This is a genomic window from Rhizobium sophoriradicis, assembly GCF_025200795.1.
Classification (GTDB): domain Bacteria; phylum Pseudomonadota; class Alphaproteobacteria; order Rhizobiales; family Rhizobiaceae; genus Rhizobium; species Rhizobium sophoriradicis.
Genome location: NZ_CP104152.1, coordinates 396,067 through 453,737 on the forward strand (window position 1 = coordinate 396,067; position 57,671 = coordinate 453,737).

Annotated in this window: 54 protein-coding genes and 1 tRNA gene (2 of these 55 only partly in view); 37 read left to right on the forward strand and 18 right to left on the reverse strand. The window is 59.2% G+C overall.

Translation table 11 applies throughout. The annotated features are described in order from the left end of the window. From N2597_RS01895 to N2597_RS01905, 3 genes are all read right to left on the reverse strand, one after another. Positions 1-739 carry the 5' portion of an NAD(P)/FAD-dependent oxidoreductase gene (locus tag N2597_RS01895; protein ID WP_183597439.1) on the reverse strand. 509 nt of this gene lie to the left of the window's left edge, so only the first 739 of its 1,248 coding nucleotides appear in the window; the start codon lies at positions 737-739; its stop codon lies beyond the left edge, outside the window. A 73-nt stretch (positions 740-812) separates the two neighbouring features. Continuing rightward, positions 813-1,316: an isoprenylcysteine carboxyl methyltransferase family protein gene (locus tag N2597_RS01900; protein WP_077991432.1), complete on the reverse strand. Its 504-nt coding sequence runs from the start codon at positions 1,314-1,316 to the stop codon at positions 813-815. Continuing rightward, positions 1,313-2,365: a type III polyketide synthase gene (locus N2597_RS01905; protein WP_183597437.1), complete on the reverse strand. Its 1,053-nt coding sequence runs from the start codon at positions 2,363-2,365 to the stop codon at positions 1,313-1,315. The genes N2597_RS01900 and N2597_RS01905 overlap by 4 nt, the downstream gene beginning before the upstream one ends. Positions 2,366-2,532: 167 nt before the next feature. Between N2597_RS01905 and N2597_RS01910 the strand changes: the two genes are divergently transcribed. The 19 genes from N2597_RS01910 (at position 2,533) to N2597_RS02000 (ending at position 22,131) form a co-directional block, all read left to right on the forward strand. Beyond that, positions 2,533-3,069: a tetratricopeptide repeat protein gene (locus tag N2597_RS01910; protein ID WP_183597435.1), complete on the forward strand. Its 537-nt coding sequence runs from the start codon at positions 2,533-2,535 to the stop codon at positions 3,067-3,069. A gap of 44 nt (positions 3,070-3,113) precedes the next feature. Next, on the forward strand, positions 3,114-3,719 hold the full coding sequence (locus N2597_RS01915) for an RNA polymerase sigma factor (RefSeq protein ID WP_183597433.1): 606 nt from the start codon (positions 3,114-3,116) through the stop codon (positions 3,717-3,719). Further along, on the forward strand, positions 3,716-4,516 hold the full coding sequence (locus N2597_RS01920) for an anti-sigma factor family protein (protein WP_183597431.1): 801 nt from the start codon (positions 3,716-3,718) through the stop codon (positions 4,514-4,516). Before N2597_RS01915 ends, N2597_RS01920 begins: the two co-directional genes overlap by 4 nt. A gap of 261 nt (positions 4,517-4,777) precedes the next feature. Continuing rightward, complete coding sequence (locus N2597_RS01925; RefSeq protein ID WP_183597430.1) at positions 4,778-5,860, forward strand: Kelch repeat-containing protein; 1,083 nt, start codon at positions 4,778-4,780, stop codon at positions 5,858-5,860. 1,164 nt (positions 5,861-7,024) lie between these two features. Then, complete coding sequence (locus N2597_RS01930; protein WP_183597428.1) at positions 7,025-7,735, forward strand: hypothetical protein; 711 nt, start codon at positions 7,025-7,027, stop codon at positions 7,733-7,735. Positions 7,736-8,306: 571 nt separating this feature from the next. After that, a complete protein-coding gene (locus N2597_RS01935) occupies positions 8,307-9,371 on the forward strand; it encodes a Gfo/Idh/MocA family protein (RefSeq protein ID WP_039618018.1) in 1,065 nt (354 codons plus the stop codon). Continuing rightward, positions 9,368-9,853, forward strand: a complete 486-nt coding sequence (locus N2597_RS01940) for an acyltransferase (protein WP_039618020.1) — start codon at positions 9,368-9,370, stop codon at positions 9,851-9,853. The genes N2597_RS01935 and N2597_RS01940 overlap by 4 nt, the downstream gene beginning before the upstream one ends. A gap of 218 nt (positions 9,854-10,071) precedes the next feature. Further along, positions 10,072-11,175 carry a DegT/DnrJ/EryC1/StrS family aminotransferase gene (locus N2597_RS01945; protein WP_183597425.1) on the forward strand — a complete coding sequence of 368 codons (1,104 nt, stop codon included), beginning with the start codon at positions 10,072-10,074 and terminating at the stop codon, positions 11,173-11,175. Beyond that, positions 11,172-12,767 carry an oligosaccharide flippase family protein gene (locus N2597_RS01950; RefSeq protein WP_039618025.1) on the forward strand — a complete coding sequence of 532 codons (1,596 nt, stop codon included), beginning with the start codon at positions 11,172-11,174 and terminating at the stop codon, positions 12,765-12,767. The genes N2597_RS01945 and N2597_RS01950 overlap by 4 nt, the downstream gene beginning before the upstream one ends. Further along, on the forward strand, positions 12,768-13,379 hold the full coding sequence (hisH, locus tag N2597_RS01955; protein WP_039618027.1) for an imidazole glycerol phosphate synthase subunit HisH: 612 nt from the start codon (positions 12,768-12,770) through the stop codon (positions 13,377-13,379). Continuing rightward, positions 13,379-14,134: a HisA/HisF-related TIM barrel protein gene (locus N2597_RS01960; protein ID WP_225881394.1), complete on the forward strand. Its 756-nt coding sequence runs from the start codon at positions 13,379-13,381 to the stop codon at positions 14,132-14,134. Before hisH ends, N2597_RS01960 begins: the two co-directional genes overlap by 1 nt. Then, positions 14,127-15,287, forward strand: coding sequence for an N-acetyl sugar amidotransferase (locus N2597_RS01965; protein ID WP_088676928.1), 1,161 nt, complete (start codon positions 14,127-14,129; stop codon positions 15,285-15,287). Before N2597_RS01960 ends, N2597_RS01965 begins: the two co-directional genes overlap by 8 nt. After that, a complete protein-coding gene (locus N2597_RS01970; RefSeq protein ID WP_183597423.1) occupies positions 15,277-16,635 on the forward strand; it encodes an oligosaccharide repeat unit polymerase in 1,359 nt (452 codons plus the stop codon). Before N2597_RS01965 ends, N2597_RS01970 begins: the two co-directional genes overlap by 11 nt. A gap of 8 nt (positions 16,636-16,643) precedes the next feature. After that, positions 16,644-17,735 carry a glycosyltransferase family protein gene (locus tag N2597_RS01975; RefSeq protein ID WP_183597421.1) on the forward strand — a complete coding sequence of 364 codons (1,092 nt, stop codon included), beginning with the start codon at positions 16,644-16,646 and terminating at the stop codon, positions 17,733-17,735. Continuing rightward, entirely contained in the window at positions 17,732-18,325 is a 594-nt protein-coding gene (locus N2597_RS01980) for an acyltransferase (RefSeq protein WP_039618036.1), read from the forward strand. Before N2597_RS01975 ends, N2597_RS01980 begins: the two co-directional genes overlap by 4 nt. Further along, positions 18,322-19,164, forward strand: coding sequence for a class I SAM-dependent methyltransferase (locus N2597_RS01985; protein ID WP_039618038.1), 843 nt, complete (start codon positions 18,322-18,324; stop codon positions 19,162-19,164). Before N2597_RS01980 ends, N2597_RS01985 begins: the two co-directional genes overlap by 4 nt. Positions 19,165-19,173: 9 nt before the next feature. After that, positions 19,174-20,124, forward strand: a complete 951-nt coding sequence (locus N2597_RS01990; RefSeq protein WP_039618040.1) for an NAD-dependent epimerase/dehydratase family protein — start codon at positions 19,174-19,176, stop codon at positions 20,122-20,124. Then, positions 20,121-21,293, forward strand: coding sequence for a glycosyltransferase (locus tag N2597_RS01995; protein WP_183597419.1), 1,173 nt, complete (start codon positions 20,121-20,123; stop codon positions 21,291-21,293). Before N2597_RS01990 ends, N2597_RS01995 begins: the two co-directional genes overlap by 4 nt. A 61-nt stretch (positions 21,294-21,354) precedes the next feature. Then, positions 21,355-22,131, forward strand: coding sequence for a glycosyltransferase family 2 protein (locus tag N2597_RS02000; protein ID WP_039618044.1), 777 nt, complete (start codon positions 21,355-21,357; stop codon positions 22,129-22,131). A 4-nt stretch (positions 22,132-22,135) separates the two neighbouring features. Here N2597_RS02000 and N2597_RS02005 read toward each other — a convergent pair whose 3' ends face one another. Both N2597_RS02005 and N2597_RS02010 read right to left on the reverse strand, forming a co-directional pair. Further along, complete coding sequence (locus N2597_RS02005; RefSeq protein WP_183597417.1) at positions 22,136-22,960, reverse strand: Wzz/FepE/Etk N-terminal domain-containing protein; 825 nt, start codon at positions 22,958-22,960, stop codon at positions 22,136-22,138. A gap of 212 nt (positions 22,961-23,172) precedes the next feature. After that, positions 23,173-25,167 (reverse strand): polysaccharide biosynthesis protein, encoded by a 1,995-nt coding sequence (locus N2597_RS02010; RefSeq protein WP_183597415.1) that lies wholly within the window; start codon positions 25,165-25,167, stop codon positions 23,173-23,175. 335 nt (positions 25,168-25,502) lie between these two features. On the opposite strand from N2597_RS02010, the gene gmd reads away from it, so the two are divergent. Together gmd and fcl are read left to right on the forward strand one after the other, a co-directional pair. Continuing rightward, on the forward strand, positions 25,503-26,564 hold the full coding sequence (gene gmd / locus N2597_RS02015) for a GDP-mannose 4,6-dehydratase (protein ID WP_183597413.1): 1,062 nt from the start codon (positions 25,503-25,505) through the stop codon (positions 26,562-26,564). After that, positions 26,565-27,518, forward strand: a complete 954-nt coding sequence (fcl, locus tag N2597_RS02020; RefSeq protein WP_341356219.1) for a GDP-L-fucose synthase — start codon at positions 26,565-26,567, stop codon at positions 27,516-27,518. 235 nt (positions 27,519-27,753) lie between these two features. Here fcl and N2597_RS02025 read toward each other — a convergent pair. Beyond that, a tRNA-Gln gene (locus tag N2597_RS02025) sits at positions 27,754-27,827 on the reverse strand. Between the two features lie 246 nt (positions 27,828-28,073). Between N2597_RS02025 and N2597_RS02030 the strand changes: the two genes are divergently transcribed. From N2597_RS02030 to N2597_RS02040, 3 genes are read left to right on the forward strand one after another with little or no spacing between them, the layout of a single operon-like run. Then, complete coding sequence (locus tag N2597_RS02030; protein WP_183597411.1) at positions 28,074-29,630, forward strand: Ppx/GppA phosphatase family protein; 1,557 nt, start codon at positions 28,074-28,076, stop codon at positions 29,628-29,630. A gap of 10 nt (positions 29,631-29,640) precedes the next feature. Continuing rightward, positions 29,641-30,360 carry an RlmE family RNA methyltransferase gene (locus tag N2597_RS02035; protein ID WP_039618056.1) on the forward strand — a complete coding sequence of 240 codons (720 nt, stop codon included), beginning with the start codon at positions 29,641-29,643 and terminating at the stop codon, positions 30,358-30,360. Between the two features lie 34 nt (positions 30,361-30,394). Next, the gene (locus N2597_RS02040; protein WP_183597409.1) at positions 30,395-30,778 is read left to right on the forward strand and encodes a VOC family protein; all 384 of its coding nucleotides are present in this window, start codon (positions 30,395-30,397) and stop codon (positions 30,776-30,778) included. 5 nt (positions 30,779-30,783) lie between these two features. Here the strand turns inward: N2597_RS02040 and N2597_RS02045 are convergent, their stop codons facing one another. Then, complete coding sequence (locus N2597_RS02045; RefSeq protein WP_183597407.1) at positions 30,784-32,208, reverse strand: DHA2 family efflux MFS transporter permease subunit; 1,425 nt, start codon at positions 32,206-32,208, stop codon at positions 30,784-30,786. A gap of 242 nt (positions 32,209-32,450) precedes the next feature. On the opposite strand from N2597_RS02045, the gene N2597_RS02050 reads away from it, so the two are divergent. From N2597_RS02050 to N2597_RS02075, 6 genes are all read left to right on the forward strand, one after another. Beyond that, a complete protein-coding gene (locus N2597_RS02050) occupies positions 32,451-33,443 on the forward strand; it encodes an MBL fold metallo-hydrolase (RefSeq protein WP_183597405.1) in 993 nt (330 codons plus the stop codon). 208 nt (positions 33,444-33,651) lie between these two features. Then, entirely contained in the window at positions 33,652-35,136 is a 1,485-nt protein-coding gene (gene guaB / locus N2597_RS02055; protein WP_038687056.1) for an IMP dehydrogenase, read from the forward strand. 2 nt (positions 35,137-35,138) lie between these two features. Beyond that, positions 35,139-35,693 carry a hypothetical protein gene (locus tag N2597_RS02060; RefSeq protein ID WP_183597403.1) on the forward strand — a complete coding sequence of 185 codons (555 nt, stop codon included), beginning with the start codon at positions 35,139-35,141 and terminating at the stop codon, positions 35,691-35,693. An 86-nt stretch (positions 35,694-35,779) separates the two neighbouring features. Next, a complete protein-coding gene (locus N2597_RS02065; RefSeq protein WP_010060991.1) occupies positions 35,780-36,196 on the forward strand; it encodes an MAPEG family protein in 417 nt (138 codons plus the stop codon). A gap of 209 nt (positions 36,197-36,405) precedes the next feature. Next, positions 36,406-39,504 (forward strand): autotransporter outer membrane beta-barrel domain-containing protein, encoded by a 3,099-nt coding sequence (locus N2597_RS02070; RefSeq protein WP_183597401.1) that lies wholly within the window; start codon positions 36,406-36,408, stop codon positions 39,502-39,504. Positions 39,505-39,765: 261 nt separating this feature from the next. After that, complete coding sequence (locus N2597_RS02075) at positions 39,766-40,407, forward strand: TetR family transcriptional regulator (protein WP_183597545.1); 642 nt, start codon at positions 39,766-39,768, stop codon at positions 40,405-40,407. A gap of 6 nt (positions 40,408-40,413) precedes the next feature. Here N2597_RS02075 and N2597_RS02080 read toward each other — a convergent pair whose 3' ends face one another. Then, positions 40,414-41,370 (reverse strand): LysR substrate-binding domain-containing protein, encoded by a 957-nt coding sequence (locus N2597_RS02080; RefSeq protein WP_038692260.1) that lies wholly within the window; start codon positions 41,368-41,370, stop codon positions 40,414-40,416. 202 nt (positions 41,371-41,572) lie between these two features. Here N2597_RS02080 and N2597_RS02085 point away from each other — a divergent pair, with 202 nt between their 5' ends. Beyond that, on the forward strand, positions 41,573-41,872 hold the full coding sequence (locus N2597_RS02085; protein WP_009991201.1) for a YjiS-like domain-containing protein: 300 nt from the start codon (positions 41,573-41,575) through the stop codon (positions 41,870-41,872). Between the two features lie 88 nt (positions 41,873-41,960). Here the strand turns inward: N2597_RS02085 and N2597_RS02090 are convergent, their stop codons facing one another. The 7 genes from N2597_RS02090 to N2597_RS02120 form a co-directional block, all read right to left on the reverse strand. Then, entirely contained in the window at positions 41,961-42,839 is an 879-nt protein-coding gene (locus tag N2597_RS02090; RefSeq protein WP_096762673.1) for a DUF937 domain-containing protein, read from the reverse strand. Between the two features lie 176 nt (positions 42,840-43,015). Beyond that, a complete protein-coding gene (locus N2597_RS02095) occupies positions 43,016-43,504 on the reverse strand; it encodes a GNAT family N-acetyltransferase (RefSeq protein WP_143539931.1) in 489 nt (162 codons plus the stop codon). A 171-nt stretch (positions 43,505-43,675) separates the two neighbouring features. Then, complete coding sequence (locus tag N2597_RS02100; RefSeq protein WP_096762672.1) at positions 43,676-45,049, reverse strand: glutamate--cysteine ligase; 1,374 nt, start codon at positions 45,047-45,049, stop codon at positions 43,676-43,678. Between the two features lie 147 nt (positions 45,050-45,196). Further along, on the reverse strand, positions 45,197-45,934 hold the full coding sequence (locus tag N2597_RS02105; protein ID WP_096762671.1) for a 16S rRNA (uracil(1498)-N(3))-methyltransferase: 738 nt from the start codon (positions 45,932-45,934) through the stop codon (positions 45,197-45,199). Between the two features lie 113 nt (positions 45,935-46,047). Then, positions 46,048-47,547, reverse strand: a complete 1,500-nt coding sequence (locus N2597_RS02110) for an inorganic phosphate transporter (RefSeq protein WP_096762670.1) — start codon at positions 47,545-47,547, stop codon at positions 46,048-46,050. Between the two features lie 63 nt (positions 47,548-47,610). Next, positions 47,611-48,120, reverse strand: coding sequence for an NUDIX hydrolase (locus N2597_RS02115; RefSeq protein WP_096762669.1), 510 nt, complete (start codon positions 48,118-48,120; stop codon positions 47,611-47,613). A gap of 354 nt (positions 48,121-48,474) precedes the next feature. Beyond that, the gene (locus N2597_RS02120; RefSeq protein WP_096762668.1) at positions 48,475-49,371 is read right to left on the reverse strand and encodes a LysR family transcriptional regulator; all 897 of its coding nucleotides are present in this window, start codon (positions 49,369-49,371) and stop codon (positions 48,475-48,477) included. A gap of 157 nt (positions 49,372-49,528) precedes the next feature. Between N2597_RS02120 and N2597_RS02125 the strand changes: the two genes are divergently transcribed. From N2597_RS02125 to N2597_RS02140, 4 genes are all read left to right on the forward strand, one after another. Further along, entirely contained in the window at positions 49,529-50,968 is a 1,440-nt protein-coding gene (locus tag N2597_RS02125; RefSeq protein ID WP_096762667.1) for an FAD-linked oxidase C-terminal domain-containing protein, read from the forward strand. Continuing rightward, on the forward strand, positions 50,965-52,164 hold the full coding sequence (glcE, locus tag N2597_RS02130; protein ID WP_183597399.1) for a glycolate oxidase subunit GlcE: 1,200 nt from the start codon (positions 50,965-50,967) through the stop codon (positions 52,162-52,164). Before N2597_RS02125 ends, glcE begins: the two co-directional genes overlap by 4 nt. A gap of 223 nt (positions 52,165-52,387) precedes the next feature. After that, on the forward strand, positions 52,388-53,698 hold the full coding sequence (glcF, locus tag N2597_RS02135) for a glycolate oxidase subunit GlcF (protein WP_096762665.1): 1,311 nt from the start codon (positions 52,388-52,390) through the stop codon (positions 53,696-53,698). A gap of 46 nt (positions 53,699-53,744) precedes the next feature. Next, positions 53,745-54,185: a hypothetical protein gene (locus N2597_RS02140; RefSeq protein WP_183597397.1), complete on the forward strand. Its 441-nt coding sequence runs from the start codon at positions 53,745-53,747 to the stop codon at positions 54,183-54,185. 122 nt (positions 54,186-54,307) lie between these two features. Here the strand turns inward: N2597_RS02140 and N2597_RS02145 are convergent, their stop codons facing one another. The 3 genes from N2597_RS02145 to N2597_RS02155 all read right to left on the reverse strand — a co-directional run bounded on the left by N2597_RS02145 (position 54,308) and on the right by N2597_RS02155 (position 56,673). Next, entirely contained in the window at positions 54,308-54,982 is a 675-nt protein-coding gene (locus N2597_RS02145) for an outer membrane protein (protein WP_039623027.1), read from the reverse strand. 122 nt (positions 54,983-55,104) lie between these two features. Then, positions 55,105-55,791 carry a L,D-transpeptidase gene (locus tag N2597_RS02150; protein WP_039618071.1) on the reverse strand — a complete coding sequence of 229 codons (687 nt, stop codon included), beginning with the start codon at positions 55,789-55,791 and terminating at the stop codon, positions 55,105-55,107. A 135-nt stretch (positions 55,792-55,926) separates the two neighbouring features. Further along, the gene (locus N2597_RS02155) at positions 55,927-56,673 is read right to left on the reverse strand and encodes a L,D-transpeptidase (RefSeq protein WP_039618072.1); all 747 of its coding nucleotides are present in this window, start codon (positions 56,671-56,673) and stop codon (positions 55,927-55,929) included. A gap of 228 nt (positions 56,674-56,901) precedes the next feature. Here N2597_RS02155 and N2597_RS02160 point away from each other — a divergent pair, with 228 nt between their 5' ends. Continuing rightward, a complete protein-coding gene (locus N2597_RS02160; protein ID WP_096762663.1) occupies positions 56,902-57,531 on the forward strand; it encodes a DNA-3-methyladenine glycosylase I in 630 nt (209 codons plus the stop codon). Beyond that, a protein-coding gene (locus N2597_RS02165; RefSeq protein ID WP_096762662.1) for a hypothetical protein crosses the window boundary here: on the forward strand, positions 57,528-57,671 show its 5' portion. Its footprint extends 363 nt past the window's final position; the window shows 144 of its 507 coding nt (coding positions 1-144); its start codon is at positions 57,528-57,530; its stop codon lies beyond the right edge, outside the window. The genes N2597_RS02160 and N2597_RS02165 overlap by 4 nt, the downstream gene beginning before the upstream one ends.

Here is a 57,671-nt window from a genome sequence, read left to right on the forward strand (position 1 = left end):
CATCCTCGGCTTCGAGCGCGCCCTCTGCCGTCATCATCTTCCAGCCGGAGCCGAATTGGCCGAATGAGGCGGCGTCACCGGTGACGAAGCGGCCGCCGAGGCTTTCGAAATAGCGGCGATAGGCTGAGGTCAGCGCATGTGGGTCGAGCACCGACCAGGGATCGCGCCAGCGAATGCCGCCGGCAAAATCGCCTGTCATGTCGGGCTCCACGCGGGCGATATCGGCCGGGGTCAAGCTATCATAGTCCACCCCGAATTCATTCTGCCAGAGTGCTGCCTCCGCCAGGGCCTGGTCGCGCTTGGCCTCAGTCCGGAAAAGCTTTATCCAGCCATCCCTGCGGATCAGCGCTTCGGCGTTTGACGCCTCGATCAGATCCTTGTGTTCGGCAATCGAATGTTCGATCAGCGGCGCATAGGCCCGGGTGATGATCGCATGGCGCCGGGCATTCGAATTCCACCAGTAACGGGCGAGAAAGGCAAGCTGGCTCGGCAGCGTGCTGAGGTGATAATGCGCATCGATGCGGTTATTCAGCGCATAGCGCATGAGAAGACCGAGCTGCTGGGGAAAGCCGTAGGGCGCGACACCTTCGCGCTGGATCAGGCCGGCATTGCCGAAGGAGGTTTCGCTGCCCGGATCTTTGCGATCGATCAGCGTCACCTGCCGGCCGCGCCGCTGAAGGTGGATGGCCGTGGACACCCCCACGATGCCGGCGCCGAGCACGATTGCGGTTTTGATCATTCCCCTGCATTCCGCTTTGTTATCAGCGTGAAAATGCCCCCGCTGATATTGCTGCGCAAACGAAAAATCGCATTCATTTCACAATCATTACGCTTTTCAGTGCGGCATTTTCGGCCTTCATGCGGACAAGGAGGGCGCAAGCGTTGAGAAGTGAAAAGCCGATCGCGTAAAGCGGCAGCCCGAAGACGAGAGGAAGGGCGACGATCTCGCCGACGACGATTGCGTAGTTCGGATGCCGCAGGAAGCGATAGGGACCTGACGTCACGAGCGGCGCGCCGGGCAGGATAATGATCCGCGTCGTCCAGCGGTCCTTCAGTGTCGCCAGCACCCAGAGCCGCAGTGCCTGCAGCACCATGAACACCGCAAGCCAGAAGAGATCGACCGGCCTGCCCGGCGCCAGCAGCCAGAGGCCGATGATCCACCCGGCATGCAGCGCCACCATGGCGGGGTAGTGCTCCGGCGCCACTTCCCTGCCGCCTCTGGCGAGAAGGGCGGCAGTGTTGCGCCGGGCAAGCACGAGCTCGCCAAGCCGCTGCAGCGTCACGAAGGTAAGCAGCGCGATTGACGGCCACATCATGCCGGCCTCCGGAGCGTCACGCAGCTCGCCGAAAAGCCCGGTCCCATGGCGATCATCGCCGAGCGGTCCGGCAATCCGGCGCGGATCGCCCGCTCCAGCACGAAGAGAATGGTCGGCGACGACATATTGCCGTAGTCGGCAAGCACGCCGCGCTCGTGATCGAGAGCGCCCGGCGTCAGCGACAGCGCGCTCTCCATCGCGGCCAGCACTTTCGTGCCACCGGGATGGCAGATGAAGCGGTCGATATCGCATGGTGCCAGCCCGTTCCGTGCCAGAATGGCCTTCACCGCCGGGCCGAGCTCCTGCTCGGCAAAGGGCGGCAGGGCTTGCGCCAGCACGATGCCGAAGCCGCCGTCGTCGATCTTCCAGCCCATGATATCGAGCGTGTCGGGAAAGAGATGCTCGCCGGTCGATTCCACTTCCGCCAGCCCGCCGTCGCCCAATCGCAACACGCAGGCGGCGGCGCCGTCGCCGAAAAGCGCCGTCGCGATGATGTTCGGCCGCGTCAGCTCGTCGAGGCGGAAGGCGAGCGTACAGAGCTCGATCGAGACGAAGAGCACGACGGCGCCCGGCCGGCTTCGCGCCAGCCGGGCGGCGATGGCAAAGCCCGACACGCCGGCCGCACAGCCGAGCCCGAACACCGGCACTCGCTCGATATCGGCCCTGAAACCCATCCGGCGGGCCATCTGCGCATCAAGGCTCGGTGTGGTAAAACCGGTGGAGGAGACCGTCACCACACAGTCGACATCGCCGGCCTCAAGCCCGGCCTGCTGAAGTGCTGAGCTCGCGGTCTCGACGAAGAGCCCGCCTGCCACCTCCGCATAGGCCTGCATCCGGTCCTGCCAGCCATGCGCTTCGTCGAACCAGGCAAGCGGGCGCGCGGCATGGCGCTTTTGGATACCGGCGCTGTCGAAGACGCGGGCAAGATGGCGAAAGTCATCAAAACGGTCGGCAAACAGCCGGGCGGAGGCTTCGAGCGCTTGCTTCTGGAAAATGACATGTTCGGGTGCGGCGACGGCGAGGCTGACGAGTTTTACAGTATCGGTCACGGACTTCTCCTTGTCGTTCCCGGCGCAACGCTGAGAACACCCGGTCCCGATGATTTATTCGGCTTCGGTGGCTTCACGAAGCCGTTATGGAGAAAATAGGAGGCCGGCGAATAAAGTCCGGGGCAGCGGTGTTTTCTCCTCGCAACGTCACTTTCGAGGAGTTTCCCATGACGATCATGACAGCCCGTTTTGCTTCCATCCTTCTCAGCGGCTGCCTTGCCGCTTCCCTCTTCTCCGGCCCTGTCTTTGCGGTCGGCGATGACAACAGCACGATGCCGACCTGCAGGAAGGGCGAGATCTACGACCAGAAGACCAAGAAATGCGTCAAGCAGCAGAGCGCCAACGTCTCGGACGAGAACCGCACCGACTATGCCTATTCGCTGGCCAAAGCCGGCCGTTATGAGGAGGCGCTTGCCATGCTCGACACGGTCAAGGACCAGAACAGCGCCGAAGTGCTGAATTATCGCGGTTATGCCACCCGTAAGCTCGGCCGCACCGACGACGGCATCTCCTATTACCTCCAATCGGTGAAGCTGGACCCGCAATATGCCAAGGTGCGCGAATATCTCGGCGAAGCCTATGTCATCAAGGGCCGGCTCGATCTCGCCAAGGAGCAGTTGAGGACCATCAAGGCGATCTGCGGCACGACCTGCGAGGAATATCAGGACCTGAATGCAGCCATCCTCGATCCGTCGAAGATCTGATTGCCGGTATGGGCGGGAAGACGGAACCAGAAAGGCATGTGAGAATGTCGGTCGCGCGCGCCTCATTTCCTGCCTATAGTCGCGCAAGAACGGAATCGCCGGTTCATCCGGCGGTCCCGAAAAACGCAGGATCGTCGGAGGCGGCCATCGCCAGCGCAGCGGATATCAGGAGCGGCCTGACGGAAAATCTGGCAAGGCTCTGGCGTTATGGTCTTGTTCTCTCGCATCAGCGCGATGTCGCCGACGACCTGGTGCAGGCGACCTGCCTTCGCGCGCTGGAGCGCGCCGATCAATTCGTCCCCGGTACCCGGCTGGACCGCTGGCTGTTTTCGATCCTGCATTCGATCTGGCTGAACGAGATCCGCTCGCGCCGGGTGCGCCAGGGCCAGGGCTTCGTCGACGCCGGGGACGCGCTGATCTTCGACGGCGCCCACGACACCGAAACCCATGTGATGGCGGGCCAGGTGCTGAAACGGGTGAGTGCGCTGCCCGAGGCGCAGCGAACGGTGGTTTTCCTCGCCTATGTCGAAGGACTTTCCTATCGCGAGGTTGCAGGCATACTGGATATCCCGATCGGCACCGTGATGAGCCGGCTGGCGGCAGCCCGCGCCAAGCTCGCCAGTGACGAGCGGGAAGGGGGACGGCAATGAACACGAAACACACCACTCCCTCCGATGAGGACCTGACCGCCTTCATCGATGGCGAACTGACGGCCGAACAGGCGGCCCGCATTGAGGCCATTGTGAAGGAAGACGAGCGCGTTGCCGAACGGCTGGAGTTCCTGGCGCGCGCCAGCCTCCCGTTCGAGCAGGCTTTCGCGCCGCTGCTCCAGGAAGCGCCGCGCGAAAAGCTGGAGGGAATGCTCGACGCCATCCCTGCGCGGGAGGATGCAAAAGCTGTCTCGGCGCCTGCTGCCAGCCGCCGCCGCTTCCTCGCCGCGCTCGCCGCTGCGCTCGTCGCCGGCATCGCCATCGATCGCGCCGTCCTTGGCCTCGGCAGAGGCTTTTCGGCAAAGGACGAAAGCAGCGAATGGCGCGCCGTGGTCGCCGAGTATATTTCGCTCTATACCGCGGAAACGCTTGCCGGCCCGTCGCCCGCCTGGGAGTCTCAGGCCGCCCAGCTCGCCCCCCTCGACGAAAAACTCGGCCTGTCGCTCTCTCCGGAAGCCGTCTCGCTTCCGGGCATCGATTTCAAACGCGCCCTGCTGCTGCAATATGACGGCAAGCCGCTCGCCCAGATCGCTTATCTCGATCCTGATACCGGGCCGATGGCGCTTTGCATCGTCCGTTCCGATGCCGGCCCCACAGCGCCGGACCTCGAAAGCCGCAAAGGCATGCACGTCGTTTACTGGTCGACCGGGAGGCACGCCTTCATGCTGATCGGCCATGCGGCGGCCGACAGGATGGCGGCGATTGCGGACGGGGTGCGCGGGAGGGTGCAGTTTTGAGGACGAAGCAAGGGATTGAACTGCACCATTTTTTCCGGCAATTGAGGTGATCAAAATTTCGCTCTGCCCCTCGTCGCTGGTGGGATCGAGCCCTGTGATGAAACTTAATTTGGCTGGTCGGCAGAAAAAATCACCAACACAAGCACCTCGCACCGGCCCGTGCCATTGCTTGCGGCTTTGAGCAATTTTTGACAATCGGCGATTGTGCGCATGGGGGTGCTTGTACAGGCGCCTCTCCACTCGGCAATACGGGATGAAATCATGAATTTAAACGTCAAACGGCTTTTGTTTTTCTGCGTATTACCATTGGCCGCTTTTTGTCTTGTTGTCGGATGGATTTACAGTGGAGCACCGGGGTTTCCCGCACCCAGTTTGAAGCGGATAGCTGTCGCTCGTTGGCAACCGCGCGACTCCGCTGGAGAATTCGTGTATCAAGATAAGCTTTGGCTGTTAGGTGGCTGGAAAACAACGCCGACAGAGCTGCTTAGGGATGTCTGGAACTCGACGGATGGCGTCAAGTGGGATCTAGTCCAGCCGGAGCTACCTTTCCATTATACCGACTTGCCAATGACGATCGTGTTCAAGGATCGAATGTGGGTAATGGGTGGGACCACACTCTCGGATCCAGATCATCCTGCCACCAATTCCGTGTGGAACTCCGATGACGGGATTCACTGGAACAACGTGCAAGCAGCGGCTTCATGGAGCCCAAGAACAGCTACGCCAATTGTGATGCTAAATGGCAAGTTGTGGATTCTCGGGGGGCTTGAGTGGGTTGATGGCAAGCAGACCCTTAAGAACGACGTGTGGAACTCCAGCGATGGTATCAATTGGACTAAAGTGACAGAACACGCAGCATGGCAGCCACGCGCGTATCACGCAGCCGTCGCTTATCACGGAAAACTATGGGTTCTTGGCGGCGGATCATATCATCCAGACTACATCGCCTTCAACGACGTTTGGAACTCTGAAGATGGTATCAATTGGAAAAAAGTATCCAATGCACCGTGGAGCGGACGGATCTGGTTCTCGGCATCAGAGTACCAAGACCGCATTTGGGTCATTGGTGGCTGGAGCAAAGACACGCTTAACGTCGGCGGAATTTGGTTCACGGACAACGGCATTGATTGGACGCGATTGCCTTTATCTGACAGCTGGCGACCAAGGCATGAACAATCGACTTATGTTGTGGGCGATAAGATAATCATCGCTGCTGGGCATGCCGACCCAATCACAAATGAGGTGTGGGAGCTGAAAGTTCCTCCGTTATGGTTGAAATTCGATCGCCTCGTCCGTCAGGTGCTGCCTTTTGTGAACGGGCGGACGGATGGCAGCGCAGACTAGCCCCGACAGTGGTGGTTAAAGACCAACCTGATGCATCAAACCCTCGCAGATCCGCGGTCGACGTCGTATCTACCGTGGGTAGTCGATGGGAATCAACTGGAGCTGCTTCTCGGCGCGATGAATATGATCTCAACAACTCCGAAAATCATTGCTTGAGTTGGCTCGCTACGTGTATTCGGAAAACCAGAGAAATTCGATCGAATTTTGAGCCGCCCAGTTCGATCGATCGAGTTCAAGAAGTTGCTGCCGCAGAGCCTGGAATTGGTCTGTAAGGCAATTCCAGAAGGTAGAGGCATGAATGTTCTCGCAGAACCGAATGATAAGCGGCTAACAATTAAGATGGATCGACTGTCGCGGGTTGAGTTGTTCACTTACCCTCTCATTATTTGTATCCATGCCTATGCCTTAGTGGTCTTCGGGGCGACGTATTGGATCGATTCACGCGACTATATATCATTGGCCACTGCCATGTCTTCGCCTAGCGGGTTGCAGCTGTTTTACCAAGCAACAGGTCAATGGATATTTAGCCATCTCGGGCCCGGCGTGCCGGGAGCCTGGCTGTTGCTCAGCGAGTTGCCGGTCTCCTGGCAATGGCCGGCGCTCGCGATATTCCAGCACATGGTGGCGGCAGGGGCGCTAATTTTCGCATTTCGGACGGTTTATCGCCTTTGGCCATCGCCCGTGCACATGATTTTCGTCCTATTACTCCTGCTACTGCCAGCGTATCAGGCATTTCATAATTCACTTCTGACCGAATCGTGCACTTCATCTTTCGTTCTGATTGGTTTTTCGTGTTGTTTAAGGATAGCGCGGAGGAATCGGTCTGTCAGTAGTTGTGTTGTTGGGGCGCTTATAGTGATCGCGTGCGTGACCCAGTTTAGAAGTTACTGGGGAGCTATAGTCGCGTTAATGTTATTCTACGCACTTATTTCCCGGGCATTTCTTATTTCTAGATGGATGGTTGTCCTTTTCGCTGTGTCGGCTAGCTCGGTCCTAGCGTTTCCGGCATACAGATATCTGCAGGACGGGCAATTTTTTCTTCCAGCTGGCGGTATCAACCTTCTAATATCGGCGTCGCAGGCTAATCCACACCCCTCGTCGACAGTGAATACGCTCCTTAACGCGGCAGGGTTTCCGGATACTTTGACGCATAGCGGTATCACAATGTCCGACGCGCTATTAATCGCTGAAAAGTGGAGAGCTGAAGGACACTCCAACAGCGAGATCAACGAAAAGGCAGAGGAACTCGCCAGTGCGCTACGCTCGGACGGGGCGAGGGTTCAATTGAACCGGCTTCTGTATGCGATGGCGTCAATCGGAGCGATCCTGCCGTCTGCGATAGTTCCGCAAACACATGAAGTCTTTCCGGGATACTCTCCCAGGAATTTTCTCGATCATCTTTACGGCTATTATCGTTGGCAAAGCTGGGCATCATCGCAGGACTATCGGTCTACATTCGACCGTTTTTTTGGGCCGCAAGCAGCCTCAGATGCGGCGGTTTTTCCGTTTGCGGTTTTATCAAACGCTAAGATCTATGCAGCGTTCAATCCGTATATTTCGATCTTCCGAGAGAGGCTGCGTGATCCAATTGGTTTAGGTGTTGTTCCGCCCGACCTTTGGCTCCTGTTTGCGTTGCTGGCTGCTGCATTTTTGACGGTACAAGCGAAGGAAGTAACAATATTGCTACTCTGTTCGTTGGCGCCAGCCTTTGCTGTCGCGTATGCGTTTCCGGTTGGAAATCCACGCTATTCAGTACCATTGCTTCCATTATACTTTTTCGTCACGTCGATTGGGGCGGCTCACCTCATCGCACGGTTGCGACTTTCGAGAGTTCATCAAAAGAGAGCCGCAAAAATATCATCCCATGTAAACTAGCGCTTTCAATTCCAATCCGTGTCAGCGTTGCAGACATCACCTGTATTGAGACCACCTCCATCGTTGAGATCGAATGCCGATCCTGGGCGAAAATGGCAAACTCCAGTATGCCTCCCCGGAGGGGTGAGTGAGTTTGGAAAACTAAGAGGAGGTGCGTTTACTGCCATTGATGAAGATTGACTTTTGTGGCGAGAACACCCAATGAGGCCTAATCATTCCTGTCCGCGCGAGTCCCACATGGCAATTGTGCGGTCGCCGATAAAACCGGGTGCCTCCGGTCATTCCACGGGTGCACAAGCAAATATGAGAAGTCTTCCAAAAAAAATCATTGCTGGCCATACCGGTATGGTGGGTTCGACCGTTGAACGAGGCTTGATCGCGGAAGGGTGTCCGGCTAGCTCAGGCAACTGCTTGGGCTCTCAAGATTTTTGCAAAAGATGGGCCGGGAAATGGTTATGCATGACTTAGCGCAAGCGCAAAAACCCGCTTTGCATAAACGGCATGACTTCGATGTAAATGTGAACCGCCGAATGATTTTGGGCGGCGGATACTGTCGCGCGGGGAGAAGCTCTTGATAAAATTCGCTGTTGTTGGGTGCGGACGCATTGCTAAAAGACATTCCGAACTGTTGGGCTTGTCACAGATAACCGGGGCGTCGCTAGTCGCAGTTTGTGACGTAGTGGAAGAAAGGGCAAAGGAGTTCGGAGAAAGGTTCGGTGTTCCTCACTATCAGTCCATCGACGAAATGCTCCAGAACACTGACGCCGATGTCGTATCGATATTGACGCCAAGTGGCATGCATGCAGAGCACGTCATAACTGCTGCAAAATATAAACGGCACATCGTGGTTGAAAAGCCAATGGCGCTGACTTTGGCCGATGCTGAAGCGATGATCAAGGCGTGTGATGACAACAACATTCGCCTTTTTGTCGTCAAACAAAACCGGTTTAACGTCCCGGTCCTGAAAGCGCGCGAAGCTCTTGATGCGGGCCGCTTCGGAAAGCTCGTGCTCGGGACGGTTAGGGTACGATGGTGCCGCGATCAGAGTTACTATGATCAGGATAACTGGCGCGGTACCTGGCAATATGACGGCGGAGTTCTTGCCAATCAGGCAAGTCATCATATCGACATGTTAACTTGGTTCATGGGTGATGTCGAAAGTGTTCACGCGCGCGCGGCGACAGCGTTGGTGGATATCGAGGCGGAAGACACTGCCGTAGCCACACTGAAGTTCCGCAACGGTGCTCTCGGCATTATAGAAGCCACCGCAGCAACGCGACCCAAGGACATTGAAGGATCGATTTCGATACTTGGTGCTGGGGGCTCTGTTGAGATTGCGGGCTTTGCGGTGAACAAGATCCGCACCTGGCAGTTCGGCGACCATGACTTAGGCGATGAGCAAGTTATGGAGAGGTACTCTGTTAATCCTCCGAACGTTTATGGTTTTGGTCATCAGGCTTATTACGAACATGTCGTCGATTGCCTAGTGAACGATACAAAAGCCATCGTGGATGGTCATGAGGGACGTCAAAGTCTCGAGCTGATCTCCGCACTTTACGAATCAATCGCTTCCAATCAGGAAGTGAAATTGCCTTTGGAAGTGAAACATTCGAAACTGGGACGATCTTCGCAGTGACCGACGGCTCCCCCACGCTCTGGAAGGCGCAGGTCAGAGACGTCGTTTGCGGCGCTCGGGTAAAAATAGTTGAGCCCGCCAATGTCTATGAATGCGAACTTGCGGATGATTGTTTCGTCGGTCCGTTCGTCGAAATCCAGAAGGGCGTGAAGATCGGGCCGCGCACAAAGATACAGTCACACAGTTTCATATGCGAACTTGTGGAGATTGGTGAGGATTGTTTCATCGGACACGGGGTTGTTTTTGTGAACGACCTTTTTTCGGGAGGTGGGCCTGCGCGGGGGAATCGCGCGCTCTGGAAGGAGACCCGGATCGGCAACCGAGTTTCGATCGGCTCAAACGCTACGGTTCTGGCAGTTCGGATATGCGACGATGTCGTTATCGGCGCAGGCGCGGTTGTAACCCGGGATATCACCATTTCTGGCACCTATGCCGGCAACCCCGCCCGGCCTTTACCTCGTTCGGCAAGGAATGAGGTTTAGGTTTGTCCCAGAAGGTCGTCGTTGGCGGACAACGTCGGTACATGCCCCAGGCTTTGCAGCTTCTCGCCGTCAGCCCCCGTGGGAAGGGTGTTGGCCTCAGCCTTTCGCGAAGGGTTGTTTCAGCGTTGAGCCGATGCTTGGCTGAATTTTATTTTTAGTTGGCGCATATGGGCGCCGGCGCACACGGAAATCATCGCAATTTACCGAGAGCAGGTTTCATGAAAGTTCCTTTCGCTGATCTTCATCTCCAATATCTCTCGCTAAAGGAGGAGATCGATGCTGCAATTGCTTCAGTCATCCGCTCTTCCTCGTTTATCAGGGGACCATTCGTTCAGAAGTTCGAGGACGAATTTGCCGCCGCCGTCGGCGCCCCTTATTGCATCTCATGTGCGAATGGAACGGATTCGCTCTTCATCGCCATGCGCGCGCTAGGCGTCAAACCCGGGGATGAAGTTATTACGACCGCCCATTCGTGGATTTCAACTACCGAGACCATTTCACAGGCCGGCGGCAATGTTGTCTTCTGCGACACCGACGCTTCGACATACACCATCGATCCTGTTCAAATCGAAGCGAAGATCACGCCTAGAACGGTTGGCATCATCCCGGTTCATCTCTATGGCCAACCGGCCGATATGACTGCGATCATGGCTATCGCTCGGAAGCACGGTCTCTGGGTCATAGAGGATTGTGCTCAATCCCATCTGGCTGAGATTGATGGGCAGGTCGTCGGGAGTTTCGGGGATGTCGCTTCCTATTCTTTCTACCCCGGAAAGAACCTTGGTGCGATGGGCGACGCAGGCGCCATTACCTGCAAGGACAAATCACTTGCCGATCGGATGGCAATGTTTGCGCGGCATGGCGGGCTTTCAAAGGGCGACCACCAGATCGAGGGCATAAATAGCCGCCTCGACGGACTGCAGGCCGCGATCCTGTCGGTGAAGCTGCCGCGTCTGCCTGAATGGACTGCAAAGCGGCAGGAATGGGCGAGACGCTATGTGCGCGCCCTCGAAGATATTGGTGGGCTGGAACTGTCTGAAACGGCAGCTGGGCGAAATCACGTCTATCATCTGTTTGTGATCAAGCACGAGCGGCGCGATGCCCTGGCCGCCTACCTCAATCACGCCGGCATCCAAACCGTGGTCAACTATCCGATATCGCTGCCGTTCCTGCCGGCTTACGAACGCCTTGGGCATCGGCCGGAAGATTTTCCCAACGCGTTTGGAAATCAATCCAAGATTCTTTCAATTCCGATTTTCCCTGAAATGACAGAAGCTCAACTCTTGTACGTCGCAGATATGATCAGGGGCTTCGCCGAGTGAGTGACGAACGCCCGGAGAGCCATGGAAGGCGCAGCAATCTTCTTGGAAACTCAGGCTGGAATTTTGCGGGTTTCCTTTTTACGCTGATTGCTAATCTTGCCACGGTGCCGTTCGTCGTGCGCTGGATTGGACTGCAGGCACTGGGAAGCGCAGGCATAGTGATCGCTATCGCAGCTCCCGTGACGCTGATCGGCACGGTGCTCGGGCAGGCCGTTGTCAGGGAAATTTCCGCGCGGATTGGACGTGGCGAGGAGCATGCCGCCGCCCGTATTGCTATCGTCGGATTGAAAATCTGCCTTATCGCTTCGGCGGTGGCTTGGCTGGGGATCGTGCTTGCCGGTCCATGGATCATGACCGGCATCGTCGGTGCGTCTCTTCCATTACAGAATCTCACCGTCTCCTTCCTCATTGTCGCAACCGGCACCGTGGCGCAGCAGTTCTCGTTTGTCCTGCAAGGTATTTGCGTGGGAAAGCAAAATTTTCGATTGGTGGCCAAAGCATCAGCGTGGAGTTCATTCGCAACCATCATCGTGACCTTGGGATGCACGTGGTCATTTCCAGTGCTGAATGGCTATTTGCTCGGATTTGCTGGAAGTCTTGTATTGTCGGCTGCAGGATGGATATGGGTTACATCCTCGGAATTCCGTGAGAGCGGCAGATTGATCTCGTCGTCTCCCGACGAACTGAAATCATTGCTTCATTTTGGAAAATGGCAAAGCCTTTCGCAGCTTGCCGGAATCTTTGGCAATCAGATTGACCGCTACGTTCTGGCTTCGCTCGCGCCGTCTGCCGTTGTCGGCCAATATAACGTGTGCAATCGCCTCCAGGAGGCCGCTTACATCGCGGTCATACGTATCTGCGAAGTCCTGTTTCCTCGATTTGGCAACATGTCGAACAGCCGCGAAGAGGAGCGGCATGATTTCTTCATGCTCGCCTCATGGGGCAATTCGGCTTTCGGAGCCATCGTACTCTCGCCAATCGCGGTTCTCTCCAGGCCGCTGTTGACGGTTTGGGTCGGCGAAGAAACCGCTGCAGGCGGCACGCATCTGCTCCAGATACTCATTCTCGGCGGCATCGTCGGGTGCGGGTCGAATGTATTCCAGTATTACGCCATGGGAATGGGCAGAAACGCGCCGGCTGCATATACTTCGCTTGCCTATTCGGTGATGACGGTTGTTTTTTCTTTTGTTTCCATTTGGTTTTACGGTCCATACGCTGCCGGAGCAGGCTTGCTTGCTGCGAGCCTTGTAAGAGTGCCTCTCGCGCTTTTGGTGACTCGCAATTGCTTCTTTCGCACTTTCAGCGCGGAGCAAATGTTCGCCTGTACAGTTGCTCCTATCTTGGTTGGCATCTGCATAGTTGTCGGATCTCTAGGCCTGAATTTCACCTGGATCAATGGCTGGTTGTCCCTCGCTTTCGCGTATGTCTGTTCTGTCTGCGTTGTCTCCGCCGCGATCGCAGCCGTGGCGATGACGACGAAAACCGGGAGCATTATCTTGTCCCGTATCTATGGGTCCGTTAGAACGGCTTTGTCCGAGAGACGCCTGATTGGATGGAATAACCATCTTGTGAAACGCAAGAGAGGGTTTTGAGTGATCACTGTGGTAGACTATGGCGTCGGGAATATCGGCGCAATTACCAATATGGCGGAGTATCTGGGGATCGATGCTCGGCCAAGCGGTGATCCCAAAGAGATCGAAAGTGCTGCGAAGCTCATTCTTCCAGGGGTCGGTGCGTTTGACAAAGCAATGGCCACGTTGAGAAACAGAAAATTAGTCGATCCACTGAATCACGCTGTGCGCGATCGGAGGGTTCCTGTTCTCGGCATATGTCTCGGTATGCAGCTGTTGGCGCGATCCAGCGAGGAAGGCTCGGAACCGGGACTCGGCTGGATAAATGCGGATGTGAAGCGCATCAGGCTGCCGGCAACATCATCCCTTAAAGTTCCTCATATCGGCTGGCTTGAGATAAGGCCGTGCCGAGAAAGCGCTCTGTTCGACAGGTCCAACCGGAGGGAGCGCTTTTATTTCGACCACAGCTATTTTGTCGATTGCGATGATCCGAACGACGTTACCGCCGTCATCGACTACGGCGAGGAGCTATGTTGCGCAATGAGTTCGAACAATGTCAGCGGCGTGCAATTTCATCCTGAAAAAAGCCACCGCTTCGGGATGCGGGTTCTTGAAGCATTCGGAAAGCTTTGATGAGAAAAAGGCTTATACCCGTCCTGCTGGTCGATCAGAAGCGTCGGCTGGTGAAAACGATAGAGTTTGGTGAGCGCACCTACGTCGGCGATCCCTTCAATGTTGTGCGCCTGTTCAACGAAAAGGAAGTCGACGAGATCTGCATTCTCGATATCGACGCCACGCGTACGGGGCGAGGTCCTGACCTCGGCTTCGTTCGCGAACTCGCAACCGAATGTTTCATGCCTTTGGCATATGGCGGCGGCATCACCCAGCTTAAGCAGTGCGAGGAACTTAACCGCTCCGGCGTCGAGAAGTTTGTACTCGGTCAAGGCGCGCGCAATTCGCAACTGGTGGGAGCGATCGCTGCCGATATGGGCAGCCAGGCTCTGGTTGCCTGTGTCGACGTTGAGGGTCGCGGTGCGGCGGCGAGCTGCTACGCTTCAAGCGGTGCGAGGCAAGAGCCGATAGAATTCTGCCTGAGGCTGCAGGATGCCGGCGTTGGCGAAATAATTCTTCAGTCGAAAACTCTCGACGGCACGCGCAACGGGTATGATCTTGAGTTGATCCAGTCGATTAGCCGAAAGCTGAGCATTCCGGTCGTTGCCTTGGGTGGCGCCGGAAACGTCGCCCACATGGAGGAAGGCCTTCATGCCGGCGCTTCCGCCGCGGCCTCGGGGAGCGCCTTCACCTTTATCGGCCGGCTAAGGGCAGTCCTTATAAGCTACCCTGCACCAGAAATTTTGGAGGAGACGGAGCAAGGTGCTCATGGATAACGCGTCGCGAGTTTGTTCATTTTGCGCCATGGACAATTCCAACCCGTCGATCGTGTTTGACGCAAACGGCCAATGTAACTGCTGTCGGGATGCGCTGAATCGCAAGCCGCACGAGTGGTGGACTGGCCCGGAAGGCGATATTCGAATGCGGCGATTGATCGCCACATTGAAGGAAGAAGGCGCAGGTAAGCCATACGACGCAATGGTCGGGCTTAGCGGTGGAATTGACAGCGCGTTTCTTGCGCATCTCGCCGCCCGAAAGCATGGTCTCCGTCTCCTGGCGGTCCATGTTGACGGCGGTTGGAATTCCGAGCCCGCCGTCCACAATATTGAAATTCTTGTCCGAAAACTCGATCTCGACCTTCACACGTATGTAATCGAGTGGCAGGAGATGCGCGATCTGCAGATTGCGTTTATGAAGGCTTCTGTCCTCAATCAGGACATCCCGCAAGATCATGCATTCTTTTCCACCCTCTATAGGACAGCAGCTAAATTCGGCATTCGTCACTTCCTCAGCGGCGTAAACTTCGCGTCAGAATCGGTGATACCCCGCGGCTTTGGCTATCCGTCGATTGACGGAACGCATGCGAGCGCGATTCAAAAACGCTTCGGCTCCTTGAAGCTCACGACCTATCCCTTCATGAGCCCTCTTGAGTATATTTGGCTTACCCGCGTCCGCCGGCAACTCACTATTCACCGTCCGCTCAACTACATCGACTACAATAAGGAAGAGGCGCGCACTGAGCTTCAGCGCGAATATGGGTGGCGTGACTACGGTGGCAAACACAGTGAATCCAGATTCACAAAATTCTACCAGGATATCTATCTTCCGAGAAAATTTAACTTTGACAAAAGACGGCTTCACCTTTCAAGTTTGATTGTTGCCGGACAAATGACACGGGAGGAGGCGCTGCGCGAAATTTCAAAGCCCATCATCTCCGTTCAGGATGCCCGCAGGGAAACAAAGTTCGTGGCCAAAAAACTGGGATTGAAGCCGGAAGAGCTCCAATCGTATATCGAGGCCCCGCCAGTACCGCACAGCAATTATCCGAACGGCATGTGGCTTCATAAAGCGCTTTTGCGCCTGCGTAACATGACACGGACACTCCTGCCGACACGTAACGCAGCCGCAGAGGCAGCAGATGTCGACTAGCCTCGTCTTTGCCATGGCTGTTACATGGTCGGTGGCGTTCTACGTCTGGAGGGTGGGGATCAATCTGACGCTTTCGTCAGTTTTTTTAGGTCTCATGCTGGCGCTTCATGGGCCCATGTATCTCTATTACACTCGAATATGGGGTATCCAGACTAAGTTTTTTGAGACAATCATGTCTTCCGCTCCCTACTACGATGCTATAGGCGCACTGGATCTCTCTCTTGCCCTTTCATTTATTTGCATCACTATCGGTATAGCAGGAGCGGATTTCGCGTTCGGCGTTAACCATCAACAGATCCAGGCGGCACTGCATTCCTGGCGCACTCAGCCTGTCCGGATAGCCAGCGGGGTCGCTCAACGACTTAAAATAATCTCGACCATTGGCTTCTTTATCATTCTCGCCTTTATTATTGTTGAAAACAAAATCCCCCAAATTATTGTCTACTTCATTTCCGATGCAAGCGAAGTCGCGAAGATTGCGATGCGGCGCGAGTCGGGTGGAAGCCGCTTTTATCTTTTCAATCTCCTCGTCTCCAACCTATTTCCCTTCTCTGCTTTTTGCTGTTTTATAGCTTTAAGACAGCGGTCAATGAAACTGCCAGCGATCGCGTGGGCTTTTATCGTTGCCGTCATGGTGGCTAAGGCCTCGACTTTGAGCAAGGCGCCATTGGCGATATTTGTACTGCAGTTGATAGTCGTGGAGCATCTTCGCAAATCTTTGGATCTGCCATTGGGGATGGCGATTAAATTTATTTCCCTTTGTGTTCTTTTGTTTGGTGCGATGGTACTTGTTGCCATTCGTGAATTGCATGGTGTCGGTGACGCGCTCGATTTTCTATTTTATCGGATATTCATGATCGCAAACGAAAGTTTGCTTGAGTATTATGCCGCAATTCCAAGCGTTCTCCCCTATAGTTGGGGTAGTAAGTTCAGTTGGCTGGTAGGCTCTCTGACCGGTCAACCCAGTCAACCAACCTATGTACTGGTCGGCGCCGTCCATCGCGGCATGGAAGGTTCCACCTCGACAGCGATGTTTATCGCTGATGCCTGGGCCGACTTCTCTTGGGTGGGTGTGTTTCTATTTTCGCTATTCGCCGGTTTTCTTATCCGCTTGCTAGATATCCAGCTAATAGTGAAACGAGGGAAGACCGTCGCAACGATTGCGGGGCTGGCTCTCGGCCACTATGGAATATTCGTGATGCTTTCGACCGCACTTCAAACTGCGATGATGACCGGCGGTTTGTTTTTGATTGTTCCATTCGTGCTGGCGCTGTCCAGCTCGCTGAAGTGGGTGTCAGATAAGAACGACGGTGGACAAGAGCATCTTGTCCAGCTCGGACGGGTATAGAATCCAATATGCGCGTTTTTCAAAATTCCGGGGTATATGCTGCTTATATGCGGCGGCTTGATATACTCGCAGTCGATGCGAGAAGTTTTTCAGACAGATTGTCTCATTTTCTGGATGATCGCTATGGCGCTTGCCACATACTGAACCCGGTGATGGAGGCCTCTCCAGACACCTTCTTTACGAACGGCGATGACGAGATACTTCAACGATACTGGGCGGTAGAAAACGGTTTGCCCGCCACCTCCGACATGGAGCAGATCTTGCTGAGCCAGATCGAACATCACCGCACCGAGATTTTTTATAATTCGGATCCGATGCGATACGGGAACGATTTCGTCCGCAAACTTCCTGGCTGCGTGCGGAAGTCAATCATGTGGCGAGCGGCGCCTTCCGGCAATACCGACTTCGGCGCCTACGATTTGATCGTCTGCAACTTTCCTACCATATTGGAAGGTTATCGGCAGCTTGGCTGGCGCGCGGAATATTTTGCACCAGCCCATGATCCGGCAATGGATAGCTATGCCGAAAATCGAGACCGGCCAATCGATGTGCTTTTTGTCGGAGGCTATAGCCGTCACCATCGTCGGCGTGCAGAGATACTGCAAGCTGTGTCGGCTATTCGAAGGGATTTTAAAGTTTGTTACCACCTTGATCGGTCGCGATTGACTAGGCTTGCTGAGAGCCCGATTGGCTGGCTTCTGCCGCTTGGGAAGCACAGACGTCCGAAGAATATTCGCGCAGTGTCCCGTACCCCTCTTTTCGGACGCGAGCGTTATGAAGCGATTTCGCAGGCGAAAATTGTTCTAAACGGCGCCGTGGATATGGCGGGAACGGACAGGGGAAATATGCGATGCTGGGAGGCGCTAGGATGCGGTGCGCTGATGGTCTCGGACTCCGGTGTTTATCCCGAGGGGATGGTCAATAATATCAGCATGGTAACATATGAAGATGCGGAATCCGCGGCGCGGACAATTGTAAATCTGCTTCGGGAACCGGGGCGCCTCCAGGCGTTAGCCAACGAGGGAACCCGTACTGTACGAACCGTGTACAACAAGCGTGCCCAATGGCTTAACTTCCAACGGCTGGCTGCAAGCGCATGAAGCTTAGCCTGACCACGATCGCAAACATGGCGGCGGGATGGTTGGCCCGCAAGCGGAGCAAATTTCTCGTCGGGAGTGGTAGCAATGTCCGTTGGCTGGCGTTGCGTTCCATTCGCGGAGGCAATGTGAAGGTCGGCGAGAACTGTATCATCAATTGCAATATCAGCTTCGATGATCCCCGCGGCCGCATCAGCATTGGTGATCGCTGCTATATTGGTGCCAGTCACCTGGTATGCCATTCCGGAATTACGATTGGAAACGATGTCATCATCTCATGGGGAGTGACAATCGTCGATCATGATTCTCATTCTCTCGACTGGGAATTGCGCAAGAACGATGTGGCCGATTGGGGCTTGGGAAAGAAGGATTGGACGGGGGTTTCCATCAAGCCAGTGTTTATTCAGGACAAGGTGTGGATTGGTTTTGGCGTGAGTATCCTGAAGGGGGTGACAGTCGGCGACGGGGCAGTTATTGGAGCCCATGCTGTTGTCACGCGCGATGTCCCCCCTTACACCGTCGTCGCCGGTAACCCCGCTCGCATAATTCGGAATCTCAAGCGGACGCAAAAAGAGACAGAAGGTCAACCATGACGGCAACAAAGTTGGACACCTGGGAAGCAGCCGTCCAGTGGCTTCGGCAACAGCCTGACCAGCAAAAGCTGGTGCTCGATGCCTATTACGACGATCCGATTCTGCAGGCGGCCGAGCGGTATTGGCGGAGCGGCGAATGGGGTGCCATTCGCGAATTTCTCCCGCGGGCGCCAGGAACTGCAGTCGATATCGGCGCCGGTCGTGGTATTGCCAGCTATGCTCTGGCGAAGGAAGGTTTTGAGGTAACGGCCCTGGAGCCCGACGCGAGCGACCTCGTGGGGGCTGGTGCAATTCGTGCCCTCTTCAATGAAGTTCATCTTCCCATTTCGATCGCCGAGGAGTTTTCCGAAAAGCTCCCATTCTCCGACAATGCCTTCGATGTGGTCTTTGCTAGAGCCGTTCTGCATCACACCTCCGATCTGTCAGCCGCGTGTCGCGAATTCTTTCGAGTGCTCAAGCCCGGCGGGCGCTTCATCGCAGTTCGCGAACATGTGATATCGAGCGAACGCGATTTGCCGATCTTTCTCGATCGCCATCCCCTGCACAAACTCTATGGAGGGGAAAACGCCTTTCTTCTGAAGGAGTATCAAAACTCTATTGTTTCGGCCGGTTTCAAGATGGAAAAGCTCCTTATGCCGCTGGAGAGCGAGATCAACTTCGCCCCCTACACTCCGGCGGAGTTGAAGGCGCAGATTGCCATGCGATTGCCGTTCTTCGCCAGAGCCGTTCCAGCGCTTTTGAATTCTCGGTCGGTCTGGACGATCTTCTCGCATATCGCAGCAAAGTTCGATCGGCGGCCGGGTCGGCTATATTCGTTCATCGCCACGCGGCCCCAATAAAGAAAAAGAATGGCTCGTATATTAATCACAGGCGCTCACGGATTTATCGGAAGATATCTGGCAAAGTCACTTGCACTTGCCGGGAACTCCGTATTCGGCCTTGGGCACGGTACCTGGTCACCGCTTCACGCCCAGCGCTGGGGGCTAGTCTCTTGGCATAACGGCGAGGTCGATATCCCCAATCTTCGGTTGATTCAACAGCAGTTTGGGACGGTGGACATTGTGTACCATCTTGCGGGGGGCTCGTCGGTCGGAGCAGCAATCGCAAATCCTCGCGAAGATTTCCACCGCACGGTCAGCTCGAGCATTGAACTCCTTGAATGGATGAGATTGGAGGCCCCTAAAAGCAGCTTAGTGGCGGTTTCTAGCGCTGCTGTTTACGGGGCAGGGCACACAGGTCAGATAGCTGAAACGGCGAAACCCAACCCCTTCTCTCCCTACGGTCATCACAAGCATATAATGGAATCTCTCTGCATCTCCTATTGTGAGAGTTACGAGTTAAAGGTCGTGATCGGTCGGCTGTTTTCAGTCTATGGGGAGGGATTACGCAAGCAATTGCTCTGGGACGTTTGCTCCCAGCTCGAGGTTCACCCTGAGCGACTCCTTCTCGGTGGCAGTGGCAACGAGCTTAGAGACTGGACGGCGGTGACCGATGTCGCGCGCGCGCTGTCGCTGATCCACACCGAGGCGAGCCCCTCGCCAAAAGTTATCAATATCGGCACCGGCCGCGGCACAAATGTTCGCGCGATCGTTGAAGGTATTGCCAAAGCATGGGCGGTCGATACTAATTGGGAAGCTAGGATTGAATTTTCGGGTAAAGCACGAGCTGGCGACCCTCAAAGCCTGATAGCCCAATCCGAGCAGCTCGCGGCCCTCGGGTTCGAGTGGCAAAAGGATTTGATGGAAGGCATCTCAGACTATGTCAGGTGGTTTCGATCGGAATCCGGTGTGAGATCATGACCCGTATTGCCTTTACGATGATCGGCGGGAAAGACTGGACCGGCGGTTATAACTATCTGATAAATCTTGCCAGGCTGCTGTCCGCTGATCAGAGCAGAGCTCTTACGCCTGTTATGTTCTTTGGAACCGACGTCGATGAAGAAGATATAACTCCATTTGCGGCTCTCAATTGCGTTGAGGTGGTCCGTAGCCCGCTCTTTAACAGATCCAGGAGCTTTAGATCTCTGCTCACCGGTCTTGTCACCGGCGCCGACTGGCGTGTGCGTAAGCTGTTTAGAACTCACCAGATAGATGTCGTATTTGAGGTGGCACAATTTTTTGGTTTCAATCTCGGCATCCCCGCTATTGCCTGGATCCCAGATTTCCAGCACCGCTTCCTCCCCCATCTCTTCAGTAAGCTTGGCTACTGGAAACGCGATATAGGGTTTAGAATTCAGGTCCTGGGAAAACGCGAGATCATGTTGAGTAGCGAAGACTCGCGCGTCTCGTGCGAAGTTTTCTATCCGTCCTCCCGGGGGCGCACACACGTCGTCAGGTTTGCGGTGCCGCCCAAGGTCGTGATTGTTCCTGCGGCTGCTCGTGCTCTTGCCGACAAATATGGACTGCCTGAGCGATATGTCTTCCTTCCCAACCAGTTCTGGCAGCACAAGAACCATCTTCTTGTCGTGGAAGCATTGACGATCCTCCGTGACCGCGGTCAAGACGTTACTATCGTGGCATGTGGCAGCCAGTCTGATCCGCGTGACCCCTATTATTTTCCGCGTGTGAAGGCTGCTATCGACACTTCCGGTCTCTCCTCAAACTTCATTCTTCTCGGTCTTATCCCATATGGCGATCTTGCTCCACTCGCAACCGCTAGTATGGCCTTGCTGAATCCATCTCTCTTCGAAGGATGGAGCACGACAGTCGAAGAGGCTCTGTCGTGGGGCGTGCCGTTGATTTTGTCGGATTTGGACGTCAACAGGGAACAGGCGGGCGAAGTGGCCGTATTTTTCGATCGCCATGACGCGCAGGCGCTTGCAGACGCACTTGCTTCGGCAAATCTGTCTTCGCCTGATATTCTGTTCGACCGGGCGGCGAAGGCACAGGCCATCGCTAATGAACGCGTCAACCGCTTCATCACTGATTTCCATGCGCTTGTTCAACGGGCTGCCACCAAACGCCGGTAACAAACCACGGACGAAGGCCGGGGGCCTCGCCTCTACCCACCAGCTATGAAAGTAAGTGTGAATGCGCGAACCGAAAATTTCAATCATCACCGTTGTCTTCAACAACGAAGCCACGATCGCTGAGACGATCGAATCCGTTCGCGCTCAAAACTATCCAAATATGGAGTATATCGTCGTCGACGGACTCTCAAAGGACCGCACGCTTGATCGGATCAACGAACGTCGCGAGGTTATTACGCGCCTAGTTTCCGAAGAGGACTTCGGCATCTATGATGCCATGAATAAAGGAATAAGTCTTGCGACCGGCGATGTTATCGGCTTCATCAATGGCGACGACTTTTACATGCCGGGCGCTCTAGCAAAGGTCGCGGAGGCGTTCCGGGATCCGGCCTTGGAAGCATGTTACGGGGATCTCTGCTATGTTCGGCAAGATGATACCTCAACGATCGTGCGCGACTGGCGCTCTTCGCCTTTTGTACCTCGGGCTTTCGAAAAGGGCTGGTGCCCGCCTCATCCAACCTTCTTTGTTCGGCGCGAGGTCTACAAGCGCCTTGGGTCGTTTGACCTCTGTTATAGGATTGCTGCTGATGTAGAATTAATGATGCGCTTTCTAGAACGCCACCGTATCAAGTCGAAATACCTGCCCGGCATTATGGTGAAGATGCGAATGGGCGGCACGACAAATCGCAGCTGGAAGAATATCCTGCAGCAAAACAAAGAAATTCTACTTGCGCTTGAAACTCACGGGTTGAGAGCCAGCCCAGTAAATTTCTTCTCTAAGAAGCTTGTATCGCGGGGCATGCAGGTAATTCGTGCGGCCTTGCTCAAGGTGCGCTAACGCATTAGCCGTTCGACCGGCTACGGCGATTTCGCTGAATGAGGTATGCGCTTTTAAGGAGGTTGATTAGAAGTCCGATAACGAACCCGACAAAGAGACCTGCAGTCAGAATAGTTATCTTGGTCGGAGAGGCGGCATTTGCGGGAGCGTAGATTGGGGAAAGCAGAGTTGCAGATTTGCTCAATTCAAGTTTACCCGTCAAGTCGGCAATGTCCTTACGCAATGCGATCGCATCGTCGCGTGTCGCGAGATATATTGCCTGCTGCCATCCGGAATCCTGCGCCTCCTTCAGGAGCTTCGAATTTTCCACGAGTTGATCCTGCAGTGACCTGATTTTAGATTTCAGATGTTCCGAGCCGGTGGACGCAACCAACGTCTGCTGTTCTTGAACCCCCCGCACGATCGCGGCGACGCACTGCCGCGCCAATTCAGCGGCTGGGGCGGTAAAGGAAATTTCGATGACGTCACTGGGAACTGATGGTGCCGTCACCCTCACGTTTTGCGAAATCTGTTCGGCGGTTACCGGGCCGCCGTCGGAGCACGCGGAGACGGTCTGCTGATCGAAAGCTGATGGAGATCGCAGACGAAAAGTAACATGTTCACGAGGCTCCACAAGAGCGACGGCATCAGGGTCGAGCTGTGTCGGAGCTGATGCGCTTGCAAGCACCAGTTGTGCGGAAGCTTGATAGTAAGGTTGGCTACGCCAGAGGAAAATGCCTGCTAGTGCAACTCCAATGAAGCAGCACACAATAATGATGGCCATGCCACGTCTTAGAAAGGAAACAATAGAGAATAGATTAATTTCCTCGTCAAATGATCTTTGTTCCATGACCGCAGCTTTCAGAATTCGTCATAGGCTCAAATTTAGCAAAGAATTTCATAACAGCTCGGAGCCTAATGACGCTTCAATCCTATCGGACCTTCAATGTCAATCATCAAAAGACCGCAACCTGGGCCTATCACGATGCCCCCGTTAACCGCACGGCTATGCAGATCTTCGCCTGCCTCGTCGCGGTGATTTTACGGACGCTGCAGCCACGTTCACGCCGCCGTATTGGTTTCTACGCCGACCAAAGCCAGATCCGAGACCTCGCCCGTCGACGAGTAGCCGGAAACGAGCTCAGCTAAGGTCGCACGGGCAGCGATCATATCGTTCCGATCCAATGCCGCATTGAGCGAGCTGAGCTTCTTGGAAAGCTCCGGCCAGAACAGGAAATCCTCGCGTGCCTTCATAATCCGGGGATGTTCGGTTGTCTCAGGGTTATCCCCGATCAACAATTCTTCATAAAGCTTCTCTCCGGGCCTCAGGCCGGTAACGGAAAGCTCGATGTCCCCTTCGGGATTATCCTCGTCGCGGACGGTCAATCCCGAAAGCTCGACCATCTTGCGGGCGAGGTCTGCGATGCGGACGGGCTCGCCCATGTCGAGCAGGAAAACATCCCCGCCCTCGGCCATGGCGCCCGCCTGAATGACCAGTTGCGAGGCCTCCGAAATGGTCATGAAGTAGCGGGTTATTTTCGGGTGCGTCAGGGTAACCGGCCCGCCTTCCTTGATCTGCTGCCGGAACAGCGGCACGACGGATCCGGAGGAACCGAGCACGTTTCCGAAGCGGACCATGGAGAAATTCGTGCGCACTCTGTCAACGGCCGGTTCTGCGGCAAGCGCTTGCAGAACCATCTCCGCCAGCCTCTTGCTGGCGCCCATCACATTCGTCGGACGCACGGCTTTGTCGGTGCTGATCAGCACAAAATTCAAGACGCCGCATTTGTTCGCCGCGCGCGCGGTGATCAGCGTCCCCATGACGTTGTTCTTGATGCCCTCCACGGCATTATGTTCGACGAGAGGCACATGCTTGTAAGCGGCGGCATGATAGAGCGTCTGAGGCCGCCAGCTCTGCATAATATGTTCCATGCGGTCATGGTCGCGGACGGAACAAAGGATCGGAACGATCTGCAGGCTTTCCTGCTGGTAAAGTTCGGCCAGCTTTAGCAATTCGGCGTGAATATTATAAAGCGAAAACTCGTTCTGATCGATGAGGATAAGGGTCGAAGGCGCATTGCGCAGAATCTGGCGACAGAGTTCACCGCCGATGGAACCGCCGGCGCCTGTCACCATCACCACCTTTTTGCGCATTGCCTTGTCGAGCAAATCCTGCCGCGGCGCCACCGCCTCCCTGCCCAGCAGGTCTTCGATCTCCAGCTCACGAATGTCGGAAACCGCGATACGGCCCTGAGCAAGCGCCGTGAGATCCGGCAATGTCCGAACATTCACCCTGGCCTTGCGGATATGCTCCAGGATTTCGCTGCGACGCTGCCGGGATGCGGACGGGAGAGCAAGAAGCACATTGTGCACGCCGAGCGCTTCGGCAAGCACCGGAAGATCCGAGGGATCATAGATCGGCAAGCCGCCCATGACGCCGCCCTTGAGGCGTGGATCATCATCCAGATAGCCGACGACATTAAGCTCGGCACTGTTCGTCAGGGCAGCTGCCAGTTGCCGCCCGGCCTTGCCTGCCCCGTAGATCAGCACCTTGGCAAGCATATTCTGGTGAAGGATACGCTGGTAGGCATCTCCGAGCCAATAGCGGATACCCAGCCGCGACAGCCCGATCCCGATCAACAGCAGGAAGGGCTGGAGAATGCCGACGGTTCTCGGAACGCCCGGGACGCTGAGAGCGGTAAAAATCGTCATGAAGGCGAAGCCGTAGATGGCAATCGCCTTCAGAACGGTAATGAACGCGGCCAGATTGGCATAACGGAAAATCGCCCGATACATGCCCATGACGATGAAGATGGGCAGCGCCATGCACAGCGAAACGAACACCGGCAGCCACTGCACGCCGGTCAAAACCGTCAATTCATTGAGCCGGAAGCAATAGGCCAACCAGATGGTCAGAACACAAAAGCTGGAATCCACCAGCAAAGCCAGAGCGCGTTTTGCAACCCGCGGCATCGCCAGCAAAGGGGCGACGAGCGCTTGCATCGGCACCAACAACCATCCGGAGCGCGATGTCTCAGAGGGAGAATTTTCAGGCATTGCTTACCAGCGTCTCGCAGATCAACAGACAACCACCTTCTTGTCGCTTTCTGCAACGAGCGCAACTGAAATAATCGGAAATCAAGGTCTTCCGCACCGACTTGTCTATCAGAAGTAGGTAGCTTAGTGCCTATTGCCTTACCTGCCGCTGATGCTGGATTCAGGCTGGCGGAGCGCGAGGGAAAGAGTTTAGTCTCATTGTCGCAGTCTCGCGTCAACCGAGGAGATCGACGATGTTGATTTCTCCGGCCTGGCCGCAGTTACATGGGGGTTGCACTCGTTCGGTCATTTCCATAAACACATCCCGAAGATTGCATCGAAAGACGACGTGAAAAATGACGAAAACTGCGCTTATTACTGGGGTAACTGGTCAGGATGGTGCCTATTTGGCCGAATTGCTTTTGAGCAAGGGCTATACGGTGCATGGCATCAAGCGGCGATCCTCGTCTTTCAACACCGGCCGGATCGAGCACATCTATCAGGATCCGCATGAGGCTCATCCGCGCTTCATCCTCCACTATGGCGATATGATCGACTCGACCAATCTCCTGCGGATCGTGCAGCAGACGCAGCCTGACGAAATCTACAACCTTGCCGCACAGAGCCATGTTGGCGTCAGCTTTGAAACGCCTGAATATACGGCAGACGCCGATGGCATTGGGACCCTGAGGCTTCTTGAGGCGATCCGCATCCTCGGTCTTGAGCACAAGACCCGATTCTACCAGGCGTCGACATCGGAGCTTTACGGCCTTGTTCAGCAAGTGCCGCAGAGCGAGAAGACGCCGTTTTATCCGCGCTCCCCCTATGCCGCTGCCAAGCTCTATGCCTATTGGATCGTCGTGAATTATCGCGAGGCTTACGGTATGCATGCGTCGAACGGCATTCTGTTCAACCATGAAAGCCCGCTTCGCGGCGAAACCTTCGTTACCCGCAAGATCACGATGGCGGTGGCTGCCATCCATGTCGGTCTTCAGGATAAGCTCTTCCTGGGTAATCTCGACGCCAAGCGCGACTGGGGTCACGCGCGTGAATATGTCGAAGGCATGTGGCTGATGCTGCAGCAGGACAAGCCGGAGGACTACGTCTTGGCGACGGGTGAGACGACCAGCGTGCGCCAGTTTGTCGAATGGGCCTTTGCCGATGTCGGCATCACCCTGGAATGGAAGGGGTCCGGCGTCGACGAGAAGGGCTATGATGCCGCCTCCGGTCGATGCCTTGTCGAAATCGATCCCCGGTATTTTCGCCCGACTGAAGTCGACCTTTTGCTGGGTGATCCGACCAAGGCGCGTCAGAAACTCGGCTGGCACCATAAAACGCCGGTTCGCGACCTCGCTGCCGAAATGGTGCGTGAAGATATCAAGCACTGGAAGACTCAAAACTTCAGGAAAGAGCGCTGAGTGTCCGACTTGTCCAACAAGAAAATCTGGGTGGCCGGCCATCGGGGCATGGTGGGCAGCGCCCTTATGCGCAGGCTCCACTCAGAAAATTGCACTGTCGTTACGGCAACGCGGCAGGAGCTCGATCTGAAGCGGCAGGACGAGGTCGAAAGATTCGTCCAGACGAACAGACCGGATGCGATCATCCTCGCGGCCGCGAAGGTTGGCGGGATTCTTGCGAACGACACCCTTCCGGCCGATTTTCTCTACGATAACCTGATCATCGAGGCTAATATCTTCGAAGCCGCACACAGCTGCGGCGTCGACAGGCTTCTGTTCCTGGGTTCAAGTTGCATTTACCCCAAATTTGCGCCGCAGCCGATTTCTGAAGACGCGCTTCTGACCGGCCCGCTCGAGCCGACCAACGAATGGTATGCAATCGCCAAGATCGCCGGGATCAAGCTGGCCGAAGCCTACCGCAAGCAGCACGGGCGCGATTATATTTCTGCCATGCCCACCAATCTTTATGGTCCGGGCGACAATTTCGATCTGCAGTCCAGTCACGTTCTGCCGGCGCTGATTCACAAAGCCCACCTCGCAAAGGCGACGGGGGCTTCCGAAATTACCATCTGGGGAACCGGAACGCCCCGGCGGGAATTTCTTCACGTCGACGATTGTGCGGATGCGCTCGTTTTCCTGTTGAAGAATTATTCGGGCGCTGAGCACGTCAATGTCGGATCGGGAGAGGATATCGAAATCCTCGAACTCGCCCAGCTGGTTTGCCGCGTTGTCGGTTATGAAGGAAAAATCACCCACGACCTCTCCAAGCCGGACGGTACACCGCGCAAGCTCATGAGCAACGACAAGCTGAAGAACATGGGCTGGAAGCCGCGCATCTCGCTGGGGGAGGGGGTTCGCGCCGTGTATGAATGGTTTCTGCAGGTCGAAGGCAACGGCGCCGCGGTGCGCCAGTAGCGATCCAGCCGTTTAGACTCTCATCGATAACGATTGCGTCGCCTATCCGTCGGCTCGGCGACGTCGGCGTGCCGTCAGCATCGGACGCGGCGCTGGTCTGACGTTTTCCACTGAGCGGAGCTGTTGATCGAAGCGCACGATCACGGCCCGGAATCGCGGCAACTGTTCGCTGCTTTGACAAGCAGCAGGTCAGGCATCCACATCGACGGCTGTCGTCTCATCAATTAGGGAGAATTGGCTGGGGAACCTGGATTCGAACCAAGATCGACGGAGTCAGAGTCCGCTGTTCTACCATTGAACTATTCCCCAGCAAGGGCGAACCGGCGGGCGGTTCGGCTGGTGTGCGGCGCTTATAAACAAAAGCCCGCCGATTGCAAATACCTGTTTTGAAAAAAATCGGTCGTCTCGGCCAGGGCCGAAACTATTCCGCAAATCCCTTTGCCAAAAAAGAATTTGGTGATTTTGGCGGGCGCTGATATTCTTGCGGCAACGCAAAAATCGAACGAGCGCCTGCTGCATACCTCAGGGAGTTGCGCGGCGCGGTGGAAAATCAACGTGGAAGACCCCGAAGGCGGCGTGAAGCCGCAATTTGACGGGGCGTCGGCGGCAGGGCGCAAGGACGGCAAGAAGTCCAGGCGCCGCAAGGGCAAGCGTGGCGGTCAATCCCGCAATGCGGCCCATCCCGCTTCGCATGAGCTTGCCGGCGGTGCCGGACAGCCGGCGCGCCCGATGGAAGATGCAGCCGGCAATCCGGCCCGCAAGCGAAAGCGCCGCCGTCGTGGCGGCCATGGCGCCTTGCAGGAGGGCGCACCTCAATCTCAGCCGATGGAACAGACGGGCGTCGCAGCCAATGCCGCCCGGGACGGCGGCGATTCGCCGTCGAGCCGGCGCAATCGCCGCAAGCATCGCGGCAAGCGTGGCCTGCAGGGGCGGCCGCTGACATCGGCAAAGCCTTCCCATATTCAGCCGCAGGAAAACCGGGTTGAAGAGACGGCGCGTGCCGCCGTCCCGCGCGACATCCAGAACGGCGCCGGCGCCGGCCGCAAGGGCCGCCCGGAGAGCCACGCGCGCCAGTCGGATCGCCAGCCCGGCGAATATGCCTGGCCGGAAGAGCTTTATGCGGCGCTCGATCTCGGCACCAACAATTGCCGTCTGCTCATTGCCCAGCCGACCCGTCCGGGCCAGTTCCGCGTCGTCGATGCCTTTTCCCGTATCGTGCGCCTCGGCGAGGGCCTTGCGGCGAGCGGCCGTCTGTCTGACGAGGCGATGGAAAGGGCGATCGAGGCGCTGAGGGTCTGCGCCTCCAAGCTCAGGAGCCGGGAGATCCGCCGCATGCGGCTGATCGCCACCGAAGCCTGCCGCCAAGCGGTCAATGGCGAGGAATTCCTCGGCCGCGTCGTTGCCGAAACCGGCCTCGAGCTCGAAATCATCGATCGGGAAACCGAAGCGCGGCTTGCCGTCTCCGGCTGCTCTTCGCTGGTCGGCCGCGAGACACGTTCCGTCGTGCTCTTCGATATCGGCGGCGGTTCGTCGGAGATCGCCGTCATCCGCATCGGCGACAATCGCTTCAGCCGGCTTGCCAATCACATCACCCATTGGACGTCACTGCCGGTCGGCGTCGTGACGCTGTCGGAGCGTCACGGCGGGCGCGATGTCACGCCGGAGCTTTTCGAAGGCATGGTGCGCGAGGTCGAAGGCATGCTCGGGAGCTTCGATTGCCCCGAGATCGAAATTGTCCAGACCGGAGATTTCCACCTGATCGGCACGTCGGGCACGGTGACGACGCTTGCCGGCGTCCATCTCGACCTGCCGCGTTATGACCGGCGCAAGGTCGACGGCATCTGGCTGTCGGACGACGAGGTCTCCGCCATGCAGGCAAAACTTCTCTCCTGGGATTTCGACAGCCGCGCGGCCAATCCCTGCATCGGACCGGACCGGGCCGATCTGGTGCTCGCCGGCTGCGCCATCCTCGAGGCGATCCGCCGCCGCTGGCCGAGCCCGCGCATGCGCGTTGCCGATCGCGGCTTGAGGGAAGGCCTGCTCACCGACATGATGGCTGATGACGGCGTGTGGCGGCGCAATCGCAATCGCCGCGGCCAGCGTGCGAAATGAGGGGAAGGGCATGACCAAGGCACCGATCGCGGGAAATCGCACCGGCCGCAAGCTCGGCCAGCGCGTCAAGAACAAGAAGATGAAGGCCTCCTCCCGCCAGTGGCTGCAGCGCCACATCAACGATCCCTATGTGCAGCGCGCCCAGCTCGAGGGCTATCGCGCCCGCGCCGCCTTCAAGCTGTTGGAGATCGACGAGAAATACCACATCCTGCGCGGCGCCAAGCGGATCATCGATCTCGGTGCGGCGCCCGGCAGCTGGTCGCAGATCGCCGCCAAGGTCACCGGCTCGACCGATGAGGATGTCCGCGTGGCCGCGATCGATTTCCTGGAAATGGCCCAGCTTCCCGGCGTCAAGATCCTGCAGCTCGATTTCCTTGATCCGAGTGCGCCGGAAAAGCTGATGGAGGCCGTCGGCGGCACGCCCGATCTCGTCATCTCCGATATGGCGGCGCCGACCACCGGCCATCACCGCACCGACCACCTGCGCACGATGCATCTGTGTGAAGTCGCGGCCCATTTCGCCATCGAGGTGCTGGGGGAGGGCGGGCATTTCCTCACCAAGACCTTCCAGGGCGGCACCGAGCGCGATCTGCTCACCCTGCTGAAGCAGAATTTCCGCCAGGTCGTCCACGTCAAGCCGAACTCGTCGCGCGCCGAATCGGTTGAGATGTTTTTGCTGGCCAAGGGCTTCAAAGGCCGCAAGGCGGAAGGTCAAGCAGAGGAAGCTTGATCTCCGGCCGATCCAGGCCGATGATGACGATCCCATGCTACTTTACGTCACGCTCGGAACCAACGACCTTGATCGCGCAGGGCATTTTTATGATGCCGTTCTGCCTGTGCTCGGCTATCGCCGCCAGCATTATTCGCAGGAGGAGATCGGCTATTCCGCCGACGGCGATACGCGCTGCCGCTTCTGGGTGGTGACGCCCTTCAATCGCCGCCGGGCGAGCGCGGGCAATGGCGCCATGGTCGCGTTCACGGCCGAAACGCGGGCAGCCGTCGATGCCTTCCATGCGGCGGCAATCGCAGCAGGTGCTGCCGATGAAGGCGGGCCGGGTCTGCGCCCCTACCATGCCCATTTTTATGCCGCCTATGTCCGCGATCTCGACGGCAACAAGCTCTCTGCCGTCTGCGAGAGCCCTGAATAGAAAGCTTATTTCACGGCTTGCTGCTCGGCCTCGATCGCAGATGCCGCCACACGCTTTGAGCGGTGGCCGGAAACGAGCGCGCCGGCATTGCGGTCCATGCGGATGAAGGGGATGGTCGCAATCACTGTCAGTCCAGCGATGATGTAGAAGGCGAGGTGGAAATCGGCGACCTGCAGCTCTTCGCCTCTAATATAGATCGAGCTTTCCAGGATCGCGGCTGCGAGCGCGACGCCGAGCGCCAGGCTGATCTGCTGCATCACCGAGCTCATCGAGGTCGCCTGGCTCGCTTGCGCATCGTCGATATCGGCAAAGGCAAGCGCATTGACGCCGGTGAACATGAAGGAGCGGGAGAAGCCGCCGATGAGCAGCACGCCGATGATGACGAGATGCGGCGTTGCCGGCGTGAACAGGCCGGTGATGACGGTGACGACAGTCGTCACCAGGGCAGCGCCGATCAGCGTCGTGCGGAAGCCGGTCGCCGCGAAAACCCGCTTTGCCATGAACTTGGTGGTGATCGCGCCGATCGCCCCGGCGAAGGTGATGAGGCCCGATTGGAACGGCGTCAGCCCGAAGCCGAGTTGCAGCATCAGCGGCGTGAGGAACGGCATGGCGCCGACGCAGATGCGAAAGAGGTTGCCCCCGGTGGTCGAGGCCCGGAACGTCGGATTCTTGAAAAGGTTGAGGTTGAGGATCGGCGCCGGGTGGCGCTTTGCATGGCGGATATAGAGGACGCCGCAGGCAAGCCCGATCAAGGTCGCACTGATGCCGATGATCGGCGGCAGGGCCGGCAGGCTGACCACCGACAGGCCGAAGACGACGCCCGCGGCCGAAAGCGAGGTCAGCACGAAACCGGCGAAATCGAGTTTCGGCGGCGCTGTCGCCTCCACCTCCGGCAGGAAGATCGTCGCCAGCCAGATGCCGATGATGCCGACCGGCACGTTGATCAGGAAGATCCAGTGCCAGCTGAAATAGGTGGTGATGAAGCCGCCGAGCGGCGGGCCGGTGAGCGGGCCGACAAGCGCCGGGATGGTGAGCAACGCCATGGCCGAGACGAGATCGCTTCGCTGTGTCGTGCGCACCAGCACGAGACGGCCGACCGGCGTCATCATCGCGCCGCCCATGCCCTGCAGGAAGCGGGCAAAGACGAATTCGACGAGGTTGGAGGAGATGGCGCAGAAGATCGAGCCGATGACGAAGACTGATATGGCGAGGCGAAAGATCTTCTTGGCGCCGAACCTGTCGGCCATCCAGCCGCTGACCGGAATGAACACCGCAAGCGCCACCATATAGGAGGTCAGCGCCAGCTTCAGCGTGATCGGCCCGACATGGAGGTCTGCGGCGATCGCCGGCAGCGCCGTCGAGATCACGGTTGAATCCATCTGTTCCATGAAGAGAGCGACGGCGAGGATCAGCGGGACGATGCGGTTCATAGGCGGGAGCCTTGAGGGCGCGAGATCAGGGCGGGAAAGGCCAGTGTTGTTTAGTCCTGCCTGGCGGGCCTGCCAATCCCTCAATCGATTTCGCCGACACGTTTGGTTCACGTCTGCGTGAGACGGCTTGTCCGACAAGGTCCGCTATCAAGATTGACCTATGTCTACGCTGCCGGGGCAAGAAATCCGGCGGGTATCATCGGCCGCGCAGCGACAAAGCACGCGTCATGGGGGATGGATATATGGCAATTTCAACGCAAATGACACGGCGCACGCTTTTTGCCGCAAGCCTCGGCCTGCTGGCGGCGCCGACAATTTTGAGAGAGAAGGCCGAAGCGGCCGTCACTGGAGCAAGCAGACGTATCGATATAACGCCTTTACCCGAAATCAATCAGTTCAAGCTCGGTTCCTATAAGTTCACCGTCGTCAGGGACGGAATCAACATTTCCGAAAAGCCTTACGAGACCTACGGCACCAATCAGGATCCCGAAACCGTCCAGGCGCTGCTGACTGCAAACTTCCTGCCGGCCGACAAGCTCCTGAACGGCTATGCGCCTGTTCTTATCGACACCGGTTCCGATCTCATTCTCGTCGACACCGGCTTTGGCGCGGGTGGCCGCGCCCGCGGACTTGGGAAGCTCGCCGAGGGCCTGAAGGTGGCGGGATATTCACCCGAGGACGTGACCCTGGTGGCTCTGACCCATCTGCACGGCGATCACATCGGCGGGCTGATGGAAGACGGCGCGCCCGCCTTCAAGAATGCCCGCTATGTCATCGGTGAGGCCGAATATGATTTCTGGTCGAACACCGCGCGCGAGGGCACACCGGCCGAGGGCGGCCACAAGGTGGTGCTCGCCAATGTGGCGCCGCTTGCCGAAAAAGCCACCTTCCTCAAGGACGGCGCCAGCGTCGCGCCGGGCATGACCGCGATGCTGGCAGCCGGCCACAGCCCTGGGCACATGGTGTTCCACGTCGAATCGGAAGGAAAGCGCCTGGTACTGACCGGCGATACGGCCAACCACTACATCCTGTCGCTGCTGCGGCCGGATTGGGAGGTGCGCTTCGACATGGACAAGGCGCAGGCGGCCGCCGCCCGCCGCAAGGTTTTCGACATGATCGCCGCCGAGAAGATCGCCTTCCTCGGCTATCACATGCCGTTCCCGGCGGTCGGTTTCGCCGAGAGGCAGGACGGCGGCTATCGCTTCGTGCCGAAGACCTATCAGTTCGATATCTGATCGCAAACGGTTCCGTTTTCCCGGAATTGCTCTTCGTGCATGGCACCCATGACGAGCCCGGCGAATATGCCGGGCTTTTTGCTATTTCCTTCCTGTCATAGACGTGTTACCAGCCCTCGCCAACTTCCAAGCAACTCATGCACACCGCCGGGGCGGACGATTCGTTTCCGGGACGGGTTGCATTTCTCTTAACTGAAGGAATTTGGCCATGGCCCGCATCATAGAAACGGCAACCGGCGCGGACGCGCTCACCTTCGACGACGTGCTGCTGCAGCCCGGCCATTCCGAGGTTATGCCCGGCCAGACGAACATCGCGACCCGCATCGCCCGCGACTTCGACCTCAACATCCCGATCCTCTCATCGGCCATGGATACCGTCACCGAAAGCCGGCTGGCGATCGCCATGGCCCAGGCCGGCGGCCTCGGCGTCATCCACCGTAACCTGACGCCGGTCGAGCAGGCGGAAGAAGTCCGCCAGGTGAAGAAGTTCGAAAGCGGCATGGTCGTCAATCCGGTCACCATCGGGCCGGACGCAAAGCTTGCCGAGGCGCTCGGCCTGATGAAGTCGCACGGCATCTCCGGCATCCCGGTCGTTGAGAAGTCAGGCCGCCTCGTCGGCATCCTCACCAACCGCGACGTTCGCTTCGCCTCCGATCCGGAGCAGAAGATCCACGAGCTGATGACCAAGGACAATCTGGTCACCGTCAAGGAAAACGTCGATCAGCAGGAGGCCAAGCGCCTGCTTCACTCGCACCGCATCGAAAAGCTGCTGGTCGTCGATACCGAAGGCCGCTGTGTCGGTCTGATCACCGTCAAGGATATCGAGAAGTCGCAGCTGAACCCGAACGCCTCCAAGGATGCGCAGGGCCGGCTTCGCGCCGCCGCCGCCATCAGCGTCGGCGATGACGGCTTCGAGCGCGCCGAGCGGCTGATCGAGGCCGGCGTTGACCTCTTGGTCGTCGATACCGCCCATGGCCACTCGCAGCGCGTGCTGGATGCCGTCACCCGGGTCAAGAAACTGTCCAACTCGATCAGGATCATGGCCGGCAACGTCGCCACTTATGACGGCACCAGAGCGCTGATCGATGCGGGCGCCGATGCCGTCAAGGTCGGTATCGGCCCGGGTTCGATCTGCACGACCCGCATCGTCGCCGGCGTTGGCGTTCCGCAGCTCGCCGCCATCATGTCGGCCGTGCAGGCCGCACAGGATCAGGATGTGCCCGTCATCGCCGATGGCGGCATCAAATTCTCCGGCGATCTTGCCAAGGCGATCGCCGCCGGCGCTTCCGCCGTTATGATCGGCTCGCTGCTCGCCGGCACCGATGAGAGCCCGGGCGAGGTCTATCTCTACCAGGGCCGTTCCTTCAAGGCCTATCGCGGTATGGGCTCCGTCGGGGCCATGGCCCGCGGCTCGGCCGACCGCTATTTCCAGGCTGAGGTGCGCGACACGCTGAAACTCGTGCCTGAGGGCATCGAGGGCCAGGTTCCCTATAAGGGCCCAGTCTCGGCCGTCGTCCACCAGCTCGCCGGCGGCCTCAAGGCGGCCATGGGTTATGTCGGCGGCAAGGACCTGAAGGATTTCCAGGAGCGGGCGACCTTCGTGCGCATCTCCGGCGCCGGTCTTCGCGAAAGCCATGCGCATGACGTGACGATCACCCGGGAAAGCCCGAACTATCCGGGCGCCGGTCTCTGATCATGAAGACGGGCAGCGGGATTCCGCTCTGGATCATCGCGCTGCTCGCCGCTCTTTGCCTGGCCGTGCTCGCCTGGACGACCTTCGGCTTCGTCGTCCCCTTCAAGCATGAAACCGGCCAGGCGGTGCTCGATACCTATTTCGCCGGTTACGACGAGTCGGCCGTCTTCCACATGCAGACGCTGCTCGACGAGAACGAGACGGCGGCGAGACTGCTCAGCGCCATGTATTTCGGGCCGGAGCTGGTCTTTCCGGCATTGTTGACGGCGCTGCTGTTCCTCGCCTTCCTCAGGCTCGGGCCCGTCGGCGCCTGGTTCGGGCGATCGCTGCATCCGCTCGTCGGCCGCGCGGTCTACCTGCTGCCGTTCCTCTACGGCCTTGCCGACTACGGCGAGAATATCTCAAGCATGATCGCCTTCGGCGACGGTGGATCTGCAAGTCTGGCAGCAGAGCTGCTGCCTTGGATGACGCGGCTGAAATTCGCAAGCCTCGCCATTTGCTTCATCCTCCTCGCCCGGCTTGCCATCCACCGCTGGCTGTCGCCGCGCCAGGACTGAGACGCGGCCTCAGCCGCTGGCATCCTGCTCCCCTTTCGGCTACTCCTCGCAACGAATGCGGAAACGGAAAGGACTTGAGGGAGCATATGACCGGCTATCAAATCTTCTGGCCACTGCTTGCCCATGTGGCCCTGGTCTATGGTCTTTATGCGCTTCTTGGACAGCGGCGCGCGAACATGGTCCGCGCCGGCAAGATCGCGAAGTCGGATTATCGCGAAAATCGTGACGAGCCGGCCGAAAGCCTCGCCGTCAAGAATTGCCTCGCCAATCAGTTCGAACTGCCTGTGCTCTTCTACGCCTGCTGCATTCTTCTCTATGTCACCGAGGCCGACAATCTTGTCGCCGTCGCGCTCGCCTGGCTCTTCGTCGCCCTACGCTACGCCCATGCCGCCATCCACGTCACCAGCAATGATCTGCGCTACCGCAGCCCGATCTTCGCCGCCGGTTACCTCGCGCTCGCCGCCATGTGGGTCTGGCTGGCCGGGTGGATGGCAATGGGATAACGCGCGGCGACCCACGGCAGAACTCCCTGAACTGGAATCGATCCAGCAAAATCGTGCATAAATTCAAAATGTTGCAGCATCATTGGCGCGTCTGAGAGACACGCGCGCTGTCGTCGAAGAATAATCTCAGGAACATGGTTACCAATATTTAAATTGATTCGTCTATTTCTGCGCGAGCGAGTGATGGCGGGGACGATTTGCGAGCGAAGATGGACGAGAGGACAGGCGGGGCGGCGATCCATCGCATGGCCATGCTGCGACTTGCGGGATCGGCTAGCACTGCGGCGCTGACGCTGATGCTGGCGGCGGAGCCGGGATGGGCGCAGCAGGTCATTACCGGCAACGACACGGAGATCGTCGACGGCAACGACCCGGGCGGCACCGGCTCGGGCACGCAGCCGAGTCCCTGGACCATCAATACCGATCTCGTCATTGGCGATCAGAATGGCGACGATGCGACCCTCATCATCCGCAACGGCGGCGCGGTCAGCAATGATACCGGCGTGCTCGGCGTCGATCCCGGCGCCAGCGGCACGGTGACGGTCACGGGAGCAGGCTCGAGCTGGAGCAATTCCGACGACCTTTATATCGGCCATCAGGGCACCGGCGCGCTGACCATCGAAGACGGCGCTGTGGTCGACAACCAGTTCGGCCATATCGGCTATTTCTCCGGCGCGAGCGGCACGGTAACGGTCACCGGTACAGGTTCGACCTGGACGAACGTCCAGGATCTCACTATCGGCGACAGCGGCACCGGCACTCTGATCATTTCGAATGGCGGGACAGTCAACAGTTCATCCGGCTATATCAGCAACGATTCCAGCGCCATTGGCGAGGTTATCGTTACAGGCGCAAACTCGCTCTGGAGCAATTCCATTGAGGTCTCGGTCGGCGCGGCCGGCGCGGGAACGCTGACCATTTCCAATGGCGGCTTGGTCACCGGCAGCTTCGGTTATGTCGGCTTCAGTTCGAACGGCAGCGGCTTGGTCAGCGTGACCGGTGCCGGATCGAGCTGGATCAGTTCCGGCGCGCTCGTCGTTGGCCAATTCGGTTCAGGCAGCGTGAGCATCGACGATGCCGGCATGGTATCGGCGTCCGAGGTCGTTATCGCGGATGATTCCGGGGCTACCGGCACTGTCGAACTTGCCGGAAGCGCCGGGAGCGGGCGCGGCATCCTGGAAACCGGCTATGTCGAGAGAGGCGGTGGCAGTGCCAGCCTCATCTTCGACGGCGGCATTCTGCGGGCTACGGGCAACGAGGCGAATTTCCTGCGCGGCTTCAGCGCCGGGGAAGTGACGCTCGACGCCGGCGGCGCCTTTGTCGACACCAACGGCTTCGCTGTCGGCATAACCACGGATTTGCAGGGCGTCGGCGGCCTGACCAAGCAGGGCACCGGCACGCTGACGCTGTCCGGCATCAACGCCTATACCGGCGTGACGACGGTCGAGGCCGGCACTCTGGTCGCAGGCGGCGCCGGCGCCTTCGTGCAGAACGGCGCCTATGCGGTGAATGGCGGCATACTCGATCTCGGCGGCTTCGACCTGACCATGGGTGAGCTTTCGGGAAGCGGCGGGGAGATCGCGCTCGGCGGCGCCGACCTCACGCTCGATCAGGCGAGCGACAGTATCTATGGCGGCACTCTCTCCGGCAGCGGCGACTTCACTTTGGCCGGCAGCGGCACCCTGCGCCTGACCGGCGACAATTCCGCCTTTACCGGGATGACCACGGTTTCGGACGGCCACCTGATCGTCAATGGCAGCCTTGGCGGCATCCTGACGATGACGGGCGGCAGACTGGGCGGCTCGGGTGATATCGGCGCACTGACCGCCGGGGCGGGCGTCACCATCGCGCCGGGCAATTCGATCGGAACCTTAAACGTCGGCGGCAATCTCACTTTCGATCCGGGCGCTACTTATGAGGTCGAGGTCGATCCCGCCGGCACCGCCAGCGATTTGATCTCGGTTACCGGCACCGCCTTTCTCAACGGCGCGACCGTTTCCCATATCGGAATGAATGGCGACTACAGGCCGTTCTCCACCTATACGATCCTGACCGCGAGCGGCGGGGTGAGCGGAACCTTTGGCGCCGTCACCTCCAATTATGCCTTTCTGGCCGCCGACCTCTCCTATGATTTGAACAATGTCTACCTGGAAATTGCCCGCAATGATGTGAGCTTCGCCGACATGGCTGCGACGCGCAACCAGATTGCCACGGCGGCGGCTGCCGAGAACCTCGGCTCCGGCAACGACATCTACGATGCGATCGTCACCTTGCCCGACGACCGGTCGCAAGTTCAGGCTAGCTTCGACGCGCTTTCCGGCGAAATCCATGCGTCGATCAAGACGGCGTTGATCACCCAGAGCCTGTTTGTTCGCGCGGCCGCCAACGACCGTCTGCGCTCCGCTTTCGGCGATCCCGTCGCCGCCATGGTTCCGATACAAGCCTTCTGGCCCGGCGCTCCGGCAGTGACCGCCCCCGAGACTGCGGACGGGCCGGTTTTCTGGAGCATGGCCTTTGGCGGTCTGAGCGAGGCATTCACCGATGGCAATGCCGCCACATTCCGCCATCAGACGGGCGGCTTTCTCGCCGGTGTCGACAGCAGTTTCGACGAGGTCAGGTTCGGCCTGATGGCCGGCTACAGCAATTCCAGCTTCGATCCCCGTCACCGTGCTTCGTCGGGTTCGAGCGACGATTATCATCTCGGCCTCTATGCGGGCACACATTGGGGCGGTCTCGCCTTCCGCTCCGGCCTCTCCCATACCTGGCATGACATCGACACCAGCCGCCGTGTCGCGATCGGCAGCTTCGAGGACAGGCTCGACGCGAACTATGGGGCCGGCACGCTGCAGGGCTTTGCGGAGCTCGCCTACCGGTTCGAGAGGGCGGCGGCCTCTTTCGAGCCCTTCGTCAATCTCGCCCATGTGGGCATTCGAACGGCTGGCTTTTCCGAAGAGGGCGGAGCGGCCGCACTCGACGTCTCCGGCCGCACGACCAACACCACGATCACCACGCTCGGCCTGCGTGCCGAAACCGAGATCCGCCTGGGAGAGACGAGTGCCGTCCTGCACGGCATGTCTGGCTGGCGCCATGCCGTCGGCGATATCGTCCCCTTGTCGACGCAGGCTTTTGCTGGAGGCGATGCCTTCACCGTCGCCGGCGTGCCGCTGGCTGAGAACGCCTTCGTTCTCGACGCCGGCCTTGACGTCGCCCTGAACGAAGGTGCTGCGCTCGGGATCGCCTATTCCGGCCAGATCGCGGAAGACGCCCAGCAGCATGGGGTTAAGGCGACGCTGTCTGTGAAGTTCTAAAACTTCTCGACGGTCATTCCCTCGCAACGAAGGGTCGCGACATCAGCGTTTTTCCCGTCGACGAGAATTTCGCAACTATTTCAAGGATTCTCCAGTCAGGCGCAACCGGTGGGAACAGTTGAATTCCCGATTTTCACACGCGTTTGCAGGTCGTTAAAATGCGAGCCTTTCTGTTTACGCCTGATGAAGGCCTGCATGTCATATCCGCTCGACGCGCTGGTGGCAGAAGCCTCCGCGCGCAACAATAAGAATGGGAACGACATGGGCGTGGAAAGCATGGATCGCATCGGCTTGCGAAGGAAGCCGAAGCAGGAGCGCAGCATTCAGAGGCTGGATCTTATTCTCGCCGCCGCTGCCAGGATCATCGCCGAGAAGGGCGTCAGCGCCATGCGGATGACCGAACTCGCGATCGCCGCCAAAGTGCCGATCGGCTCTGTTTACCAGTATTTCCCGGAGAAAGCGGCGATCGTCAAAGCACTGTTCGATCAGCACGCTTCGGCGATCCAGACGAAGACGGCGGCGATGTTCTCCGACGTTCAGTCGCTCGACCAGGCGCTCGATCTCGTCTGCGATATCATCGATTGGTATTACGATTCCTACCATGACGATCCCGTCTATCTCGGCGTCTGGATGGGTACGGAAACCGATCAGGATCTGCTTCGGCTGAATATAGAGCACAGCGGCCGCGTCGCCGGCATTTTTCATGACGCCGTGCGCAGGCTGGCTCCCGATCTTTGCGACGAGGAAATGTTCGCCCGCACTTACCTTTTCAGCCATCTGATCGGCGCTGTCATCCGACTTGCCGCCATCAGCGAAGAGACCGTAGCGCGGCGCATGCTCGGTGAGTGGAAACGCGTCATCCGCGCCTCCCTTTTCACCGAGGCCGCGCCGCGCGCGGCCTGAGAGCCTCTACCAGCTCGGCACCATATTGGCCGCCCTCAGGCGCGGCTGCAGCCGAGCCTGTGCGGATTTGACCTCGGCTTCGAGATTGTCGTCGATCACTGCCGGCGTGATGTTGTCGAGGCAGGCGGTGATATGCGCGGTGATCGCATTCATGAGCGAGATCGAGACGCCGGGCCGCTTCATGATGCCGATCTGCACCGGCGGCAGAGCGGGAAAGCCGTCCGCTTGGCTCAACACTTTCATGCCGGTCCGCAACGCCGATTCCGGCATCACCGAGACAGCCATGCCGGCAAGCACGGCCGCGGCGACAACGGTGCAGGACCAGCTGGTGAACAGGATCTGGTGCTCGCGCCCCACCGCATCGAGCGCCGAGCAGGCGAGCTGACGCCACTGGCAATCGCGCCGGCCTACGGCAAGCGGCACGGGCGCGTCGTCGCGAATGGGGTGGTTGGCCGAGCCTACCCAGCAGAGCGGCTCGGTTCTAACGACATCGGACATGCGCTCGCGCGGATTATGGGTGACGAGCGCAATGTCGAGCTCGCCCTTGTGCATGCGCTCGGCAAGGTCCACCGATGGCTCACAGACGATATAAAGCTCGACGTTCGGATGGGTCTTGGCGAAGCGACCGATGATCTCCGGCATATAGCGGTCGGCGTAATCGTCGGGCGTGCCGATGCGCAGCGTCCCCTCCAGCCTGTTGTCGTCGAAGGCGGCGATCGCCTCATTGTTGAGGCGGATGATGCGCCGGGCGTAATTGAGCAGCTTCTCGCCCTCGACCGTCAGTCGGTTGCCGCGCCCATCCTTGATGAAGAGCTGCTTGCCGATGCGCTCTTCGAGACGGCGCATCTGCATGGAGACGGCCGATTGAGTCTTGTAGACCTTGTCGGCCGCCTTGGTGAAGCTGCCGGAATCGACGATGGCGATGAAAGTCTGCAACTGGTCGAGATCAAGAGGCGCGGACATGGTGTCACCCATAAAGATAGCTGATGATAATCATTAGAAACATTCGTTGGACTGATCAATAGGTCTTTGGCATCTTCGGGATGCAAATCAAGCAAAGTGAAGGACAGACACCCTGCCTGTCCAAGCAAATTCAGCCTTATCCCCTCCCGCACGACCTCGCGAGAGAGGTGGTTGTTGCGTGCCCTAGAGAAAGGAGAGTTCGATGCTTATGACAAACCGGACAACAGAACTCGACTGCAGCAAGCTTACTCCGACGCTTTACCAGCGTCTGGTGGCAGGCCTCGCTCCGCTGGTCTCCCTCTTTCGCGGGTTTCGCAATCGAATGGAGGTCAACGGGCTGCATGATCTGAACGACAGTCAGCTGAGGGATATCGGCCTCACCAGGGCCGACCTGACCTCCGCCTTCCTGGCCTCGACGTTTTTCGAGGACCCGTCGGAACATCTGACGCGTTCGGCGCGCAATCGCTGGCGCCTGCAGCTCTTCCGCCCTCACGAGGACTAGGAGCGTCGAGTTTCCCCGCAGGGTGACAGCCAATAGCCCTGCCGCTTGACCCGGTGATCGGCTTTTCCCAAGCCATCACCGGGTTTTTTTATGCCTTGGGTTCAGGGGGCTTCGGCCGGTAGGTTTCGAAGATCGCTTCGAGATTTCGCTGGTAGCTCTTCTGCACCTCAAGCCCGCTATCGAACATGGTGTTCAGCATGTTGCTATAGCTCTCGATATTGGCTTTTGCCTCCTCCTTTGGCGCCTCCGGCGCCTTGGTCGCCGGTTGTTTGGCCGCCGGCTGTTTGGCTGGCGGCTGCTGGCCGAGCCCGGTCATCATTTCCTGAAAGGCCTTGGCGAAGGGATTGTCGAGGAAGGGGTTCGGCTGAGGCGCCGGTTCCTGCTTCGGCATCGAAAACATCAGCTGCATCGCCTGGGTGAAAGGATTGTCGAAGATGTTGGGTTCCGGGGCCTTCGGTTTCGGCGCAAAGCCGGTGCTCTCGAGCCATTTCTGAATGGTCTCGCCCATCGCCGTGTTGACGAAGGGGTTGACCGGCGAGGCCATCTGGCCGGTCGTCTGCTTGAACAGCCCGCCCATCAGCGTATCGGCCAAAACGGGCAGCATCTGCTTGTAGATATCCTGGCCGATCCCGGTCATCTGCGCCGCTTGGGCAGCGACCGCCCGCGAAACCTCTTTGGAGCCGAAGAGCTGGGCGAGGATGTTGTTGCCGTCTGAAATGCCCTCCGGCGTGAAAGCCCGGCTCATATCCTCGAAATATCGTGCATAATTGCCGGAGGCGACGGCCTGCATCAGCCCGACAAAATCGTAAGGATTGCTGGTGCTGCGCTTCAGGCCGGCGGAAAAGGCCGGCATCAGCGCCGCCATCGCCTTGGTCGCCTGTTCCTGCGCCAGGTTGAACTGCCGGGCGACTGCTTCCATCGCCGCACCGTTTTGTGCCTGCATCATCATGTCGAAGAGTGGCAGCATGGAGGTCCCTTTCCCCGAGTCGTGACGCGTGTAACGCCAATATATCCGGAAAAGGTAATGTGCAAACCGCTTTTTGCCATAAGACCTTAAAGCCGTTCCAGCAAAGAACCGGAGCGAGTTTTCCAAGTTGGAGAAGCCCGGAGATGCGGACGAAGCTGCTAATGATGGTATGCCGCTTACCGCCTCGCAAGCATTGGCAAAATCAAGCCCCACCGCGTCTCTTGAGGTGATCCGGACGGCTCGAAACCCAGTTTCCTGTAAACGGCAATCGCCCGTTCATTGGCAGGGTGAGGATCGGTCGCTATAACGGGTACACCCGCATCGAAGAGAGCCCCCATTCTCGCCCCGATAAATGCTGATCCGTGCCCAACGCCGATCATTTCGGGGTCTCCTATATATTGATCGATTCCCCGCGATCCCGTGGGAAGCTTGGCGAAATGGTGATCTTCCCAGCCGTGGACGGTATAGTCCTGCATGAACGCAAAGGGGCGTCCGGCGGTTGAAACAATCCAACGCGCGACCCTGGGATCAGCCAAGTCTTCTGCATCGTACGGCTCATCTGAGTCCCACCATGCGCGGACATGCGGGTTCGATTGCCATGCTGCAAGCAACGGGAGATCATCCAACGTCGCTCTGCGAAAACTGTATTGGGTGGCGGCCGTCATTTGACAAGCTTAGCACGCTGCCAGCCGGTAGACATAGGCCCCTCCAAGACGATCAAGCTGCGGCGCCTACCGACAGCATTGAGACCTGCTACGGCAAGCGCGCTGCCAACTGCCTCGCTTTCGTCAAGCTGGCGGCCATACGGCTCTGGCTGGCGTTGGTGAGTCCACGTCCTAGTACTGATAGTCCTCGAAGACCGGTTCGACTGAGCCGTTCCAGCGGCCGTGATAGAGCGATAGCAAATCCTCGGCGAGCGTCGCCTTCTTGGCGAGCACCTCGTCGAGTGGCGCCAGGAAGATGCTTTCGTCCTGGCCTTCGCGGTTGAGCTTGCCGCGTGTCTTGAGGCCGGTCCTCGATATGCCGACCACCTCGCGCGCCACGTCGAGAAGCGCATGGCCGCGAAACTCAGCCTTCAGCCCTTCGGCGGGGACGGCGTCGCGGAGCGCGGCGATCTCGGCAAAGCTCCAACTCCTGGTCAGTTCGTCGGCCGCCTGAAGGGCCGCATCATCATAGAGCAGGCCGACCCAGAAGGCCGGCAATGCACAGATGCGCCGCCAGGGACCGCCATCGGCGCCGCGCATTTCGAGGAAACGCTTCAGCCGCACGTCGGGGAAGAGCGTCGAAAGATGGTTCGTCCAGTCGCCCATCGTCGGCGCCGGGTCAGCGACCGCGCCCTTCAACGCGCCGTTCATGAACTGGCGGAAGGTGACATGGGTGCAATCGTGATAGCGCCCGTCGCGGACGATAAAATACATCGGCACGTCGAGCGCCCATTCGGCATAGTCGCGGAAGCCGAAATCGTCGCGGAACGTGAAATCGAGCAGGCCCGAGCGCCGGTTGTCGGTGTCGCGCCAGATATCGCCGCGCCAGGAGAGCAGTCCGTTCGGCTTGCCCTCGGTGAAGGGCGAGGATGCAAAGAGCGCGGTCGCCAAGGATTGCAGCTTCATCGAGACGCGCATCTTCTGGCGCATGTCGGCTTCCGAGGAGAAATCGAGATTCACCTGGATCGTGCAGGTGCGGTACATCATGTCGAGACCCTTGCTGCCGACCTTCGGCATGTAGCGGGTCATGATCTCGTAGCGCGATTTCGGCATGTGCGGCGTTTGCGCATAGGTCCATTTCGGACTGCCGCCGATGCCGAGAAAGCGGATGCCCATCGGTTCGGCGATTTCGCGCAGCGTCGCCAGGTGCTGGTTCGATTCCCTGCAGGTTTCGTGGAGCGTCTCCAGCGGCGCGCCAGAGAGTTCGAACTGGCCGCCGGGCTCGATCGAGATGGCGCCCATGCCGCTCTGTTCGGCCAGGCCAATGATGTTGCCGCCGTCCATGATCGGCTCCCAGCCGCTTTTTTCCTGCAGGCCGGTGAGCAGGGCCGAAATGCTGGCATCGCCGAAATAGGGAACCGGGCTGTTGTCGGCGCGGAAAAAGGCGAATTTCTCGTGTTCGGTGCCGATCCGGAAGCGCTCCCGCGGCTTGTTGCCCGCGGCGATGTAATCGGTCAGATCCTGAACCGAAGAGAGCGGTGTCTGGTCGGTAGTGTCGCGGGCCATGCGGGTACCTGTATTCGAAAAAAGCGCCCAGGGGGCAGGGCAGCTGGAAGGCTGATTAGGACCCAAGTCAGGTCTGTTGCAAGTGAAATTCTTTCAACGACGCATCAAAAAAATAGCAGCGATTTCCATGTCCACCCGTTTTCGCCGTCAGCTCCAGTCGCCGATCGCCGCCTGCACCACGGCGAGGGCGGCAACGGCTGCCGTATCGGCCCGCAGGATGCGCGGTCCGAGCGGAATGGCGGTGACGAAATCGAGGCTTCGAAGCCGCGCCCGTTCCTCTTCGGAAAAGCCGCCCTCCGGTCCGACGAGCAGCGCGAGATGCTTTTCCCGGATCGCCGAGAGCACCGGCAGCGGGTTCTGCCCGGCATCGCCCTCGTCGCAGTAGATGATGCGGCGCTCTTTCGGCCAGCGGTCGAGCAGGTCGGAGAGCTTCACCGGTTCGGCCACCTCGGGAATGCCGAGAACGCCGCATTGCTCGGCCGCCTCGACGACATTGGCGCGCAGCTTGTCGAGGTTGGTGATCTTGCCCTGCACATGCTGGGTCATGACCGGCTGCAGCAGCCCGGCGCCCATTTCCACCGCCTTCTGCACCAGATAATCCATGCGGCCGACCTTCAGCGGCGCAAACAGATAATGCAGGTCGCTGGGAGAGGGCTGCGGCCGCGTCTCTTCGATTGCCGTCAGCAGGATGCGTTTGCGCGTGGGGAAGGTGAGGCTGGCTTTCCACTCGCCGTCACGGCCGTTGAAAAGCAGAATCTCGGCATCCGCCTCCATCCTCAGTACATTGGCGAGATAGTTGAACTGCTCGGCGCTCGCCTCCACGACGGCGCCGGCAGAAAGCGGCGCGTCGACGAAAAGACGTTGCATGCGGAAATTGGCGCGCATTCGAAAGCTCGGGTATTGAGCATGTCTCGCAAAAGTGTGCAGGGTTTTGCGTCGAAGACATGCTGGAAAACAAAGACCTAAAGCGCAGCACGCGAATTTGAACGCGACGCGCTTTAGACGAAGAGCGCGAACATAGCCCAATAAATCACGGCCGCAAGCGCTCCGGAGACCGGCACGGTGACGATCCAGGCGGCGACGATCGTCATGAAGTGCGAGCGGCGCACGAGATAGCGCCGGCGCCTCTCATGGATGTTCGGCTCCTCCGGCTCGTCGATATCGAAGCTCTCTGCCTTGCGCCTGATATAGGCGATGCGGCGCTTCGAGTAGCGGGTATACCATTCGCGGAAGAAGCCGACACCGAAAACGGCGCCGACGGCGATATGCGTGGTGCTGACCGGCAGGCCGAGCCAGGAGGCGACGATGACGGTGAGGGCGGTCGACAGCGCGACGCAATAGGCCCGCATCGGATTGAGCCTGGTGATCTCCTCGCCGACCAGGCGAATGAGGCGCGGCCCGAACAGCAGCAGGCCGACGGAGATGCCGAAGGCGCCGATCAGCATCACCCAGAGCGGCGGATGGCCGAGGCCGTCGCCGCCGCCGATGCCGACCGAATGGACGATCGCCGAAAGCGGCCCGACAGCGTTCGAAACGTCGTTGGCGCCATGCGCGAAGGAAAGCAGCGCCGCAGAACCGATCAGCGGCAACCGGAACAGCACCCGCAGCGAGCTGTTGCGGTTTTCGAGATCCCGCGCCTGGGCGAGCACGAGCGGCCGGGCGGCAAGCCAGCTGACCAGCCCAATGCCGATGCCGATGAGGATTATGGTGAAGGACGGGAACTTGCCGGCGGGAGAGAGCTGCAACACCATATAGGCCATGAAGCCGCCGGCCATCACCGCGACCAGCACCGGCACCCAGCGCTGAGCCGCGGCGATCTTGTCGTCGCGATAGATGATCAGGGTCTTGACGAGGTATAGCAGGCCGGCCGCGATCAGCCCGCCGATCAGCGGCGAGGTGATCCAGCTCGAAGTGATCTCCAGCATCACCCGCCAGTTCACCGGCTCGGGGCCTACGGCCGAGATGCCGGCGCCGATCACCGCTCCGACGATTGCGTGGGTAGTGGAAACGGGCGCGTTCATCCAGGTTGCGAGGTTGATCCAGAGGGCGGCCGCCGTCAGCGCCGCCATCATGATCCAGCCGAGATGCGCCGGCGGCACCTGGGCGGCGTCGACGATATCGGAGGAAATGGTCTTGACGACCTCGCCGCCGGCGATCGTGGCGCCTAGGACTTCGAAAATCGCGGCGATGACGAGTGCCTGGCCCATCGTCATCGCGCGTGCACCGACGGCCGCACCGACATTGTTGGTCACGTCGTTGGCGCCGATATTCATCGCCATGTAGCCGGCAAGAGCCGCCGCCGCCACGACGAGCACCGCTCCAGGGCGGTCGAACACATAGACCCCGGCAAAGATCATCGTCAGGCCGACGAAGATCAGCCCGAGGCCGGGCGCCACCAGCCGCCGCAAGACGTGCTTTGCCACATCCTCGGCATGGGTGATCTTGGCGAGGTCCTTGTCGAGCGTGCGTTTCGTGAGAACGGCGGGACGGGGCGGCATGCTTTTTTTCCAACTATGAATCTGCTTTTACGCTGCCTTTTTAGCAGCGCAAGATGGCAGGATTCATTCCGCCGGAAGTTGCTTTGCCGCCTTGACCGAAAGCCTGTCGGTCAGCTTTCGCTTGAAGGCGAGGAACAGGTGGCGAAGCTCCGGTTCGAGCACGCGTCCGGCTGCTTCGTCGAACGAAACCCATTCGATGGTGCGTTCACCCTTTTCCTTGAAATTTTTCGCCATGGCGGTGACTTCCAGCGGATAGACTTGCACCTTGCAAGATACACGCACCCCATCCCGGAGCACCTTGGGGTAGGTGTAGGCGCCAAGCGTTTCCATTTCGACCGAGCCCTTGACGCCGGCTTCTTCCATGGCCTCCTGTGCTGCGACTTCGTGCGCACATTTGCCGTTCATCGGCCAGCCCTTGGGAATGACCCAACGGCCGGTATCGCGGCTCGTCATCAGGAGAACCTCCAGCTTATCACCGTTCCTCACCCGATAGCAGAGCGCACCATATTGCTGTCGCGGCGGGCGCCGGAACATCAGTTGCACATCGGCTGCCAGTCGGGCGAGAAGGGTCAATTGTCAGGTCACCTTTGTCGTTGATGTTAGGAATCGCTCATATACTTTGTATCACGGAAAGCTTGCGCAAGCCAAAATTTGCGGCGCGTTCCGAACGCGATTTGTTTCTCCCTGTTTCATAGGGAAATCGAGCTGGGGCAGGCTCGAAAAAACCGTCACCTCCTGTCTCGAACGCGTCGCGTTGCACAGGTGTACAATATGATTCCGCCGTACCTCCAAATCAATGGCGGGGCCGTTTGTTCCACCGGTATTTCAGATTTGGAGAACCGTGCCTCGCCTTGGCGCTGGTGGCGCGGCCGACATAGACCAACGTGCAAACGCCCGTCTTGATCCTTCGCTTTGACGGAGGCGCTATCAGCGCTCCCAATAGGGAACCGGCCCGTAAAGCTCGGTGAGATAGTCGATGAACAGCCGCACCTTGGCGGGCAGGAATTGCCGGCTGGGATAGACGGCCGACAGCGTGACATTGGGCGAGCCCTCATAGGCCGGCAGCACCTGCACCAGACGGCCGGCCTTGAGCTCTTCGCCGATATCCCAGGTAGAGCGCAGCGCGATGCCGAGTCCAGATATGACAGCCTCGCGGATCACTTCGCTGGAGTTGGTGACCAGCATGCCTTCCGGCCGCAGGCTGAGCGCCCCATTCGGCCCGTTCAGCCGCCAGTTGTCGCCATTGTGTGCCGGCAGGCAGCGATGGTGTTTCAGATCGTCGATATCACGCGGCTCGCCATGTGCCGAGAGATAATCCGGCGAGGCGCAGAGCAGCCGGCGAACCGGCGCCAGCCGCCGGGCGACGAGGCTGGAATCGGTGAGTTCGGCGATACGGATCGCCAGATCAAAGCCGCCACCGACGATGTCGCTGAATTCGTCGGTCAGAACCAGGTTGATCGCCAGCTCCGGATGCGCCTGCATGAAGGCCTTCAGGTGCGGCGCGATATGCATGCGGCCGAAGGAGGTCGGTGCCGAGATCTTCAGCGTCCCGTGCATCTGCGCCGCGCGGCCGGAAATATAAAATTCGGCCTCTTCCAGCCCGGCTAGGATGCCGAGAACGCGGTCGTAGAAACCCTGGCCGGCCTCCGTCAGCGAGATCTGCCGCGTCGTGCGCTGCAAAAGCCGGGTGCCGAGCCGGTCCTCCAGCCGCTTGATGCGCTTGGAAACGACGGCGGGGGAAAAGCCGAGCATGCGCCCGGCAAGCGACATGCTTCCCGTCGAAACGACCTTGGCAAAGATTTCGAGATCGCCCAGATTGGTCATAAGCTTTTGTGACTTTCCCCTTTTGGCATAAGTGCTTAGCATTTGCGCCAGTTTCGGGAAAGTGCTAAGCCGATCTGCCCGCGGCAGGGAGGTTCGCGGCCGGCTTCCGCTGTCGTCTTCCCGTGTCATTCCCGTAGCCACGGCTAAGGAGAACGCCATGTCCGACGCCATTTCGTTTCTCGCCCCGCGCGCCGATGTGCTTGCGCGCCGAGCTCAAATCGTCGCCGATCTCACCGATCTGCTGCCGCCGGAATGCCTGGTTCATGAGGAGCGCGAACTGGTGCCCTTCGAGACCGATGCCTTCGTGTCCTATCGCCGCTTGCCGCTCGCCGTCGCCCTGCCGCGCACCACGGCCGAGGTTGCAGCCGTCATGCGTTATTGCCACCGCTACGGTGTTCCGGTCGTGCCGCGCGGCGCCGGCACCTCGCTTTCCGGCGGCGCCATTCCGCAGGAGGATGCCGTCGTGCTCGGCCTGTCGAAGATGAACCGCATCCTCGAGGTCGATCTGCCCAACCGCGTCGCGGTGGTGCAGGCCGGCGTGACCAATCTCAATATCTCCGAGTCCGTGTCGGCGGACGGGTTCTTCTACGCGCCCGACCCGAGTTCGCAGCTTGCCTGCACCATCGGCGGCAATATCGGCATGAATTCCGGCGGCGCCCACTGTCTGAAATATGGTGTCACCACCAACAATCTGCTCGGCGTTCGGATGGTGCTGGTCGACGGCACGGTGATCGAGCTCGGCGGCAAGGCGCTGGATGCGGCGGGTTACGATCTGCTCGGTCTCGTCTGCGGCCATGAAGGCCAGCTCGGCATCGTCACCGAGGCGACGGTGCGGCTGATCGCCAAGCCGGAAGGCGCGCGCCCGGTGCTCTTCGGCTTCGAAGCTTCAGAAGAGGCCGGTGCCTGCGTTGCCGATATCATTGCCGCCGGCATCATCCCCGTCGCGATCGAATTCATGGACAAGCCGGCGATCGAGATCTGCGAGGCCTTCGCCCATGCCGGCTATCCCCTCGACGTCGGCGCGCTCTTGATCGTCGAGGTCGAGGGATCGGAGGCGGAGATGGACGCCGTGCTGAAGGACGTGGTCGACATCGCCCGCAGGCACGGCGTCAAGACCGTGCGCGAATGCCAGTCGGCCACCGAAGCGGCGCTGATCTGGAAGGGCCGCAAATCTGCCTTCGGCGCCACCGGCCGCATCGCCGACTATATCTGCATGGACGGCACCGTGCCGCTCAGCCAGCTGTCGCACGTCTTGAAGAAGACCGCCGAGATCGTCGATCATTACGGCCTGCGTGTCGCCAACGTCTTCCATGCCGGCGACGGCAACATGCATCCGCTGATCCTTTTCAACGCCAACGATCCGCAGGATGCCGCCCGTGCCGAAGCCGCCGGCAACGATATCCTCAAGCTCTGCGTCGATGCCGGCGGCTGCCTCACCGGCGAGCACGGCGTCGGCATCGAAAAGCGTGACCTGATGCGGCATCAGTATTCGGAGGCCGATCTGGCCCAGCAGATGGCGGTGCGCGCCGCCTTCGATCCCGGCTGGCTGCTCAACCCGTCTAAGGTCTTTCCGCTGGAAGGACGCCCCGCCGCATGATCGATCTGATGCCGACGAGCGAGGAACAGGCGGCGGCGATCGTCCGCGCCCATGCAGAGATGAACCGGCCACTCGCGATCTGCGGCGGCGATACGCGCTCGGGTTTCGGCAATGCCGTTGCAGCCGAAGATCGGTTGCGATCGACCAGGCTTGCCGGCATCATCGCCTACAATCCCGGCGAGATGGTCATGACAGCCCGTTCGGGTACGCCGCTTGCCGAGGTCGAGGCGGCGCTGTCCGAAAATAGCCAGATGCTTGCCTTCGAGCCGATGGATCATCGCCCCATTATGGCGAGGTCCGGCGAGCCGACCATCGGCGGCGTCTTTGCCGCCAATGTCTCCGGCCCGCGCCGCCTCATTGCGGGCGCTGCCCGCGACAGTTTGCTCGGCGTGCGCTTCGTCAACGGCAGCGGCGAGATCATCAAGGCCGGCGGTCGGGTGATGAAGAATGTCACCGGCCTCGACCTCGTCAAGCTGATCGCCGGCTCGCACGGTACGCTGGGTTTTTTGACCGAAGTCACCTTTCGCGTGCCGCCGCGCCCGAAGACGGAGCGGACGGTGGTTCTCTCAGGCCTCAACGACGCCGAGGCGGCAAAGGCCATGGCCGCGGCAATGGCGCTGCCGGTCGAAGTCTCGGGTGCGGCGCATCTGCCCTTGACGGTGACCTGGAAATTCCTCGCCGGCAAATTGCCCGAGGGCGAGGCGACGGTTCTGCGTATCGAAGGTTTGGCCGGATCGGTCGATGCGCGTATCGAAAAGCTCGCGGCGGCGATGTCGGCTTTTGCAACGGTGGCGCGGCTGGATGAGCCGGAGAGCCGCCGGCTCTGGCGGGAAATCCGCGATGTGATGCCCTATGCCGACGGCACGGGGCGGCCGGTCTGGCGCGTCTCGGTCGCCCCCGGCACCGGCCATCAGCTGGTCGCAGCGCTCCGTCTCGAAGCCGGCGTCGATGCCTTTTATGATTGGCAAGGCGGCCTCGTCTGGATGCGCATGGAGGCGGAGCCGGAGGCTGAGCTGGTCCGCCGCTTCATCAAGGCGCTGGGCGGCGGCCACGCGACGCTGATCCGCGCCTCCGCTGCGGCGAGGGCGGCGACCGCCGCCTTTCATCCGGAGCCCGAGGCGGTGGCGATGCTGGCGCGGCGGGTGAAGGAAAAGTTCGATCCGGCGGGGATTTTCAATCCGGGGAAGATGGGGTGAGAAGATGCTTGTTGCCGACTGTGCACGCTCGATGGATTGCACAAGGGTGCCTCTTGCTCCCCATTCGCCCCAGCGGGGAGAAGGTGGCCCAAAGGGTCGGATGAGGGGGCCACACGGCATGCAGTCTGTCGTCTTCTCGTTTTTGTCCCGAGTGCGGCCCCCTCATCCGCCCTTCGGGCACCTTCTCCCCGCTGGGGCGAAGGGGGCACCGGAGGCCGCGTAAATGCAGACCAACTTCACCCCCGCCCAGCTCCTCGACCCCGATGTCGCCGGATCGGAAAAAATCCTGCGCAAATGCGTCCATTGCGGCTTCTGTACCGCCACCTGTCCCACCTATGTGACGCTCGGCAACGAGCTCGACAGCCCGCGCGGACGCATCTATCTCATCAAGGACATGCTGGAAAACGGCCGTCCCGCCGATGCCGAGGTCGTCACCCATATCGATCGCTGTCTCTCCTGCCTTGCCTGCGTCACCACCTGTCCTTCCGGTGTCGACTATATGCATCTGGTCGATCACGCCCGCGCCCATATCGAAAAGACCTACAGGCGCCCGTTCATGAACCGGCTGACGCGCGCCATTCTGGCCGCCGTGCTGCCCTATCCCGGCCGGTTCCGCCTGGCGCTCCGTCTCGCCCGTCTCGGCCGCCCTTTCGCTGGCCTGATGCGCGGCGCGGCACTCAAACCCTTTGCCGCCATGCTGGCGCTGGCGCCGCGGCGCCTGCCCGCCGCCTCGCATCTTTCAAATCCCGGCACGTATAGACCCGAGGCGGAGCGGCGCGGCCGTGTGGCGATCCTGACCGGCTGCGCCCAGCCGGTGCTTGATCCCGCCATCAACGCGGCGGCGATCCGGCTCCTGACGCGGCTCGGTATCGAGGTTGTGGCGCCTGAAGGCGAGGTCTGCTGCGGCTCGCTGGTCCACCACATGGGCCGCGCCGAACAGGCGCTCGAAAGTGCGCGGATCAACGTCGACATATGGACGCGCGAAATCGAGACGCAGGGGCTCGATGCGATCATCATCACCGCTTCAGGCTGCGGCACGACGATCAAGGATTACGGCCACATGCTGCGCCTCGATCCCGCCTATGCGGCAAAGGCGGCCAGGGTCTCGGGGCTGGCGAAGGATATCACCGAATATCTGGCAACGATCGAGCTGCCGGCCCATATGCCGAGGGGCATTACAGTCGCCTATCATTCCGCCTGTTCGATGCAGCACGGTCAGCGCATCACCCTTGCGCCGAAATCCTTGCTGAAAGCGGCGGGCTTTACGGTGCGTGATCCGGCCGAAGGCCATCTCTGCTGCGGCTCGGCCGGCACCTACAACATCATGCAGCCGGAGATCTCGGCTGCGCTGAAGGCGCGCAAGGTCAGGAATATTGAAGCGACCAAGGCCGAGATCATCGCCACCGGCAATATCGGCTGCATCACCCAGATCGCCACCGGCACCGCGATCCCGATCCTCCATACGGTCGAGCTGCTCGATTGGGCCTATGGCGGCGCTATGCCGGAAAAATTAACAGGTTTGCCGTTAGGCTGAAGAGAATGCAGCGGACCCATCCGGGCCGCTCCCGGGAGGTTGGGCGATGTGGCGGGGAATGATTGTATTTGCGGGACTGCTTGCTGGGGCAGGTGCGGCCCATGCCGACAGCCGTCTATTCTGTTCCGCCGATGATGCGCAAGCGCGCTTCACTCTTGAAAGCGGCTTTGCAAGCGACGCCGGTCACCGGCTCAACCATTTCCGCGGCGCGCTTATTGTCAAGGATCCCGCCCAAGTCCCGACCTTTTCGAAACGTGTGTTCGAATCCCAGCATCTGAGCAATCACTGGTCGCGCGATGGCGAGCTGCTGCTGGAAGTCTTCGATGAGGGCGGTGACGATACCGAAGGGGCAACGCTCGATCTGGTGGTGGTCGCCGGCCAACGCGGCAAGCCGGCAGCGAATTTCAGCGGCACCTATTCGCTGACGATCGAAGGCGGCAGCAAACCTTATGCCGCCGAGGGCAAGGTCAGCTGCGGCACGAAATAGAGCAATTTCAGGAAAAGTGTAAGCGGTTTTCCGTCCGAAATTGCGCCCAAACAAAAAGTTAGAGCGGTCCTGCGTTCATGAAAATCAGGACCGCTCTAACGCCGCAGCAGAAATTCAATTCATTACCAGTGGAACGAGACGCCGACATTGACGGCGTTGGTGAAGATGTTGGTCTTCAGTCGGTCGCCGCTGTCGATCGGAACGTCGATGCGCGAATAGGTGCCCTTGTATTCGACGAAGGTCGACCAGCGCTCGGTTACCTTGAAGTCGACGCCGGCCTGCGCCTGCAGCGTCACGCCGCCGAATTCGTAAGCCCAGGTCTTGCCCTCGGGGCGAATCACTTCGACATGCGGAATGTTCACGCCGATACCGGCGCCGAGATAGGGCGTCCAGCGGCGGGCCGGATCCTGGAAGCGATAGAGCCCGTTCACGGTGAGCAGGTTCAGGCCGTCGGTGAATTCGAAATGCGACCAGCCGGCCTTGGCGAGCGTGTCGTCGTCGGCATAAACCTTGTCATGGGTAAAATCGAGCGAGATACCCCAGTTCGGCTTGTTGAAATCCTCGAGCCACCAGGTGACGCGAGCGCCGTAATAGGGCGGCGCGCCGAAGGATTTGCCTTCCCAGCCGGCGGTGAAACTCGTGCCGTCCGAGACGTCGACGCCGCTGTGCGGCGCGGTCTGGTAACCGCCGTAAATGGAGAATTGTAGATCTTCCGCCGAGGCGGAAGCTGCCGAACAGAATGTGAAAAACGCGATGCCCGCAAGCAGGGAGGCGGAAGAACGCAGCGCATATGTCATTGAATAGCCCCGATATTGCAAATATGTCGACTCTTAGGCACCTCTGCCAGCTTTCCGCCGCAAAGTCCAAGAGAAATAAAAGGCGCTTCTAAAAAGCGCCTTCGTTTTTTATCAGGTGTTGCTCAGCCGCCGAACATGGTGCGCAGCACGTCGATGCCCCTGTCCTCGAACGCCACCTTGCCCTGCTTATTGCCGGGGCCGATGACGATCACCTTGGTGCCGACGGCGGCGCGATCATAAAGATGCATCACGTCCGCGTTCATCATACGGATGCAGCCGGAAGACATGTTGAGGCCGATCGTCCAGGGCTGGTTGGTGCCGTGGATGCGGAAGATGGTGTCGCGGCCGCCCTGATAGAGATACATGGCGCGGGCGCCGAGCGGATTGTCCTCGCCGCCTTCCTGGTAAGCAGGGATGATGTGGCCTTTGGCGGCTTCGCGGCGGCGCATTTCGGCCGGCGGCGTCCATGCCGGCCATTCGGCCTTGCGGCCGATCTTGACGATACCCGACCAGCCGAAACCGTCACGGCCGACGCCGATACCATAGCGAGTGGCCCGGTTGTTGCCTTCAACGAGATAGAGATATTTGTTGTTGGTATCGATGATGACGGTGCCGGCTGCTTCCGTCGTCACCAGGCGCACTTTCTTGCGCTTGAACTGCGGCTTCACATATTTCGGCATCTGCGCAACGCGCACGACCTGAGCCGGGCGCTGTGCGTTGTCGGAGCCGGCCGGGGCTGCGAAGGCGGACGTGGACATCAAGGACAGAACAAGTCCGGCCGCGGCCAGACCTGGCATCAATTTGATCATGATCGATTCCCCTCAAGCAAATTCGCCCGAAGCTACATGAACTTCTGCCCAATTCAAGATCGGCCCGGCCGGATAAAGCAATTTCGGCGAAAGAAGCCGCCTGTTCTTGCGGCTTCCAAGATAATGTATGTGCCGTTACATGACGATGACGCGGGTTCCGACGCTGACGCGGTCATAAAGATCGACGACGTCTTCATTGCGCAACCGGATGCAGCCGGAGGAAACGGCGCTGCCAATCGACCAGGGCGCGTTGGTGCCGTGGATGCGGTAAAGCGTCGAGCCGAGATACATGGCGCGGGCGCCGAGCGGATTTTCCGGGCCGCCGTCCATGCGCGCCGGCAGGTAGTGACCCTTGGCGGCTTCGCGGCTGATCATCTGGGCAGGCGGCGTCCAGTCCGGCCATTCCTGCTTGCGGGTGATCTTATGGGCGCCGGCCCATTCGAAACCGGGCTTGCCGACGCCGACGCCGTAGCGCCGCGCCTTACCGCCTTCCATCACCAGGTAGAGAAAGCGGTTGTTGGTATCGATGACGATCGTGCCGGGCTTTTCCTGGGTGTCGTAGTCGACCGTCTGCGGCAGGAATTGCGGCTCGATCGGATGGCGGATCGCCGGGATGCCGGGATTGATCACCGAGACGGTCTGCGGTGCCGGCCGCGGCGCCTGACGAATGACGCGGCGCTGGAAAAGGCCGCGCTGCTGCGGCTGGACGACCGGCCGCTGGTAGACCACGGGGCGAACCTTGCCGCCGAGCTGGTTGATCCACGGCGCCGTCAGGTCGGGGCTGAGCACGACAGGCGGGCGGGTGGCGTAGCGGTCGTCGGCAAGGGCGGCCGTGGTGAAGGCGCCGAAGAGGGCTGCGGCAAGAACAAGCTGTTTCATCATCGGACGGACTCTCTACAAATGGCCGAAAATGGTTTGGCGGGACATGTCCGCCCGATGAGACGCTGCCACCTGATCCGCCAGCGAATGGTAAAGATCGATTCCTGAAAAGCCGACCGATCGCATAAACTTTTCGTCAGGGTTACCGTTCGGTTTGGAAAGACGGTTGGCAAATGGTAAAGCCGGAATCAAGACCGGAAAACGAAACGGCCCCCGGCAGAATGAAGGATCATGAGCGCGACTGGCATCATCATCGGCGAGGACGGCAAGAGCCGCTGCCACTGGCACGCCAATCTGCCCGATTATCTCAAATATCATGACGAGGAATGGGGCCGTCCTGTTACGAACGACATTCGCCTCTTCGAGAAGATCTGCCTCGAAGGCTTCCAGTCCGGCCTTTCCTGGCTGACCATCCTGCGCAAGCGGGACAATTTCCGTGCTGCCTTTGCCGGCTTCGATTTCGACAAGGTGGCGCTATTCGGCGAGGCGGACATCGATCGCTGCCTAGCCGATGCCGGCATCATCCGTCATCGCGGCAAGATTGTCTCGGCCGTTAACAATGCCAAGCGCGCCATTGCGCTACGAGACGAATTCGGCTCGCTCGCCCATTATTTCTGGCGCTACGAGCCCGGCCACAACGAGCGGCCGGCGGTAGTCGACCGCGAGCATATCGTCGCCAATCCGACGACGCCGACCTCAGTGGTCATCTCAAAGGATCTGAAGAAGCGTGGCTGGACCTTTGTCGGCCCGACCACAGTTTATGCTTTCATGCAGGCAATGGGTCTCGTCAATGATCATCTCGAGGGCTGTTACTGCCGCCCCGAGGTGGAGGCGATGCGCGCCGCCCTGGTTCGACCATGAAAGATCTGTCCGTGAAAACAACGATTGCTGCCCTCGTCCTGTTCTTTCTGCCGATATCAGCCATGGCGCAGACGCCGCAGCTCGATCCCGGCGAGAAGCTGGAGAAGCTGCAATTCCCGGCGGTCACCATGCAGCTCAAG

Bases quoted from the DNA above. Each gene is read 5' to 3' on its own strand.
- N2597_RS02150 (WP_039618071.1), bottom strand. From the start codon at position 55,791: ATGATCAAATTGATGCCAGGTCTGGCCGCGGCCGGACTTGTTCTGTCC.
- gmd (WP_183597413.1), top strand. From the start codon at position 25,503: ATGACGAAAACTGCGCTTATTACTGGGGTAACTGGTCAGGATGGTGCC.
- N2597_RS01915 (WP_183597433.1), top strand. From the start codon at position 3,114: ATGTCGGTCGCGCGCGCCTCATTTCCTGCCTATAGTCGCGCAAGAACG.
- N2597_RS01990 (WP_039618040.1), top strand. From the start codon at position 19,174: ATGGCTCGTATATTAATCACAGGCGCTCACGGATTTATCGGAAGATAT.
- N2597_RS02105 (WP_096762671.1), bottom strand. From the start codon at position 45,934: ATGCGCGCCAATTTCCGCATGCAACGTCTTTTCGTCGACGCGCCGCTT.
- N2597_RS02090 (WP_096762673.1), bottom strand. From the start codon at position 42,839: ATGCTGCCACTCTTCGACATGATGATGCAGGCACAAAACGGTGCGGCG.
- N2597_RS02120 (WP_096762668.1), bottom strand. From the start codon at position 49,371: ATGACCAATCTGGGCGATCTCGAAATCTTTGCCAAGGTCGTTTCGACG.
- N2597_RS01920 (WP_183597431.1), top strand. From the start codon at position 3,716: ATGAACACGAAACACACCACTCCCTCCGATGAGGACCTGACCGCCTTC.
- N2597_RS02000 (WP_039618044.1), top strand. From the start codon at position 21,355: ATGCGCGAACCGAAAATTTCAATCATCACCGTTGTCTTCAACAACGAA.
- N2597_RS02080 (WP_038692260.1), bottom strand. From the start codon at position 41,370: ATGTCCGCGCCTCTTGATCTCGACCAGTTGCAGACTTTCATCGCCATC.
- N2597_RS02005 (WP_183597417.1), bottom strand. From the start codon at position 22,960: ATGGAACAAAGATCATTTGACGAGGAAATTAATCTATTCTCTATTGTT.
- N2597_RS01980 (WP_039618036.1), top strand. From the start codon at position 17,732: ATGAAGCTTAGCCTGACCACGATCGCAAACATGGCGGCGGGATGGTTG.
- N2597_RS02075 (WP_183597545.1), top strand. From the start codon at position 39,766: ATGGGCGTGGAAAGCATGGATCGCATCGGCTTGCGAAGGAAGCCGAAG.
- N2597_RS02050 (WP_183597405.1), top strand. From the start codon at position 32,451: ATGGCAATTTCAACGCAAATGACACGGCGCACGCTTTTTGCCGCAAGC.
- N2597_RS02160 (WP_096762663.1), top strand. From the start codon at position 56,902: ATGAGCGCGACTGGCATCATCATCGGCGAGGACGGCAAGAGCCGCTGC.
- N2597_RS02035 (WP_039618056.1), top strand. From the start codon at position 29,641: ATGACCAAGGCACCGATCGCGGGAAATCGCACCGGCCGCAAGCTCGGC.
- N2597_RS01975 (WP_183597421.1), top strand. From the start codon at position 16,644: ATGCGCGTTTTTCAAAATTCCGGGGTATATGCTGCTTATATGCGGCGG.
- N2597_RS02145 (WP_039623027.1), bottom strand. From the start codon at position 54,982: ATGACATATGCGCTGCGTTCTTCCGCCTCCCTGCTTGCGGGCATCGCG.
- N2597_RS02100 (WP_096762672.1), bottom strand. From the start codon at position 45,049: ATGGCCCGCGACACTACCGACCAGACACCGCTCTCTTCGGTTCAGGAT.
- glcE (WP_183597399.1), top strand. From the start codon at position 50,965: ATGATCGATCTGATGCCGACGAGCGAGGAACAGGCGGCGGCGATCGTC.
- N2597_RS01985 (WP_039618038.1), top strand. From the start codon at position 18,322: ATGACGGCAACAAAGTTGGACACCTGGGAAGCAGCCGTCCAGTGGCTT.
- glcF (WP_096762665.1), top strand. From the start codon at position 52,388: ATGCAGACCAACTTCACCCCCGCCCAGCTCCTCGACCCCGATGTCGCC.
- N2597_RS01930 (WP_183597428.1), top strand. From the start codon at position 7,025: ATGTCCGACGCGCTATTAATCGCTGAAAAGTGGAGAGCTGAAGGACAC.
- N2597_RS01925 (WP_183597430.1), top strand. From the start codon at position 4,778: ATGAATTTAAACGTCAAACGGCTTTTGTTTTTCTGCGTATTACCATTG.
- N2597_RS02070 (WP_183597401.1), top strand. From the start codon at position 36,406: ATGGACGAGAGGACAGGCGGGGCGGCGATCCATCGCATGGCCATGCTG.
- N2597_RS02085 (WP_009991201.1), top strand. From the start codon at position 41,573: ATGCTTATGACAAACCGGACAACAGAACTCGACTGCAGCAAGCTTACT.
- guaB (WP_038687056.1), top strand. From the start codon at position 33,652: ATGGCCCGCATCATAGAAACGGCAACCGGCGCGGACGCGCTCACCTTC.
- N2597_RS02095 (WP_143539931.1), bottom strand. From the start codon at position 43,504: ATGACGGCCGCCACCCAATACAGTTTTCGCAGAGCGACGTTGGATGAT.
- N2597_RS01900 (WP_077991432.1), bottom strand. From the start codon at position 1,316: ATGATGTGGCCGTCAATCGCGCTGCTTACCTTCGTGACGCTGCAGCGG.
- N2597_RS02010 (WP_183597415.1), bottom strand. From the start codon at position 25,167: ATGCCTGAAAATTCTCCCTCTGAGACATCGCGCTCCGGATGGTTGTTG.
- N2597_RS02125 (WP_096762667.1), top strand. From the start codon at position 49,529: ATGTCCGACGCCATTTCGTTTCTCGCCCCGCGCGCCGATGTGCTTGCG.
- N2597_RS01995 (WP_183597419.1), top strand. From the start codon at position 20,121: ATGACCCGTATTGCCTTTACGATGATCGGCGGGAAAGACTGGACCGGC.
- N2597_RS01945 (WP_183597425.1), top strand. From the start codon at position 10,072: ATGAAAGTTCCTTTCGCTGATCTTCATCTCCAATATCTCTCGCTAAAG.
- N2597_RS02040 (WP_183597409.1), top strand. From the start codon at position 30,395: ATGCTACTTTACGTCACGCTCGGAACCAACGACCTTGATCGCGCAGGG.
- N2597_RS01970 (WP_183597423.1), top strand. From the start codon at position 15,277: ATGTCGACTAGCCTCGTCTTTGCCATGGCTGTTACATGGTCGGTGGCG.
- N2597_RS01960 (WP_225881394.1), top strand. From the start codon at position 13,379: ATGAGAAAAAGGCTTATACCCGTCCTGCTGGTCGATCAGAAGCGTCGG.
- N2597_RS02110 (WP_096762670.1), bottom strand. From the start codon at position 47,547: ATGCCGCCCCGTCCCGCCGTTCTCACGAAACGCACGCTCGACAAGGAC.
- N2597_RS01910 (WP_183597435.1), top strand. From the start codon at position 2,533: ATGACGATCATGACAGCCCGTTTTGCTTCCATCCTTCTCAGCGGCTGC.
- N2597_RS02060 (WP_183597403.1), top strand. From the start codon at position 35,139: ATGAAGACGGGCAGCGGGATTCCGCTCTGGATCATCGCGCTGCTCGCC.
- N2597_RS02065 (WP_010060991.1), top strand. From the start codon at position 35,780: ATGACCGGCTATCAAATCTTCTGGCCACTGCTTGCCCATGTGGCCCTG.
- N2597_RS02045 (WP_183597407.1), bottom strand. From the start codon at position 32,208: ATGAACCGCATCGTCCCGCTGATCCTCGCCGTCGCTCTCTTCATGGAA.
- N2597_RS02155 (WP_039618072.1), bottom strand. From the start codon at position 56,673: ATGATGAAACAGCTTGTTCTTGCCGCAGCCCTCTTCGGCGCCTTCACC.
- N2597_RS01965 (WP_088676928.1), top strand. From the start codon at position 14,127: ATGGATAACGCGTCGCGAGTTTGTTCATTTTGCGCCATGGACAATTCC.
- N2597_RS02140 (WP_183597397.1), top strand. From the start codon at position 53,745: ATGTGGCGGGGAATGATTGTATTTGCGGGACTGCTTGCTGGGGCAGGT.